General features: G+C 41.1%; 63 protein-coding genes (2 of these 63 running past the window's edge). 30 read left to right on the top strand and 33 right to left on the bottom strand.

The features are described 5' to 3' along the window. The 4 genes in view from K1X76_01035 to K1X76_01020 are tightly spaced (at most 12 nt apart) and all read left to right on the top strand, a layout consistent with a single transcriptional unit that may run on beyond the window. Window positions 1-1084, top strand: the 3' portion of a protein-coding gene (locus K1X76_01035) for a S8 family serine peptidase (GenBank protein ID MBX7147643.1). 779 nt of this gene lie to the left of the window's left edge; 1084 of the gene's 1863 nt are visible here — the last part of the coding sequence; its start codon lies beyond the left edge, outside the window; its stop codon occupies window positions 1082-1084. After that, window positions 1081-1935, top strand: coding sequence for a GTP-binding protein (locus K1X76_01030; GenBank protein ID MBX7147642.1), 855 nt, complete (start codon window positions 1081-1083; stop codon window positions 1933-1935). Before K1X76_01035 ends, K1X76_01030 begins: the two co-directional genes overlap by 4 nt. Beyond that, window positions 1932-2342 carry a 6-carboxytetrahydropterin synthase gene (locus K1X76_01025; protein ID MBX7147641.1) on the top strand — a complete coding sequence of 137 codons (411 nt, stop codon included), beginning with the start codon at window positions 1932-1934 and terminating at the stop codon, window positions 2340-2342. The genes K1X76_01030 and K1X76_01025 overlap by 4 nt, the downstream gene beginning before the upstream one ends. 12 nt (window positions 2343-2354) lie before the next feature. Continuing rightward, entirely contained in the window at window positions 2355-2705 is a 351-nt protein-coding gene (locus tag K1X76_01020; protein MBX7147640.1) for a cupin, read from the top strand. On the opposite strand, the gene K1X76_01015 is transcribed toward K1X76_01020, so the two are convergent. The 16 genes from K1X76_01015 to K1X76_00940 form a co-directional block, all read right to left on the bottom strand. Then, window positions 2702-3094: an acyl-CoA thioesterase gene (locus tag K1X76_01015; GenBank protein ID MBX7147639.1), complete on the bottom strand. Its 393-nt coding sequence runs from the start codon at window positions 3092-3094 to the stop codon at window positions 2702-2704. The genes K1X76_01020 and K1X76_01015 overlap by 4 nt on opposite strands. Before the next feature lie 3 nt (window positions 3095-3097). Next, entirely contained in the window at window positions 3098-3997 is a 900-nt protein-coding gene (locus K1X76_01010; protein ID MBX7147638.1) for an SDR family NAD(P)-dependent oxidoreductase, read from the bottom strand. 33 nt (window positions 3998-4030) lie between these two features. Beyond that, entirely contained in the window at window positions 4031-6082 is a 2052-nt protein-coding gene (locus tag K1X76_01005) for an AAA family ATPase (GenBank protein ID MBX7147637.1), read from the bottom strand. A 166-nt stretch (window positions 6083-6248) separates the two neighbouring features. Continuing rightward, window positions 6249-7106, bottom strand: a complete 858-nt coding sequence (locus tag K1X76_01000) for a hypothetical protein (GenBank protein MBX7147636.1) — start codon at window positions 7104-7106, stop codon at window positions 6249-6251. Next, window positions 7103-8011 carry a L,D-transpeptidase gene (locus tag K1X76_00995; GenBank protein MBX7147635.1) on the bottom strand — a complete coding sequence of 303 codons (909 nt, stop codon included), beginning with the start codon at window positions 8009-8011 and terminating at the stop codon, window positions 7103-7105. The genes K1X76_01000 and K1X76_00995 overlap by 4 nt, the downstream gene beginning before the upstream one ends. Next, window positions 8008-9930: a (E)-4-hydroxy-3-methylbut-2-enyl-diphosphate synthase gene (gene ispG, locus K1X76_00990; GenBank protein ID MBX7147634.1), complete on the bottom strand. Its 1923-nt coding sequence runs from the start codon at window positions 9928-9930 to the stop codon at window positions 8008-8010. Before ispG ends, K1X76_00995 begins: the two co-directional genes overlap by 4 nt. 29 nt (window positions 9931-9959) lie before the next feature. Then, window positions 9960-10982 carry a hypothetical protein gene (locus tag K1X76_00985; protein MBX7147633.1) on the bottom strand — a complete coding sequence of 341 codons (1023 nt, stop codon included), beginning with the start codon at window positions 10980-10982 and terminating at the stop codon, window positions 9960-9962. Next, window positions 10969-11856, bottom strand: coding sequence for an alpha/beta hydrolase (locus tag K1X76_00980; protein ID MBX7147632.1), 888 nt, complete (start codon window positions 11854-11856; stop codon window positions 10969-10971). Before K1X76_00980 ends, K1X76_00985 begins: the two co-directional genes overlap by 14 nt. Before the next feature lie 48 nt (window positions 11857-11904). Continuing rightward, window positions 11905-12909 carry a SpoIID/LytB domain-containing protein gene (locus K1X76_00975; GenBank protein ID MBX7147631.1) on the bottom strand — a complete coding sequence of 335 codons (1005 nt, stop codon included), beginning with the start codon at window positions 12907-12909 and terminating at the stop codon, window positions 11905-11907. Window positions 12910-12955: 46 nt separating this feature from the next. Beyond that, entirely contained in the window at window positions 12956-13984 is a 1029-nt protein-coding gene (gene queA / locus K1X76_00970) for a tRNA preQ1(34) S-adenosylmethionine ribosyltransferase-isomerase QueA (GenBank protein MBX7147630.1), read from the bottom strand. Next, entirely contained in the window at window positions 13984-14631 is a 648-nt protein-coding gene (locus tag K1X76_00965) for a hypothetical protein (GenBank protein ID MBX7147629.1), read from the bottom strand. The genes queA and K1X76_00965 overlap by 1 nt, the downstream gene beginning before the upstream one ends. 205 nt (window positions 14632-14836) lie before the next feature. Then, entirely contained in the window at window positions 14837-15610 is a 774-nt protein-coding gene (locus tag K1X76_00960; GenBank protein MBX7147628.1) for an inositol monophosphatase, read from the bottom strand. A 10-nt stretch (window positions 15611-15620) separates the two neighbouring features. After that, the gene (locus K1X76_00955; protein ID MBX7147627.1) at window positions 15621-15992 is read right to left on the bottom strand and encodes a type II toxin-antitoxin system VapC family toxin; all 372 of its coding nucleotides are present in this window, start codon (window positions 15990-15992) and stop codon (window positions 15621-15623) included. Then, window positions 15989-16204, bottom strand: coding sequence for an AbrB/MazE/SpoVT family DNA-binding domain-containing protein (locus tag K1X76_00950; GenBank protein MBX7147626.1), 216 nt, complete (start codon window positions 16202-16204; stop codon window positions 15989-15991). Before K1X76_00950 ends, K1X76_00955 begins: the two co-directional genes overlap by 4 nt. Window positions 16205-16262: 58 nt before the next feature. Continuing rightward, the gene (locus K1X76_00945) at window positions 16263-16931 is read right to left on the bottom strand and encodes an HAD hydrolase-like protein (GenBank protein MBX7147625.1); all 669 of its coding nucleotides are present in this window, start codon (window positions 16929-16931) and stop codon (window positions 16263-16265) included. A 148-nt stretch (window positions 16932-17079) separates the two neighbouring features. Next, window positions 17080-17607 (bottom strand): DUF4416 family protein, encoded by a 528-nt coding sequence (locus tag K1X76_00940; GenBank protein MBX7147624.1) that lies wholly within the window; start codon window positions 17605-17607, stop codon window positions 17080-17082. A 133-nt stretch (window positions 17608-17740) separates the two neighbouring features. Here K1X76_00940 and K1X76_00935 point away from each other — a divergent pair, with 133 nt between their 5' ends. Then, on the top strand, window positions 17741-17926 hold the full coding sequence (locus K1X76_00935) for a hypothetical protein (GenBank protein ID MBX7147623.1): 186 nt from the start codon (window positions 17741-17743) through the stop codon (window positions 17924-17926). 26 nt (window positions 17927-17952) lie between these two features. On the opposite strand, the gene K1X76_00930 is transcribed toward K1X76_00935, so the two are convergent. Genes K1X76_00930 through ilvD form a run of 4 tightly spaced genes read right to left on the bottom strand, consistent with a single transcriptional unit; the run spans window position 17953 to window position 21358 of the window. Next, the gene (locus K1X76_00930; protein MBX7147622.1) at window positions 17953-18447 is read right to left on the bottom strand and encodes a hypothetical protein; all 495 of its coding nucleotides are present in this window, start codon (window positions 18445-18447) and stop codon (window positions 17953-17955) included. A gap of 8 nt (window positions 18448-18455) precedes the next feature. Continuing rightward, a complete protein-coding gene (lgt, locus tag K1X76_00925) occupies window positions 18456-19253 on the bottom strand; it encodes a prolipoprotein diacylglyceryl transferase (GenBank protein MBX7147621.1) in 798 nt (265 codons plus the stop codon). 2 nt (window positions 19254-19255) lie between these two features. After that, window positions 19256-19627 carry a hypothetical protein gene (locus K1X76_00920; GenBank protein MBX7147620.1) on the bottom strand — a complete coding sequence of 124 codons (372 nt, stop codon included), beginning with the start codon at window positions 19625-19627 and terminating at the stop codon, window positions 19256-19258. A gap of 57 nt (window positions 19628-19684) precedes the next feature. Continuing rightward, complete coding sequence (gene ilvD / locus K1X76_00915) at window positions 19685-21358, bottom strand: dihydroxy-acid dehydratase (GenBank protein MBX7147619.1); 1674 nt, start codon at window positions 21356-21358, stop codon at window positions 19685-19687. A gap of 97 nt (window positions 21359-21455) precedes the next feature. On the opposite strand from ilvD, the gene K1X76_00910 reads away from it, so the two are divergent. Then, window positions 21456-21680 (top strand): hypothetical protein, encoded by a 225-nt coding sequence (locus tag K1X76_00910; protein ID MBX7147618.1) that lies wholly within the window; start codon window positions 21456-21458, stop codon window positions 21678-21680. A gap of 72 nt (window positions 21681-21752) precedes the next feature. Here the strand turns inward: K1X76_00910 and K1X76_00905 are convergent, their stop codons facing one another. The 3 genes from K1X76_00905 to K1X76_00895 all read right to left on the bottom strand — a co-directional run bounded on the left by K1X76_00905 (window position 21753) and on the right by K1X76_00895 (window position 23818). Continuing rightward, the gene (locus tag K1X76_00905; GenBank protein ID MBX7147617.1) at window positions 21753-22817 is read right to left on the bottom strand and encodes a thioredoxin domain-containing protein; all 1065 of its coding nucleotides are present in this window, start codon (window positions 22815-22817) and stop codon (window positions 21753-21755) included. 96 nt (window positions 22818-22913) lie between these two features. Further along, the gene (locus K1X76_00900) at window positions 22914-23396 is read right to left on the bottom strand and encodes a hypothetical protein (protein MBX7147616.1); all 483 of its coding nucleotides are present in this window, start codon (window positions 23394-23396) and stop codon (window positions 22914-22916) included. A gap of 104 nt (window positions 23397-23500) precedes the next feature. Then, the gene (locus K1X76_00895) at window positions 23501-23818 is read right to left on the bottom strand and encodes a BolA family transcriptional regulator (GenBank protein ID MBX7147615.1); all 318 of its coding nucleotides are present in this window, start codon (window positions 23816-23818) and stop codon (window positions 23501-23503) included. A 17-nt stretch (window positions 23819-23835) separates the two neighbouring features. On the opposite strand from K1X76_00895, the gene K1X76_00890 reads away from it, so the two are divergent. Beyond that, a complete protein-coding gene (locus K1X76_00890) occupies window positions 23836-24027 on the top strand; it encodes a hypothetical protein (protein MBX7147614.1) in 192 nt (63 codons plus the stop codon). Here the strand turns inward: K1X76_00890 and K1X76_00885 are convergent. Together K1X76_00885 and K1X76_00880 are read right to left on the bottom strand one after the other, a co-directional pair. After that, window positions 23984-24346 carry a tetratricopeptide repeat protein gene (locus K1X76_00885; protein MBX7147613.1) on the bottom strand — a complete coding sequence of 121 codons (363 nt, stop codon included), beginning with the start codon at window positions 24344-24346 and terminating at the stop codon, window positions 23984-23986. The genes K1X76_00890 and K1X76_00885 overlap by 44 nt on opposite strands. A 37-nt stretch (window positions 24347-24383) precedes the next feature. Then, window positions 24384-26630: a PBP1A family penicillin-binding protein gene (locus K1X76_00880; GenBank protein ID MBX7147612.1), complete on the bottom strand. Its 2247-nt coding sequence runs from the start codon at window positions 26628-26630 to the stop codon at window positions 24384-24386. Between the two features lie 65 nt (window positions 26631-26695). On the opposite strand from K1X76_00880, the gene K1X76_00875 reads away from it, so the two are divergent. After that, entirely contained in the window at window positions 26696-27688 is a 993-nt protein-coding gene (locus K1X76_00875) for an SDR family NAD(P)-dependent oxidoreductase (GenBank protein ID MBX7147611.1), read from the top strand. Here K1X76_00875 and K1X76_00870 read toward each other — a convergent pair. Continuing rightward, complete coding sequence (locus tag K1X76_00870; GenBank protein ID MBX7147610.1) at window positions 27685-28371, bottom strand: NAD(P)H-binding protein; 687 nt, start codon at window positions 28369-28371, stop codon at window positions 27685-27687. The two genes, K1X76_00875 and K1X76_00870, sit on opposite strands and share 4 nt — an antisense overlap. A gap of 37 nt (window positions 28372-28408) precedes the next feature. Between K1X76_00870 and K1X76_00865 the strand changes: the two genes are divergently transcribed. The 3 genes from K1X76_00865 (at window position 28409) to K1X76_00855 (ending at window position 31042) form a co-directional block, all read left to right on the top strand. Further along, window positions 28409-29227, top strand: a complete 819-nt coding sequence (locus tag K1X76_00865; GenBank protein MBX7147609.1) for a thymidylate synthase — start codon at window positions 28409-28411, stop codon at window positions 29225-29227. Continuing rightward, entirely contained in the window at window positions 29224-29718 is a 495-nt protein-coding gene (locus tag K1X76_00860; GenBank protein ID MBX7147608.1) for a dihydrofolate reductase, read from the top strand. Before K1X76_00865 ends, K1X76_00860 begins: the two co-directional genes overlap by 4 nt. Before the next feature lie 136 nt (window positions 29719-29854). Then, window positions 29855-31042 carry a D-alanyl-D-alanine carboxypeptidase gene (locus K1X76_00855; GenBank protein MBX7147607.1) on the top strand — a complete coding sequence of 396 codons (1188 nt, stop codon included), beginning with the start codon at window positions 29855-29857 and terminating at the stop codon, window positions 31040-31042. A gap of 7 nt (window positions 31043-31049) precedes the next feature. Here the strand turns inward: K1X76_00855 and K1X76_00850 are convergent, their stop codons facing one another. Then, on the bottom strand, window positions 31050-32249 hold the full coding sequence (locus K1X76_00850) for a hypothetical protein (protein ID MBX7147606.1): 1200 nt from the start codon (window positions 32247-32249) through the stop codon (window positions 31050-31052). Between the two features lie 248 nt (window positions 32250-32497). Further along, window positions 32498-34786 carry an ATP-dependent Clp protease ATP-binding subunit ClpA gene (gene clpA / locus K1X76_00845; protein ID MBX7147605.1) on the bottom strand — a complete coding sequence of 763 codons (2289 nt, stop codon included), beginning with the start codon at window positions 34784-34786 and terminating at the stop codon, window positions 32498-32500. A gap of 321 nt (window positions 34787-35107) precedes the next feature. Between clpA and K1X76_00840 the strand changes: the two genes are divergently transcribed. Then, window positions 35108-35992: a nitronate monooxygenase gene (locus K1X76_00840; GenBank protein ID MBX7147604.1), complete on the top strand. Its 885-nt coding sequence runs from the start codon at window positions 35108-35110 to the stop codon at window positions 35990-35992. Here K1X76_00840 and clpS read toward each other — a convergent pair. Next, window positions 35989-36309: an ATP-dependent Clp protease adapter ClpS gene (gene clpS, locus K1X76_00835; GenBank protein ID MBX7147603.1), complete on the bottom strand. Its 321-nt coding sequence runs from the start codon at window positions 36307-36309 to the stop codon at window positions 35989-35991. The two genes, K1X76_00840 and clpS, sit on opposite strands and share 4 nt — an antisense overlap. An 87-nt stretch (window positions 36310-36396) precedes the next feature. On the opposite strand from clpS, the gene K1X76_00830 reads away from it, so the two are divergent. Then, window positions 36397-37386 carry a tagatose 1,6-diphosphate aldolase gene (locus K1X76_00830; GenBank protein MBX7147602.1) on the top strand — a complete coding sequence of 330 codons (990 nt, stop codon included), beginning with the start codon at window positions 36397-36399 and terminating at the stop codon, window positions 37384-37386. Between the two features lie 22 nt (window positions 37387-37408). Further along, a complete protein-coding gene (locus K1X76_00825; GenBank protein ID MBX7147601.1) occupies window positions 37409-38545 on the top strand; it encodes a Xaa-Pro peptidase family protein in 1137 nt (378 codons plus the stop codon). A 48-nt stretch (window positions 38546-38593) separates the two neighbouring features. On the opposite strand, the gene K1X76_00820 is transcribed toward K1X76_00825, so the two are convergent. Beyond that, entirely contained in the window at window positions 38594-39445 is an 852-nt protein-coding gene (locus tag K1X76_00820) for a hypothetical protein (protein ID MBX7147600.1), read from the bottom strand. 111 nt (window positions 39446-39556) lie between these two features. Between K1X76_00820 and K1X76_00815 the strand changes: the two genes are divergently transcribed. Genes K1X76_00815 through K1X76_00800 form a run of 4 tightly spaced genes read left to right on the top strand, consistent with a single transcriptional unit; the run spans window position 39557 to window position 42122 of the window. Further along, window positions 39557-39892 (top strand): hypothetical protein, encoded by a 336-nt coding sequence (locus K1X76_00815; protein MBX7147599.1) that lies wholly within the window; start codon window positions 39557-39559, stop codon window positions 39890-39892. Window positions 39893-39895: 3 nt separating this feature from the next. Beyond that, the gene (rsmD, locus tag K1X76_00810; GenBank protein ID MBX7147598.1) at window positions 39896-40441 is read left to right on the top strand and encodes a 16S rRNA (guanine(966)-N(2))-methyltransferase RsmD; all 546 of its coding nucleotides are present in this window, start codon (window positions 39896-39898) and stop codon (window positions 40439-40441) included. Between the two features lie 9 nt (window positions 40442-40450). Beyond that, on the top strand, window positions 40451-40960 hold the full coding sequence (gene coaD / locus K1X76_00805; GenBank protein MBX7147597.1) for a pantetheine-phosphate adenylyltransferase: 510 nt from the start codon (window positions 40451-40453) through the stop codon (window positions 40958-40960). Beyond that, entirely contained in the window at window positions 40929-42122 is a 1194-nt protein-coding gene (locus K1X76_00800; protein MBX7147596.1) for a pyridoxal phosphate-dependent aminotransferase, read from the top strand. Before coaD ends, K1X76_00800 begins: the two co-directional genes overlap by 32 nt. A gap of 9 nt (window positions 42123-42131) precedes the next feature. Here K1X76_00800 and K1X76_00795 read toward each other — a convergent pair whose 3' ends face one another. After that, window positions 42132-42761, bottom strand: a complete 630-nt coding sequence (locus K1X76_00795) for a hypothetical protein (protein MBX7147595.1) — start codon at window positions 42759-42761, stop codon at window positions 42132-42134. 178 nt (window positions 42762-42939) lie between these two features. Here K1X76_00795 and K1X76_00790 point away from each other — a divergent pair, with 178 nt between their 5' ends. From K1X76_00790 to K1X76_00745, 10 genes are all read left to right on the top strand, one after another. Beyond that, the gene (locus K1X76_00790) at window positions 42940-43599 is read left to right on the top strand and encodes an endonuclease III (GenBank protein ID MBX7147594.1); all 660 of its coding nucleotides are present in this window, start codon (window positions 42940-42942) and stop codon (window positions 43597-43599) included. Between the two features lie 89 nt (window positions 43600-43688). Continuing rightward, window positions 43689-43952, top strand: a complete 264-nt coding sequence (locus tag K1X76_00785; protein MBX7147593.1) for a type II toxin-antitoxin system Phd/YefM family antitoxin — start codon at window positions 43689-43691, stop codon at window positions 43950-43952. Window positions 43953-43954: 2 nt separating this feature from the next. After that, the gene (locus K1X76_00780) at window positions 43955-44230 is read left to right on the top strand and encodes a type II toxin-antitoxin system RelE/ParE family toxin (GenBank protein ID MBX7147592.1); all 276 of its coding nucleotides are present in this window, start codon (window positions 43955-43957) and stop codon (window positions 44228-44230) included. A gap of 38 nt (window positions 44231-44268) precedes the next feature. Continuing rightward, entirely contained in the window at window positions 44269-45609 is a 1341-nt protein-coding gene (mnmE, locus tag K1X76_00775; protein MBX7147591.1) for a tRNA uridine-5-carboxymethylaminomethyl(34) synthesis GTPase MnmE, read from the top strand. A 17-nt stretch (window positions 45610-45626) separates the two neighbouring features. Next, window positions 45627-47363 (top strand): hypothetical protein, encoded by a 1737-nt coding sequence (locus K1X76_00770; GenBank protein MBX7147590.1) that lies wholly within the window; start codon window positions 45627-45629, stop codon window positions 47361-47363. A gap of 208 nt (window positions 47364-47571) precedes the next feature. Further along, a complete protein-coding gene (locus K1X76_00765) occupies window positions 47572-48480 on the top strand; it encodes a type II toxin-antitoxin system Phd/YefM family antitoxin (GenBank protein ID MBX7147589.1) in 909 nt (302 codons plus the stop codon). Beyond that, the gene (locus tag K1X76_00760) at window positions 48480-49181 is read left to right on the top strand and encodes a methyltransferase domain-containing protein (GenBank protein ID MBX7147588.1); all 702 of its coding nucleotides are present in this window, start codon (window positions 48480-48482) and stop codon (window positions 49179-49181) included. Before K1X76_00765 ends, K1X76_00760 begins: the two co-directional genes overlap by 1 nt. A 4-nt stretch (window positions 49182-49185) precedes the next feature. Then, window positions 49186-49644 carry a RidA family protein gene (locus tag K1X76_00755; GenBank protein MBX7147587.1) on the top strand — a complete coding sequence of 153 codons (459 nt, stop codon included), beginning with the start codon at window positions 49186-49188 and terminating at the stop codon, window positions 49642-49644. 58 nt (window positions 49645-49702) lie between these two features. Then, window positions 49703-50299, top strand: coding sequence for a sigma-70 family RNA polymerase sigma factor (locus tag K1X76_00750; GenBank protein ID MBX7147586.1), 597 nt, complete (start codon window positions 49703-49705; stop codon window positions 50297-50299). A 2-nt stretch (window positions 50300-50301) separates the two neighbouring features. Then, window positions 50302-50946 carry a hypothetical protein gene (locus K1X76_00745; protein ID MBX7147585.1) on the top strand — a complete coding sequence of 215 codons (645 nt, stop codon included), beginning with the start codon at window positions 50302-50304 and terminating at the stop codon, window positions 50944-50946. 410 nt (window positions 50947-51356) lie between these two features. Here the strand turns inward: K1X76_00745 and K1X76_00740 are convergent, their stop codons facing one another. Continuing rightward, window positions 51357-52166: a hypothetical protein gene (locus K1X76_00740; protein ID MBX7147584.1), complete on the bottom strand. Its 810-nt coding sequence runs from the start codon at window positions 52164-52166 to the stop codon at window positions 51357-51359. A gap of 24 nt (window positions 52167-52190) precedes the next feature. Next, the gene (locus K1X76_00735) at window positions 52191-53162 is read right to left on the bottom strand and encodes a hypothetical protein (protein ID MBX7147583.1); all 972 of its coding nucleotides are present in this window, start codon (window positions 53160-53162) and stop codon (window positions 52191-52193) included. 389 nt (window positions 53163-53551) lie between these two features. Between K1X76_00735 and K1X76_00730 the strand changes: the two genes are divergently transcribed. Both K1X76_00730 and K1X76_00725 read left to right on the top strand, forming a co-directional pair. Then, window positions 53552-55336: a hypothetical protein gene (locus K1X76_00730; protein ID MBX7147582.1), complete on the top strand. Its 1785-nt coding sequence runs from the start codon at window positions 53552-53554 to the stop codon at window positions 55334-55336. Between the two features lie 110 nt (window positions 55337-55446). After that, window positions 55447-56467 carry the start of a hypothetical protein gene (locus tag K1X76_00725; GenBank protein ID MBX7147581.1) on the top strand. The gene runs 1556 nt beyond the window's last position, so only the first 1021 of its 2577 coding nucleotides appear in the window; the start codon lies at window positions 55447-55449; the stop codon falls past the right edge of the window.

Raw genomic sequence — 56467 nt, 5'->3', positions numbered from 1 at the left:
ACCTTTTTTTGAAGATGGTCCCTTGGCTCAAGCCGTACAAGATTCTATTGATGCCGGTGTTATTTATGTAACGGCTGCCGGCAATGATGCCCGGCGCCATATTCAGGAAACTTTTCATGATACCGATGCCGATAATATCCATAATTTTGATGACACTGGCAAAAACTACATTATTGCCGATGGCGGTTCCCAAGCTATTTTGCAATGGAATGACGATTTTAATGAACCCACTAATGATTTGGATTTAATCATTGATGCTTATACCAACGCTGATAACGACTGCTTTGACAATGATGCCGAATTTAACGGCGGTACTTATATAGGTACCAGCACCACAGGGGAAGACTCCAACACAGCTGCAGGCGGACAAGCACTTGAAATTGTTAACTTAGGCAATAGCAGCTATTGCTATCTCATGCATGTAGAGCGCACCGTTAGCGACTCATCCAGCCTTACCTTTGAACTGGTCGTGTACGGTCTTAATGGAGAAAACGATTTAGAATATACGGAAACAGAAGACAGTATTTATGGTCATCCCGCATTAGATGAAGTGATTAGTGTAGGAGCCATTAGTTCAGATGACTTGTTGCATGATGAAAAAGCCTATTATAGCTCTGAAGGACCCGTCACTATCAATGGAGAAACAGCCCGCGACAAACCCGATTTGATGGGTATTGATTATGTACAGGTTACCGGAAATGGCGGAGGTTTACAGGTTCCTTTTGGCGGCACATCCGCCGCAGCCCCGCATGTGGCAGCTTGCGCAGCCCTTATGCTGGAAGCCAACTCCCAGCTTTCTCACACCCAGGTAAAAACTATTTTGCAAGACACTACTTTTAGCGATTTGGGGGATCCTGATTACGACAATGTTTATGGTTATGGTTTAGCCGATTGTTTGGATGCCACCACCACAGCCCAGGCTACCGTGGGCGAAGGACGTGTGCGCGAAGCGGTAGATAGCGGCAGCAGTGGAGCCAGTTGCTCTTTAGAAGTAAAAAATTCTTATAAAACCAATTGGGCTTCTCTTTTGCTTGGCTTAACCTTCTTGCTTTTGGTGGGTAAAAAACGCTATCAAAAGGGGTGATTCCTGTCATTATCATCAGCGGCTTTTTAGGGAGTGGCAAAACCACGCTGTTAAGCCGCATTTTAAAAGCTCCGCAAAAAACTCGCTATGCCCTTATTATTAACGAGTTTGGTGAAGTAGGACTCGATCAAAACTTAATTCCCGCCGGAAGTGATTTTGTAGAATTGGACAACGGCTGTTTGTGCTGCGCTTTAAACGAAGACCTGGTAAAAATTATCGAAAAACTGGCCGCACGCTCTGATTACGATGCCATTATTGTAGAAACCACAGGCATTGCCGACCCACTGGCTACTGCCTGGACCTTTACCCGTCCACAATTTAAGAATAAATTTAGAATTAGTGAGCTGATATGCGTGGTGGACGCCCTCCATGTTGATATCACAAAAAAAATTTCGCGCGAAACCGAAACACAAATTGCTTCCGCCGATTTTTTGTATGTAGCTAAAACCGATGTTGGAGATTTACAAAAAATACTAGGGACGCTTAAAACGATAAATCCTCATGCAGTGATAGTGGATAGCCAAAATCCAAAAGCTTTGGATGTTTTACTGGACCACAATTTAGTTGCTCATAAAATGCATATTTCTTCTCCTCATACACATACCGACTACAAATCTAAAAGTTTTGATCTTTCATCTCAAAATTTAACCTTAGCCCAAATGGAAGACATTATCACCGGCCTTCCTGCCGGAGTCATAAGAGCCAAAGCCGCTTTTAAAGAGGCTCATACGGGCAAAATTTACATTTTACACCGGGTTGCATCGCGTCTTGATTTTTATGAAAAGCCAGACTATGTGGGGCCATATGCATTAGTGACTATTGGAAAAGATATTGAGGATATTTCTTTATGAGCAACACCATTCTTTTAATCTGCAGTTATGAAATTTGTGCCGGCCATCGCCTTTATCGCGATGACTGGAGCTTGCAAAAAAATCAGCAGGTTTATGGCAAATGTGCCAACACCCACGGCCATCAGTATAAAATGGAACTCACGTTAGAAGGACCCATTTCTACAGAAACCGGAATGTTGCTTAACGCCCACGATGTAGAAGCGTTGGTACGGCCTTTTATTGACCAGTATTTTGATCACAAATATTTAAACGACGATGTGCCGTTTTTTAAAACCCATCAACCCACGGCCGAATGGATTTGCGTGTGGGTATTTGACGAATTAAAAAATAAGTTTCCAAAGCCAGCCACCCTTAAAAAAGTGCGTATTTACGAAACCCACGATATTGCCGCCCAGTATCCTGCATAAAAAGGAGATTTTATGCTCATTGCCAAACCATCCGTTATTGAAGCTGCCGGCAACAAACCCAAAATTATTCGTGAACATGTGGGGCGCGTTAATTCTAAAACGGAAAATATCAGCATTGCCCATATGACAAGCCCGGCAGGCTGGGAAGAGCCCGGTCAAACTCCCGAATTTGACGAGTATACTTTGGTATTAAAAGGCTGCGTGAGAGTGACCACTAAAAAAGAAGTGTTGGATGTAAAAGAAGGACAAACTTTTTTAGCTAAAAAAGGGGAATGGGTAAAATATTCAACACCTGAAGGCGCCGACTACATTGCTACCTGTATTCCAGCGTTTTCGCCAGATACAGTGCATCGCGATAGTTAACTCAGTTTATTTTTGAGCTCGTCGGTTAATACAACGGCTTTTCCGGTTTTAGAATCCATGAGTACAAAAGTAATTTTAGCATCTACCACCACAACCGAGGGATCACGCGCTAACACAATTTTTTGATCAACCACGGCACTTTTATTACCAAAACTAAAACTGCTCGTTTCTACAATAATTTCATCTCCGGCGGTAGCCGCATAGCGGTAATTAATATTGAGATTAACAATTGTAAAATTAAGCCCCTGCTGATGCACTTCTTCAACGGCCTTGTGCTGATCAAGTAGCGCCCAGCGGCCTTCTTCTAAAAATTCTAAATAACGCGCATTATTCACATGCCCGTAAATATCGAGATGATACCCTCTTACTTTTATTCTGGTTTGAAGCATAACTTATTTCCCCGTAAGAAGATGGGCCATCTCTTCCATTACATTGGTAAATGTTTTCCCATTTTCTAACTGAGTAATTTTTCCCATTTTTTCTGCAATAGAATCGATTGTCATGTCATTTGAATCATTAAAATTAATTCCTTCGCTCTCCACAAAAGCCACACGCGCCACATGCCCAGCCCCCACACTCCATACCTGACCGGTTACCTGACAGGCCGGGCTGCAAAAATAGCCCACAACGGGAGAAACAAAAGCTGGATCAAATTTTGAAAGCATGTCGGGCGGAAAAATATTTTGGGTCATGCGACTTGCGGCCACGGGAGCTATGGTATTCACCATAATATTATTTTTAGAACCTTCTTCTTTAAGCGCATGCATCAAACCAACAAGGCCTAATTTAGCCGCGGCATAATTGGTTTGCCCAAAATTTCCAAAAAGGGCCGAACCGCTAGTAGTAAACACCACACGACCATATTTTTGATTTAAAAAAATCTCCCAGGCCGCTTTGGTAACATGGCGTGAACCCGTTAAATGCACATCCACAATTTTTTGCCATTGATCGGTATCTTGTTTTTTAAAAGACCCATCACGCAAAATGCCGGCATTATTCACTACGGCATCAAGCCTTCCAAAGCTCTCCAACGCTTGCCCCACCATTTTTTGAGCGCCTTCAAAAGAATCCACAAAATCGTAATTGGCAACAGCCTGGCCACCTGCTTGTTGAATAAGAGAAACCGTTTCATCGGCAGGGCGTAACCCTTGACCAGAACCATCAACCGATACACCCGGATCATTCACAATAATTTTAGCGCCAAGCTTAGCCATGAGGAGCGCATGGGAACGTCCCAAACCTCCGCCAGCACCGGTAATAAGAATAACTTGATTCTCTAATTTTTTTTCCATTCTTCACTCTCCTACACCCAAAGACCCCAAAACCTAGTCCTCGTCTTCTTCACGATCTGCCCCATAATCCTCCATCATCGACTTCTCAAATTCCTCATCCGGATTAATTGGGCGTTCAGGGCCTTCTTCTGGATCTTTTACTTCTTCTACAAATTCGAAATCGGGAAGAAGCTTACTCACCTCACCCGAGCAAACAAAATCAAGCATCACTTCGGCACGCGTTACCGCCACATATAACAAATTACGTTCTTCTTCGTTGCTGGAATGATAATGGGACGATGTAGGTTCCACCACCAGCACATTACGAAATTCCAAACCTTTTACCTGATTCACATTGGTAACCACAACACCCGGGGTAAAAGTAAACTGATCACGGTAACCTAAACGAACCGAGGTATGTCCCATTTTACGCAATTGATCGGTGAGCATTTTTGCATCTTTAGGGTTACGACAAATAACACACGATAAACTATGCGCACTCTCGCGCACCCGTTCATCCACCCATTGGCCAACCACAGCCGGTGTAATTTCGGGCGATTCTGTTTTAATCATACGTGGGGCTGGGCCATGGCGCACAGCTGAAAGTTGCGGACGCGCTTCATCGTCCATGCGCAAAGCATGCGCTATTTCCATAATTTCATCGGTGGTACGGTATGAAACATTAAGAGATACGGGTTTTATATCTTTAAAACCGATGTCGGCCAAAAAACTTTCCCAGCTTTTAAAATTACGTCCCATCACAATTTTTTGAGCACGATCACCGACAAGCGTAATTGTCCGGCCCTCATTGAGGGCGTTAAGTAGTGCCCCAATTTCAGCTGCACCAAAATCCTGACATTCGTCGATCACGATATGGTCGAGGGCCGCATGTAAATTTCTATCGGTAACGGGATAATAACCTTTGCGCTTAAAGATAAGATGCAAAAGAAGCGTATCGTCCAGATAATCCGTTCTTTTTTTGGACAAGAGCATGTTGATGTGATCGCACACAACCCCTTTGGCAAAACCGGGAAACGGAAGTGGCAGAATAAATTTGTAGAACTGGAACAAATCGGATAAATAATCGGTGCTATCGTCGTTATGTGGCGTACTCGCTACATATTTCTCCATCAATTCCAAAACAACTTGCGACGATTTAAATTGCTCAACGGTACGATGAATTTGTCCATCATCAAAAGGACGACGACCAACCATATTGTTGAGCAAACCATGTACCCATTGGTAATAGGTTTTAATGCTCACCCCTTCGATGCCTAATTCCGGTAAGGTGGTTTCTACATAATTGCGGAGCGAACGGTTAAGCATCACCACCAGTGTATTTTTGGGTTTAATATCCGAATTGTCCGGGTGTAAAAGCCAGGCCAGGCGATGCAAAGCTACCGTTGTTTTGCCAGAGCCTGCCACACCCTGAATAATCATAGGGAGATCCGCATCCGATGTAATCAATCGAAACTGTTCGGGAGTAATGAGCGATAAAATGGGTGGTAAATGACCATCCTGACCGGCCTTACGCGACATTAAAAGAGACGAATCATCAAAGTTCCATTTGCCATCGTTCCAGTAAACAGTACCTGTAGACGTTTCAACAACATTTAAAACACGTTCTACGCCCTGATAGGCCCTTTTGAGAGTAATAATTCCTTCACGCTCACGGCCCTGGATAGTTTCGCAAAATTCTTCCCCTTCTTTATAATCGTAATACAGTTTGCTGATGGGAGCTTTTCGCCAATCGATAATACGTTCATCCGGAAAGCTGGCTGTTCCTAATCTAAACTCAATCTTACGCCCATTTTCCTCGGTCACAACACGCGCAAAATATGGTTGCTCTAAAAGTTGTGATAATTCACCCGATTTATTTTTACGCAGTTTTGAAAGCCCATGAGCTACCGCTTCGTCGCTAGCAAGTGCCGCTTTTTCTTCATCACGGGTGGAGGCTACAATCTGGCTGGTGAGTTCGCGGGCTAAGGCTTGGTCTACGGCAAAATCGGCCATCGATTGTTTAATCTCGGCAACAATGGCATCGTACGTTTTTTCCCACCGGGCCTTTTCGTCATCACCTATTGCTGTAATCTGTTTCTCATCCATTCGATCACCTCAAAAATAGCAATTTGCTATAAAGACATATCTAAAAAAGAATGAAAAGAATTATTTGTAAAAAATTAGGTGATTTAAAAAAGGTAAATATCTTGTTAGATTTAAAACGCAAAAAGCCCGCTCTTTATACAAAAGCGGGCTTTTTGAAAAATGGTTTTTAATCGATAGTATAGCCGGCCAATACACCGTCGTTCATCATGGGGATAGCCAACAATTTTTTATTTTTTACATAGGTTAAATCGGCCGAACCCGCATTAAGTTTGCTTAAAATTTGAGCTTCACCATCTTTAGACACATGCAATAAATTGCCATTCATCCAATCGGTTACAAAAAAACTGCCATGACTATCGGCTTCCACACCATCTAAATTGCCAATAGATTCACCATTACCCAAGGGTTTAATTTCTTTGGTATTAAGATTAATGGCCAGCATTTTACCGGGCACTTTGGTGGCAAAACCGTTGGTCATCACACCCCAGGTACCTACATACAAAATATTACCCTTTATAAACAAACCATTAGGATTTTCTAAAGCAGCATTTTGCAACCATACAGTCAATTTACCGTTTTCAAGTTTATGGATAGTATTGGTGAGCATGTCACTCACATAAACAGCACCGTTATCGGCCACCACATCATTTAAAAATTTGGCACCAGGCGCAACAAACTTGCCTGTAATTTTAGCAGACGCCACATCAATTTCTACCAAAGCATCAATATCGGCCACATACAGCTTGCCTTGAAACAAGGCCAAACCCTTGGGGGCACTTAAACCTTTAACCCAAGTGAGCGAAACAATCTTTTGATTGTCGTCAATTTTGGAAATAAAACCATTGTTGTCTTTTGCCATGGGACTGCCATTGATATTAGACACATAAAAAACGTGAGCAGCTTTATCGTATATCACCGATTCGGGTTGTTTTAAGCCATTAACCTCCCAAGTTTTTTTAACAACAGGCTCACGAGCCTGAACTGTTAACGAAATTCCCATTAAAAGTATTATAAAAAATCTCATTCATCCCCCTCTTTTTTGGTCTTTTTTGTTTTTTTCTTTTCTATTTTTTTATCGTCATTTTCGTCTTCTTCTTTTTTCTCAACCTGTTTTCCCAAAAATTCTTTTAAGGGTAAATTAATTGTTTGGTCTTTAAAGTTTTTGAGAATAGCCCCCGTACGCTTTAAGCTAACCACCTGACCATCTTCCAGATAGGGCTCTAGCTTACTAGCCACAGTCTGAACGCGATTTCCTTCTCTATTATAAAAATCGGGGTAAATTGTCACATTGGTGCCTTTTACTTTTACCGTATTGTAGGTTAATAAAACGGGTATATCAGAAGTAAGTGGGGTTGAAAATTGTTGCGATTTATCGGCATTAGCTTTTTCCATAGCATCTACCGCCGATATTTTTGAATTTTCACTCATCATCAGCTGCACTAATGAAAAAATATCTTCAAACAGCATACGTATGCAACCATGAGAAGCCCACTTGCCAATAGAATCTACGGCTTTAGTGCCATGAATTAAGTAAAGATTTCCCAAAGGCATTTTAATTTCGCCTAATGGATTATCGTCGCTGCGAGGTTTAATTGGCGTAGCATCTTCCACCCAATCACTTTGAGGGGGAGGACTCCACCATGGATTCCAAATAACATGATCAATAGAACGCCAGCCTTGGGGCGAAGGGTATTCGGGTTGACCAACAGCAACGGGAAAAATACGGATAATATGATCGCCCTTCGCTAAAATCAGTCGACGTTGTGGCACTTGTACTTCAATCCAATATCCTCTGGTGCCCTTCATTTTGGCAGCAGCATCTTCATCAAGCATGATGATAGGTTTTAAATATTTTTTGGGTGCGGCATAAACATTAGAGATGTGGCCAACTATTAAAAAGATAAATAACGCGACTAATATTTTTCTCATAACTGAGCTTCCTCCACCCATCGTCCATGTTTTTTAATAAGATTTACCAAGGAACCTACTGCTTCCTCCTCGGGAATATTTCGTTCTACACAATCTTTGCCTACATACAAACTTACTTTTTTTGGCCCCGTACCCACATAACCAAAATCGGCATCGGCCATTTCTCCAGGACCGTTTACAATACAACCCATCACAGCAATTTTTACGCCCTTTAAGTGATTAGTAACTTGCCTAATTTTATCGGTGGTAGTTTGTAAATCAAACAAGGTGCGTCCACAAGAAGGGCACGAAATATATTCGGTTTTGGTAATGCGAAGACGAGCTCCTTGTAAAATATTGTAAGAAAGACGTACGGTAGAAGAGATATCACCAAAACCCGAAAGACAAATGGAGTCACCAATACCATCATTTAGCAAACACCCGCCAGAAATAGAAAGTGATAAAAGAGACGAAGAAGAAAGAGTAATGTTGATGAGTGTTTGGCCCAATAAAGAAGCTAACTTACGATAAGCATAAACAGAATTTTTAGTATCTAATGAAATACTGGAGACACCCAGGGAGGCCGCGTTACTTATTTGAGACTCTTGAAGCCGCACTTCCAAAAACAAATTCTGTTTTTTGCAAAGCTCTTTAACTTCTGTAAGGTGGTCTAAACCTAACCACACAATTTTTGAAAAACCCTTGGCCTGTTTTATTAATTCTACACACGATGTAACCAAAGCCAGCTCCGGCTTTGTTCTAAACCCGCCCGTTGTATGAAACCGATTGATGAGAGATACCAGATCTTGAGGATTGGTTTTATCATCCGCCTGCCATTCAATGATTTCAAGCGGCATTTCAAGTCCACTTCTGTCGTACAAATAATCTTGATATTCTTTTTCAAATTTTTCTTTATTGCTCGCATCAAAAGCTATTGCCACACGGATGGGATGATGGCTACCTAAGCCAAGAGCACCAACGACGCTTTCGGATGAAGAACGACGCGCATAATGAAAATCATCCCCTTTAAAAACTCCATCGTTTTTATCGTGAAATAAATTATTATATTTCTGCACCAACCCATAGGCCACGGGCACTTCGTAAATCGAATCTTCTGTAAGAGAAACGCGAATGGTATCACCCAAGCCATCTTCCAAAAGGCTGCCAATACCAATGGCCGATTTAATGCGACCATCTTCGCCCTCGCCGGCTTCGGTAACGCCCAGGTGGAGAGGATAATGCCAGCCTAATTGGTCGAGACGAGAAGCCAGTAAGCGATACGCCTCGGTCATCACCTGCACATTAGAGGCTTTCATAGAAAGAATAATTTGGCGGTAATTCAGTTCTTCGGCAATTCGCAAAAACTCAAGGGCCGACTCCACCATTCCAAGAGGCGTATCACCATAACGGTTCATGATACGATCCGACAATGAACCGTGATTAGTACCAATACGCATGGCAACATTGTGTTCTTGGCATTTTAAAACAAGTGGAACAAATTTTTCGCGAATGCGGGTGAGTTCTGCGGCATATTCATCATCGGTATATTCTTTAGATTTAAATAATTTCTTATCTACAAAATTACCGGGGTTAATACGCACTTTATCTACATACTCAACTACTTGCATGGCAATGGATGGTGTAAAGTGAATATCGGCCACCAGCGGCACCTTAATACCTCGCGCTTTCATGGCAGCACGAATATTGGGCAAATTATCACAATCGGCTTGCGTGGGCACAGTCACACGAATAATTTCGCATCCGGCTTGTACCAAACCTTCCATTTCACGAATAACCGCTTCGGTGTTTTTAGTGTCCGACGTGCACATGGATTGTACACGAATGGGAAAAGAGCCCCCAACGGCAATGCCTCCCACCCAAACGGGATGGGTTTTGCGTCTGTTATAACTAATGGGTTTTACCATACAAGGCATAGCCATTAACGCTTTCCCCCTTATAAATCAAGGGGCTAAAAAAGACTTTCCAGCACTCCCGAATCAATAAATTCGTGTCCTTTATCGGGGGCAATCTCCACTACCGTACGGCAGTTTTTAACAGAAGGTGCATTCTCACAAAGTGGAGCAAGAGGCTCTAAGTGAATCTTCAAACGCTCAACAAGTTGACGGGAAGAGTCGTCGTAAAAACTATCATTTGCCCCCATCGCAAGGTGCATTTTTCGGGGATATACAAGAAGAGCTACATCATCCATGTTGAGAACCCCTCCCAAAGGGTTAATAAACTCACAAAAATGATGGCGTGATGAAAATAGTTCTTCAAACCCTACAAAAAGCCCATGGTTAGAAACTACCTCAAACCGCGCATCCATGGCACCGGCTACTAGAGACACTAAAGCTCCAAAATTAACCCCTACAATGCCGTTAAGCGAAGGATTTACCTTGATACCTCCAACTTTACTACTATCTAAACCTTCCAACACGCTTTGAGCCTTCATCATATCCAACACTTGTATACCCACAAAATTACGTTTTAATTTTTTTACATATCTATTGTGTTGAAACGAAAAATTATAAAAGCCCCTTAACTGCGGCACCATCACCATAAAACCACGTTTGGCCAAGCGGTATCCCATGCCATGCATGTAACTTTTATTATTAAAAGCGGCATCTTCGTTATCGGCATCATGTCCATGCAACACAATGAGCGTGGGCATTTTTTGAGAAACTGGTTTTAAGGGAGCTAAGAGATAGGCCTGTAATTCTTTACCGTCAAATCCGTTGTACGATATACTCCAGCTTTGTACATTGTCATCTTTCAATAAAAATTTAATACGGGCATCGGCATTTAGCGCTTTATTTTTTTCATCGTCACTTATTCCTAATGCTTTTTGCAGTGTAACAAGGGTTTCTTGCTGCCATACCTGGAGAGAACCACTCTGATAACTCATACTACCTACACGAGGAGGAAGTGGCGGAAGCTGGGATTCACACGATAATAAAAATAGAAACAAAAAAAATAAATTAACGTTTTTCATCCCAAAACTGTTTCACTCTTAAATTGATGATATCGGGAAATTCCAAAATGGAATAATGCGTTCCGTTGGGAATAATCAGTAACTCGGATGTAGAAATTTTATGAGCCATTTTTTCGGCCGTTACCACAGGTGTTAAGCGGTCTTCTCCGCCACCAATAACCAAAACCGGAACCTTAACCTTGGGCAATACGTTACTAGCATCGTGCTCTGATAAATGTGTTAAAATTTCGTGATACATAAGCAAATCACAGGTTACCATATCTTTGGCAACATCCTTAAAAACAGCACGGTCCAAATTGGCATGCACTAAGCCCAGTTTAATTACCAATTCCATAAAGGCTTCACTATCCATCACCTTGTGTGCAATAGGCATAATGGTGGGCTGTATTTTAGGTGCAATTTTTTTAGCTAAATCGTTTACCGTGGGCAAAATATATTTAAGTATTGGGCTATTAAGTGCCGTATCAAACGGGAAACCGTATGTACCGTTCATCAAAACCATCGACTCATAAAAGCTGGCGTGGTCACGATAATACTCCAGTGCCACCTGCACACCCATCGACCAACCTACCACACGCGCTTTTTTAATTTTTTCTTTCTCAATTAAAATTTCGGCATCACGCACATGGTCTTCAATGCGCAATTTTTTAATATCTTTGGGTGGTTTTGATTTAAAAAGCCCGCGGTAATCCCAGGTTACAAATTTATAATTTTCTCCAAATGCATTAATGAGCGGCATCCATGCCGTGATATTGCCACCAAGACCATTAAATAAAAAAATCACCTCGCTACCATTTCCCACTACTTGGTAACCAATTTCGGTATCGTCAAAACTTTTAAATGTTTTTTGAATTACTTTATATTTTGAGGGCATAATAAATGCGTTTTCCAAAAAAAGGAAAAACGGGAATAGACAAAAGAGTTAGTACAACTTCTTTAATTCCACATTAGGATAATATTTTGCCAAAATAGCATCGTAGGTTTTATTTTCAGAAGCCATTTCCTTGGCGCCAAACTGACACATCCCTACGCCATGGCCAAAACCATAACCACTAAAATAAAAACTGTCCCCCGTTTTTTTAACAGTATATCGATGGCTTTTAATATTCATATAACCTAAGGCACCGCGAATAAGCGACGAATTAACTTCAAAGGAACCGTTTTCACCTTTATAAACCAGCTTTTGTACATAGCCCGATTTAGAATCTTTTTTGGTAACCTTGAGTGTTTTAATTGTGCCTACTGCGGTATCCGTTTTTTTCGCCAATTTTTCACCTAGATCAAAAGCACTAATCGTATAACTCCAATGGCGATGGGGAGAATAACGACAGTACGAATCGGTGGATACATTTTGGCAATAATCTTTATAGGATAAAGAAGCCATACGGGCCGAACGTGTTTTACCACCACAGGTAGATGAATAAAAAGCCTCTACAACTTCATCATTTTTGTAAAGAACTATACCTCGTGTTTCATCAACCACACTTTTTAAATAGGCATTTTTAATATCTTTCATTCTAAAAACCTGATCGGCCTGAGTGGTGACAATATCATAATTGCGCCCATCTTTTTTAGCCTGATCCATCTGATGGAGAGCATAAGATCTAGCGGCTACCGTTTGCGCTTTTAAGGCTTCCCTTGGCCAATTGCGATTCATTTCATTGCCAATCACACCAGCCAAATAAGTTTCAATAGGGATAGTTTTAATTCCATGGCGACGCCCACCCAGTTTCACACGTATTTTGGGTTCATTAGGATCAACCTTGGATTTTGCTTTTTTAGTTTCAAGCGGCGACAAGGCCACAGCCGTATTAGGAGGAGGTGTTGTTTCAAGTGAAGCCACTTCGAGCGCTTTTGCCTTTTTACGTGCTTGGGCTGGAAATGACACAAGTGAGGCTAAAATACATAAAATGATAATTTTTTTCATGAAATAAGATTCTTGCACGACCAAAACAGGAAGATCAAATAAAAAATCATATAATTAACATGCAATCACCATAACTGAACAAACGGTACTCTTTTGTCACAGCGTGCTGATAAGCACTTAAAATAAAGTCACGCCCTGCAAAAGCAGATACCAAAACCAGCAGTGTAGATTCGGGCTGATGAAAATTGGTAAAAAGAGCATCGGCCACTTTAAACTCATAGGGCGGATAAATAAATTTTTCGGTATAACCAGGTCCCGCTTTTATTTGAACTTTATCGGAAGCTGCCGATTCCAATGCCCGCATGGCTGTAGTACCTACCACCACCACTTTTTTATTATCTTTTTTAGTGTTTCTAATTTGAGCTACTGTTTCTTCGCTAATTTCGTAACTTTCACCGTGCATGGCATGGTCACGAATATCATCACTTTTTATAGGCAAAAAAGTGCCCAAACCCACATGTAATGTAATAAAAGCAGTTTCAATTTTTTTTGTCTTGAGCGTTTCCATCATCGCTTCGTTAAAATGAAAACCGGCTGTGGGAGCTGCTAGCGAACCCGTTTTTTGAGCATAAATAGTTTGATAACGTTCGGTATCTGTTTTTTTATCATCAGCTCTTTTAATATAAGGCGGCAGCGGGATATGACCAATATGGGATAGCCATTCCATCACAGGCTTTTGAGTATCAAACAATATAGTTCTTACACGTCCATTATCCTCTAGCAATGTTCCGGTAAAATTATGATCAAAAATAATTTTAGTTCCTTCGGCTAGTCGCTTGGATGCATGCACCAGGCACGTCCAGGTAAGAGATTTTATTTCGTTAATTAAAAAAATCTCAACATTGCCTCCGGTTTCTTTTTTACCAATCAAGCGGCAGGGAAATACTTTAGAGTTGTTAAAAACAAGAAGATCACCTTCATTTAAAAAATTGGGCAAATCTTTAAAAAATGAATCGGTAAAATTTTTTTGCTGCTTATTCACAACAAGCATACGCGAGGCATCACGACTTTCTAAGGGATGTTGCGCCACCAAATGAGGCGGATAAAAATAGGAATAGTCTTTAAGGGAGTACATTAGGAATTGGTTTTATTAAACAGCTCCAGCATTTTAAGAAGAAGTTTTTCGTACGGTTTATTTTTATGAGCCTTGGAAAAAGAAATTCCTTTATTTAAAAAATCACGGCACAAATCGGGCTCTATTTTACGTTTGCTTAACATTTCGAGTAATTTAAAGTTAAAATTTACAGGGCTTACAAGCCCGTTAAAATTATCACCCATCGATTTTTTAAAACATTCAATAGCCAAAACCTTATCCCCTTTTTTAAGGGCTGTCCTGCCCATAAGCGTATAAGCCTGATGAACTAAAGTAAAATCGGGGCCCACCATGGTAAGAACTTCATTCATTTTACGAATCACGATGTCGTACTGGCCAAAAAAATCGCATAACAAGTTAGCAGAAATAATTTTAAGTGTAGGGTCTTCGGGAATAAATTTTTCAGCTTTCTCATAATACTTCCAGGCTTTTCTAAAATCTTTTTTAATTTTATAAAAAATACCATATGCCGAACAAAACATTCCCTGCATCAGCTCATCATGCAGCACTTCTGCTTCCTTAAGCCCCTCGGCTAAAAGCGCTTCGGCCTCGGCAAGCTTTTTTTTGTTCATAAAATCGAAGGCTTTATGAAGTTTTTCAGATTGCATTTTTTGGTTTAAGGAAGTCATTTTTTATTCTTCTTATAAAAAAACATGAAATAAATAATAAAGAGTAAAGTCCTGTCCTAATTTTTATTTTTTATCGACGTAAGTCCCACCTTATAGCTTTCACCCTACAAGAAAAAGGCCTGTCTTCACAGAACTTGTGAAAGCGTCATCTAATAAAAGGACTCTATGACGATAAAAAATAAAAATTAGGCCAGGACTTTGTGGGCTATACTCCCACTAACAACCCCACAAGTTCATCATGAATCAAGCCATTACTGGCGGCAATCTGCCGATCATACACTGTAGCAGGTGTTCCATCAAAGCGCGTCACTTTTCCGCCCGCTTCATGGATCATAAGGCCACCTGCCGCCACATCCCACGCAAAAAGATCGAGCTCCCAAAATCCATCGTACCGACCCGCTGCCACATAACATAAATCGATGGCCGCCACTCCGTCACGCCGTACTGCTTGGGCCTGTAAGATCATTTTTCTAAAATGATCGAGGTTATTGTCTACTTTTTCGCGTATATTGTAGGCAAATCCGGTGGAAAGCATACTTTTGCCTACATTTGGAGCCTTTGATACCTGCATTTTTTTACCGTTTACAAAACTGCCGCTACCAAGTTCGGCGGTAAACAATTCTTTTCTATTAGGATCATACACCACTCCGGCTACAATTTCACCGCCGTATTCAAGACCTATGGATACACAAAAAAGGGGATAACCATGGGCATAATTGGTGGTGCCATCAAGGGGATCAATAATCCATTTATAATCGGATTTTTGTTTAGTTTCGCCCCCTTCTTCGGCCAAAATGGAATGATGAGGAAATTCTTTAAGCAAGCGCTCAATAATCATTTTTTCGCAGGCCTTATCCACCTCGGTAACCAAGTTAATGGCACCTTTATATTCTACGTTCACTTCAGTACCAAGGCGCGTTATTTGATAATCACCTGCCATTGTAGCCGCATCAATAGCGGCATCTAAATAGGTTGTCATAAACAAAACCTCATTTCAAAATATCAACATTGGGCAACCCATGAAAATCATAATCGGCTGTCACTAAACGGGCTTCGCTTACTTGAGCTGTTCCGTAAACAATGGCGTCAGCCATAGCCAAATCATATTTAAGCGCCAAATCAGCCGCTTCAATGGCTAAACCTTCGTTCAAATCTACTACAGAGCCTTTTTTCATAAGGCTGACCGCGTAAAAAGCTTTTTCTTCATCCAATGTTTTTTTTATTTTTTTATATACCTCATACAACACAAGAGAAGGCACATAGAGATTTTTGGGAGTTTTAAGATAGTGCTTTGCTTTCTCACCCGTCTTTGATCCCAGAAGAATTTCTATCCATACCGATGAATCCAGCACAACATTCATACGCGATCTTTCTTATCACGTAAATTGGCGGACGTGAGACGGGAATTTTTAAAAAGACCAAAAGTTTTAGAAAGGGCAACGTCAGGGGCCATATAAATAACCCCGTTTTTTTCTAAAATCATAAGTTTTTGCTTTGGCTTTAAAGAAAGTTTATTCCTAATTTCCTTCGGGATCACAATTTGAAATTTTTGAGAAACTTGGGTATATGTCATAAAATTAACCGTCCTACTTTTTATAATTTTATCCTACTTTTAGCATAAAAGTAAACCTTTAATACGGGAAGTTTTCGAGAGTATCTAACACCACATGCGGATTTTCGGCTTCAAGTTGAGCGCGCGGGGTAGATCCGGTACACACGGCCACTACAGTAGCGCCAATAGCCTTACCACAACGCACATCGTGAACAGTATCGCCAATTAAATATGTTTCTGAATCTTCACCTACATGCTGCAGCGCTCTTTTATGGGCTAGCCGTGTTAAATCAATACGTTCATACGCATCACAGCCATAACCACCAAACAAGAAAGCATGGGTATTAAAACCACCCTGCTTTAATTTATTAAACGCTGTTTCTTTATAATTGCCGGTGGCCAGTCCCAAGTACGTATTTTTTTGTGAAAATAGTGAGGCAATAATTTCGGATGCCATAGGCATAATACGAAAACGTGGTGAGCGGGGCAATTCTTCGGCCATTATTTTGTTATACAAGTTTTTTATATTTTCCTGCTCTTCTGCCGAGGCTTTTTTCCCAAAATTCTTTTCAAAAATCTCATCCACAATAGACGGATCGGTACGTCCGTCGGGATTAATATTATCCCAAATATTTTTCTTACCAAACAAGCTCTCAAAAACCCGCTCAAAGGCCACCACTCCTGCGCCACCGGTTAAGAGAAGCGTTCCATCAATATCCCACAAAAATATTTTTTTCTTCTCTGCCATATAAATCTCAAGGCGTTTTCTTCATTTTAATTTTTTTAAATTCTATGCCGACCACCTTAAGAGCCCTCACCTCACTACCCAAAGGCCTATCTGCCCAGAAATTGTGAGGGTGTCATCTAATCAATGGAGCTCAGAGAATTTAAAAAAATTAAAATGAAGAAAACGCCTCACCCTTCACCTTCCCCCGATACAACTCCCTTAAGCGCTTAAAATACCCATCATACATCCCGCTTTTAAAGTCTGGAAAGGTCCAGTCAAAACCCCTAAATTCACCCTTGTAATATTCCATCACCATATCGGCATACATAGTATTGGAAAGGGCAATTTTATGACCCCCATATTTGGTTGAAGCGAGCACTATTTTGGTTAAATCGAGATAACCGGGATCGATATTTACTAATCTTTTACCCTTCTCAGTAAAGAATTCTCGCTCTAAAACAATAGAACTTTCCTTAAATTCTGCTATTTTATAAGGAATTTTTGTATTTTTTAATGAAAAAAACGCTTTTTTAAGATTTTCACCCATTTCTGGCGCGTAATAACTGGTTTTATCAAACAAAAACTCCTCAAAATAATCGTCTAAAACCCCAAATGCATCCGAAATGATGTTTTTTATGTTCTCAACAGGAACTGTTGGGGCGTAAATGATTCCAAAAAAGTATTGAACCGGCTGCATAGTGCTTTCTCTAGCCTATTCACCCTCTACTGTAAAGCCCAGCGCTTAACGCAGTGCGCATTTTTAAGGTATTTCCTTAGCCCTACTTCTTCTGTACAATTTTGACTGGGGATTAAGAGGGGGTTTTATGGACATGGAAAAATCGATTTCGCTTTTAAGCGATTTTATCGGTCAAAACATGTGTGTAGTAGCCTACGGCGATACCTATACCGGAACTTTGGTGAAGGTCGATTACGACAAAGAATTTATCATGCTGCTTAAAGGCAAAGATAAAATTGAAATTGATTTGGAACGTGTTGAGTCATTCACCATTGTTTAATAACACTCTTAAACAAGTGAGGCCAATTAACGGTTTTTTACACCGACATTGGTCATTTCGATATTTGGGCTACGCAGGGCATCTTCCAAATATTCTTTTAAACGTCTTTCCACATTCCCAGTACTTTCCAAGCGACCTATAAGACTTTTAACCGTTGTTGAAATCACCACTTTGGTAGAATCACCCTGTTCAATCAAATCCACATTCATCTTGTAGTATGCTCCATCAGCACCACCGTAGTCTCTACGCTCAAACAGATTAAAATAATGTGAATCTACCTCTACTGGTTTCCATCCCGACTTAACACTACCAGCTTCAGCATCTACAACGGTCACTTGATATTTTAATGCTTCCAGTCCTTTTTGAACGGCTTCCAAAATCTCTGTGCGACCATTTCTAAAAACCGCACTGGTGGATACCGAGTTAAAATCTTTACCATACACCATCACTTTGGTGCACAATTGCCCCGAAAAAAGGGTGAACCACACACACACCAGCATCAATTTTAATGCGTTTTTCATGTTGTCTCCTACCCCTTTTTCCTTTTTAAAATACTAAACCACAAAATAAGAGCCATCACAAACCAAATGATACTGATAAATTGTGATGTTGATAAAACTCCTTCTACTACAAACCCTCTAATGGTATCGCCCCGGTAAATTTCTAAAACCGAGCGCAAAATAGGATAAATAATAAGATACATTAAAAACACCTCGCCATCGAATGTTTTTTTGCGTCTAAACCACATTAAAAAAAGAAAGATACAAAGTTCACCAAACGATTCAAACAGCTGGGTGGGATACACAGGGTGATCGTGCGGGGCTATTGCAAAATCGGTTAAAGGAAAAATAACCGCATACCAGGCATCCGGTGAAGCTGGCTTGCCAAAACAGCAGCCGGCTGCAAAACAACCTAGGCGGCCAATAGCATGGCCAATGGCAATACCAGGAGCAAAAACATCGGCCACTTTAAAAAACGGGAGATCATGCTTGCGCGTGTAGTAAACACTGGTAGCAACCGCACCAATTAAGCCCCCATAAAACACTAGCCCGCCTTCCCAAAAGCGCACAAAGACCATGGGGTCTTTCCACCACTGGGGAACAGACGCAACTACATAAAGAAGACGAGAACCAATAATGGCCGAAAGAACAATATAAAAAAACAAATCGAGCACACGTTCGGGCGAAAGCCCCACCCGCTTAGCTTCAGTTTTGGACCACCACAACCCCACAAGAAAAGCCGTAGCCACAAGCGCTCCATAGGTGTGAATAGGCCGTCCACCAATAAAAGGAAGAAAATCAGGTATGTAAAAGAGGACCGGATGCATAATTATTCACTATCTTGCCAATCGGCTAAGGTAACACCAAGCACAATACCAAGAGCTGTTATAACAAGACCGCCCACCAAAAAACTTGTTTTTAAAGCATTCACTTTAGGCTGATCAATCTGTGTAATTTGGGTCATGGGAATTGTTTCTTGAGAATACCGGTTTTGGATAATCAACTGGTCTGCTTCCATTTTAAAGCCATTCATTCCCGTATACACTCGCTTTCCATTATCCGTAGTAATGCGGTATTCCTTTTGAGTATCAAGCGAGGGTAATGCCGAATTTTGGCTGCTTCTCACATACAGTGGCTTATAACTGACACAGGCGTTAAACGATAAAAAGAAAAACAAGGTAATCCATGACAAAAATTTCATAGATATTCTTTCTATTCATCCTTAAGCAAACTCTCTCCCCCGCCTGCTTTTGGTTTATTAATGCGTCACCGCGCCTTTAGCGGCTGACGATACGAGTTTGGCATATTTAGCCAGCACTCCGCGCTTGTAAGGAATTTCACGCGGCTTTAATTTTTTGAAACGCGCATCAATTTCAGTTTGCGGCACATGCAGTTCAATAACTTCTTTTATGGCATCAATGGTAATTAAGTCTCCGTCCTGAACAACAGCAATAAGACCACCATCCTGGGCTTCGGGAGCAATATGCCCCACCACCAAGCCGTGTGTTCCACCACTAAAACGGCCATCGGTAATAAGACCAACCGAATCGCCCAACCCTTTACCTACAATAGCGGCTGTAACCGCCAGCATTTCACGCATGCCGGGGCCACCTTTGGGGCCTTCGTAGCGAATCACCACCACATCACCCTCTTTAATTTTATCGGCCATAATGGCATCAAAGCAGGCTTCTTCGCCGTCAAATACTTTGGCAGGGCCTTTAATGGTAATTTTGGAAAGTCCTGCAATTTTACACACCGCACCCTCGGGCGATAAATTGCCTTTTAAAATAACCAAAGGACCCGATTTAAAAATGGGATGATTAAGCGGCTTTACAATATGCTGGCCATCCACAAGGCCGGATATGTTCTTTAAATTTTCGGCAACTGTTTTGCCAGTAACTGTCAGGCAATCGCCATGGAGCAAACCGGCATCTAAGAGCATTTTCATCACACCATGAACACCACCCACGCGATCAAGATCGGTCATTACATATTTGCCACCGGGCTTAAGATCGGCCAGATGAGGCGTGGTTTTGCTGATACGGTTAAAATCGTCGATATTCAGATCGATATTGAGTTCATGCGCAATCGCTAAAAGATGCAACACCGCATTGGTAGAACCACCCAACACCAGCACCACACGGATGGCATTTTCAAACGATTTTTTAGTTAAAATTTTAGACGGCGTTAAATCGCGGCGCACCAGTTCAACAACTTGTTTGCCCACTTCATAACAATCTTCGGCCTTGCGGCTAGAAACAGCGGGGAGCGAAGCAGAACCGGGCAAACTCATACCCAAGGCCTCGATGGCCGATGCCATGGTATTGGCTGTATACATACCACCGCACGAACCGGCTCCGGGAATAGCCTTTTTTTCAATTTCTACCAATTTATCGTGAGAAATTTTTCCACTGTTAAAAGCACCCACAGCTTCAAAAATACTGACGATATCAATATCGTGTCCATCACAGTTACCGGGCATAATAGTACCACCGTAAACAAAAATACTGGGCACATCCACACGGCACATGGCCATGAGACATCCCGGCATATTTTTATCGCAGCCACCAATGGCGACTAAAGCATCATGACGCATGCCTTGATTAACTGTTTCAATGCTATCGGCAATAACCTCGCGCGACACGAGTGAAAATTTCATCCCTTCGTGTCCCATACCAATTCCGTCACTCATGGTAATGGAATGATACACTTGCGGCATGCCACCGCCGGCACGGATGCCTTCTTTTACTTTTTCGGCAAGCCCGTTAATATGCATGTTACAGGGTGTTACTTCGCTGCCAAGGCTAGCCACGCCAACCACGGGCTTGTTAAAATCTTCATCGGTAAAACCAACAGCGCGCAGCATGGCCCGGTTGGGAGCCCGTGAATCGCCTTCGGTCATAAGAGAACTGCGTTTTTTAAGTGGGTTCATAGTCTGTACTGTCTAGCCTCATCGGGGGCTTTTTTCAAGTGGGGATATTGGAGTTTTTTCTTGCAGGATATACCCAAAAAACATTAAATAGGGCCCTATGACTACCCCCAACCGCATGCAAGAACACTGGTCCGATTTAAAAATTTACATCAAACAGGAATGGCCTCGTTTCTCGGATGCCACCATCGAAAACGTCAATGGGGACTTCGACCGTTTTTTAAAGCATTTAAAAGATCTTTATAACAATTTCCCGCTCGAAGAAGCTAAAGCTCGCTCTAAAATTCAGGCTTATTTAAATCATTTGGAAGGCCTTGCGGGTTAATAACTAAATTAAAGCAAAAAAAAAGGGGCATCGTTCTGATGCCCCTTTTTACACAATCACTATACGATACGTTTATTTTTTACCTAAACGATCCAATTCTTCATCAATAATTTCTTTAAAACGGTCAAAGGGTTGAGCACCCGATACAAAAATACCATTGATGAAATAAGCCGGGGTTCCAGAAACGCCAGACTCCGAGCCTTCTTTAATATCTTTATCAATTTCAGCTTTAAATTTACCAGAATCTAAACATTCGTTAAATTTTTTGGTATCCAGTTTTAAATCGGCTGCATATTGCTTGAGATTTTCAATTTCTAGGCCTTTCTGATTTTCCCAAAGATTATGATTGTATTCCCAGTATTTCTTTTGATCGCCAGCACAATTGGCCGCTTCCGAAGCTTTGGGAGCATTTTTGTGAAACGAAAGAGGAAAATCACGGAACACATAGTGCACTTTTCCTTTATATGTTTCTAAAATCTGTTCTACTGTAGGACGAGCTTTTTTGCAGAAAGGGCATTGAAATTCAGAAAATTCGATAATCTGAATAGGAGCATCTACATCGCCTTTAGACGGATCATCATCAGCCGATACTTCAATGCGAGGACGTTGCATTAAAATTTCAACTTTAGAACCTTCCTTTAATTTTTTAATAAAATCATTATATACGGTACGTTCTTTGGTGGCACTTACCTGGGCCATCAATTGAGGTTTTACCTGCTCAAAAGGAGCATTGTTAAACCGGGCTTTGGCAAACTCGTAAAAGTTTTTTAAATCGGTTTCAGTAGGCTCGGTTATTTTATCTTTTACTTCGGTTTTCAACAATTCTTCCAAAGTAACGCCACGTTTTTTAGCTTCGGCTTCAAGGAGCTTATCTTCAATCATGTCTTGCAAGCCGTTTCTTTTAATATCAAAAATTTGAGATTGAACTTTGGAAAGCTGCTTGGATAGTGCGGCCGATACTTCGGCATCGGTAATATCCACGCCGTTTACACGGGCCAAAACATCCCCACCGCTGGGGGCAGGAGCCGGGGAAGAAGCCGCGGATTTATTATCGGCTGCCGGACTTGCGGTATGGGCTTCGGGTTTACAAGCAACAAAAGCAGAGAAGGTGAGTAACAACGCAACAATTTTTTTCATAAAAGAGCTCCTTTATTAATGATAAGGGCTAAAAGTGTAACAAAAGCTTAAAACCTTGTCATTAAGCGTTTATTAATTTTTTTTAAGCAATAAGACCTAGAAAAAGTAGTAGCGGATGCCCAAGCCGCCCGTTATATCAAACTCGTCATCCGGCGAAAACTCAATGCCTGGCGCCGCTTCGGCGTAAATATCGATATCTCCATCATCAATAGTCCAACTGGCACCTACAGGAAAGCGGAGCGCAAAAATACCATCGCCATCATTAGCCCCACCTAAATCAACACCAAATTTGGCTCCCGCTCCTATATACGGGGTTACAGTACCGTTATTAGTTTTAAAATCGAGAATATCTCTAAAATGAAACACAGCTGAGGGCTCAACAATAAAACTTTCTTCAGCAAAACCATAACCGGCAATAGTATCGAGTGATAAAAATTTGAAAAAGTTGATGCGAACCGAAGCACCCATAGGCTCACCTATATTTAACCCCACGCCTAATTTTTTATAATCGTCACAAAAACCTAACGTTGATGTACCTACCAGCACCACAAACAATAAAGCTGAAATAATTTTTTTCATTTTAATCTCCTTTGTCAATGCCGTAGCAAATGCGGCCTTTTTTTAGATCTAACGCTTTTGCAGCTTTTTGAAAAGAAAAATGAGAAAAATTTTTAAACTATATTTTAATTTTCGTTTTTAGATCCACCCATACACGGCGGCGATGCCGGTACAACACCACCTTTTGCTTTCCATTCAGCGGGCGAATACGCGATAATAGACAAAGCATGCATGCCCTCATCAAAAACTCTTTTTAATGCGCCGTTAATCAGACGATGGCGATTAATAAGACTTTCTTTTTCAAAAGCAGATGACACTACTACAACTTTATAATGGGTTTCACTTTTAGGGCCGCTATGTTTATGGCTTTCGTTTAATACTTCTAAAAAAACGGGGTTAAAATTTTGGATGAGCAGAGTTGTGATTGTTTCTTGTCGCGACATATGCTTAAAAAAGGGCTGTGACCCAACTTAATAAAGACATCGATTATTATTATAACAGCGAGGGGCTCATGGTTCTAACCCCCAGCTACTTGAAGCGCCGGGGTTATTGCTGCCAAAACGGCTGCCTTCATTGCCCCTACGGATTTAAGAAAAATATTGCCGATACTAATTCCCCTGAGATGCCTCCAAAAGCTCCCGAAGAGAATTAATTTTAAGTCTCATCTCTTCATCGGCTGCCAAGGCATCTGCTTTATCTAACAAGTTGGCCGCCCGTGCATTGTCTCCCGCTTTGTACTTAAGATAGGCTAACCAGTAAAAAATTTCGGCGTTATGCGGATCAATTTTAATTGCTTCTTCCAACATCCACTCGGCATCATCAAGACGTTCATCATCAATAAGCGGAATAGCCTGATTCATTAAAGTGGCTGCCGCTTCATTAGGGGGCTTGGTGTAAATTTCAGGATTGGTTTCGGTTATAGGAGAGCGCTCATTGGTACGTGGCGCATCTTTTGTTTTGCCACAACCCATGATGAAACAAAAACACACTATCACCAGTATAACAAAATTATTTACAATCTTCTGTAGGCTCTGTTCCTTTAATAAAATATTCATCTAAAGCTTCTCCACATTTTTTACGATGGATCAAACCTGTTTTAGGATCGATCGGAACCAGGATAATATGGGGTGTGGGTCTAAAGGGCAAGCTTCCATTATCGGCCACCACTTCCTTCATAAAATTAGACCATAATGGCAAAGCCCCCGAGCCTCCTGTTAAACCCGTAGCACGCCCATCATCATAACCCACCCATGTAAGAGCTATCACATCGGGAGTATAACCCACAAACCAGGCATCGCGATAACCGCTTGTGGTTCCTGTTTTTCCAGCTGCTAGTGCCGTAAAACCCAAATTGCGCGCGCCCTTTGCAGTACCACGATCAAAAACTCCGGTTAAAAGCTGATTCACTAAAAACGCCGTATCGGGCGAAATTACTTTTTCCATATTTAGGTCTTTGCGTTCCAAAACCTCACCATCCGGTGTCACCACCTGACGAATAGCTTGCGGTTCCGATAAAACACCCTGGTTTGGAAAAACCGTGTATGCACGAATCATTTCCATAGGAGATACTTCAAATGACCCTAACACTAAAGATGGATAAGGTTTAAATTCGGATACAAAGTGAAATTTTTCGAGCTCTTTTACAATTTTATCAAGCCCTACTTCTAACGAAAGCCTTACTGCTGCCACGTTAAAACTTTTTTCAAGCGCTTCTCTTAAAGGAATCATCCCATGAAATGTTTTATCATAATTTTGTGGTTTCCATGGCTCACCATCGTTATCAACCTCTAGCGGTGAGTCGTCTATGAGAGTGGCCAGTGTTTTAGGCGGGTTTGTTTGTTCGGGATCAAGCGCCATCATGTATACAAATGGCTTCATAAGAGAGCCTGGCTGACGCTTAGAAAGCAAAAGATGATCAAACTGATTTTTTATATAATCTCGCCCTCCCACATAAGCCCTAATATAACCGGTGGCATTTTGAAGCATAATAAGAGCACCTTGCAACATCACTCCGGCATCCTTATTTTTTTTAAGAACGGTTGAATTTTTTTCGAGAGAAGCCAGTGACTTTTCCACCAAGCGATAAGCCTTTCTTTGTTCATTCATATCGAGTGTTGTGAAAATATAAAGACCTTCAGCTTCTAACTGCACACGTGGAAAATTTTCTTTGAGTTGATACAAAACTAAATCTACAAAATGCGGGGCAAAATTAACGCGCTTGTTCCGTTTAGTAAGAGGTAAGCTTTCCTTTACAGCAGCATCGTGCTCATCTTTACTAATAAAACTATTTTCAAGCATTTTTCCCAAAATAAGATTACGTCGCCTTAACGCTCTATCGGGATGATCAAACGGAGAATAATAACCTGGCGAACGGATAATACCGGCCAATAATGCCGATTCGGCTATATTCAGCTGCGATACATTTTTGGAAAAATACAAATTAGCAGCTTCTTCTACTCCCGCCACACTGGCTGGCCCACGCTGACCCAAATAAATTTCGTTTAAATACGCTTCAAAAATTTCGTCTTTGGAGTATCGGGCTTCTAGTAAAAAAGCCATGATCATCTCGTTAAACTTGCGGCTTAAAGTACGCTTGGGCGTTAAAAAGAAATTTTTAACTAACTGCTGAGTAAGAGTAGAGCCGCCTTCCTTTAGTTTAAAATGAATAATATTTTTAAACATGGCCCGCGTAATGCCTCTAAAATCAATACCGTAATGCTTGTAAAAACGTTCATCTTCAACCGATACAATGGCATCTTTTAAAGCCTGCGGAATGTTGGCAAAAGGTACAAAGGTTCTATCTTCCAAATTTTCATCAAAAATTGACGCAATTACTTCTGGCTCTAAACGTGCCAGCGTTAACTCTTCTTCCGTATCTATTCTTTTAAGACCCGACAAGTTACCGTCTGTAATTGCAAATGAAATGGGATATCCTTCAAATTTTTGGTGAGGATAATTAAAATTATGAAGGTAAACTTCGTAGTTATTACCTTGTTTATAAAATTCACCCGGGGATTTGGGCGTTTGGGACACCTCGTTGTACTCTAAAAAGTCCAATTTTTCATCAATATCGGTGCTTTTCACATAGCGGCCGTTGTAAAGCGAATACGAATCCGAAAAAACACGGCTGGGCAAGTTCCAGCGATGATGTTCAAATTTTTTGGTAATTGTATGATAAAGCGTAAGCGTATGTACCAAAAGTATGGCTAATAACCCTATGCTTAAAATCATCACTATACGCTTCAATCGTTTCATACTTCCTTACTGGCTAACCAAAACCCTCTTGTCAAATTTTCTTTCCTATGTTTTACGGCTCATCCGTGAGCACACTTCTTAAAACAGGCTTGGGACGTTTAGTTTCTACTGTAGTGGACCCCACCATTTTTCTTTCATTCGACCGTGCCGGCTTTCATATTCACAGCCTAACGTTTGATAAAACCGATATAAACGTGGATATGACGGGAAAAGTTTGTTTAATTACGGGTGCCAATTCGGGCTTGGGTTACGAAACCGCTTTAGCACTGGCCAAAAAAGGAGCTACTGTTTACATGCTGTGTCGCTCGCGTGACAAGGGAGAGCGGGCCTTAAAGGGCATTAGGCAAATGTCCTCTTCCAAAAAGGTTTTTTTGGAAATGGTTGATATGTCGTCCATCTCCTCTATTAAAAATTTTGTGGCCAAATTTTCGGAAAATCACGTGGATGTTCTTATTAATAATGCCGGTACTTTTGCCAACACTCTTACTTACACGTCCGACAATATAGAGCTTACCTTTGCCACAAACGTGTTAGGTCCTTTTTTGCTGACGGAACTTTTACTGCCCAAATTGATGGCTACTACAGCCTCGCGCGTAATTAATGTATCATCGGGTGGACTGTATGCTCAAAAGCTTGTCATGGATGCTTTGCATTTAAAAAATAAAAAATTTGACGGATTAAAAGCGTATGCCTTAAGCAAAAGAGCTCTTTTAATTTTAACCGAGCTTTTGGCCGAACGTATGGCTGGCACGGGTGTAACAGCTAATTGCATGCACCCCGGCTGGGCCGATACACCACTTGTTCGCACAGGCCTGCCTTTATTTTGGAAAATCCTCCGCTATGATTTAAGAACAGCCCAGGAAGGCGCCGACACCGCTATTTGGCTAGCCACCTGCCCACACATAATGGAAGAAACCGGCAAATTTTGGTTTGACCGTAAAATCCGCAAAACTCATTATTTGCCATCTACCAAGGAAAACGAACACGATCGAAAAAAATTATGGGATATGTGTGTTAAGTTAACAGGAGTAGATGATACCTTCTTAAAAAGGCGTTAAAGATCTTCCGCCATAAAAAGTCCCGTTTTACTTCCCAACCCCAAGTGCATAAGAGATGCTGCAAGTTTTGTATTATTGGTAGACCGGTAGCGCTTAGCTGTTTTTTCAAAACCTAATTTTTGCACTGCCATTAAAATACCATCCATCACTTTACCTGCTATTTGCTCGGCAAGGCGCTTCTCGTCACGATTGGGGCCTGTAATAAGACCCGGACGGGCAATGATAAAAGGCAGACCCGACTGGCTAACCGCTTGTTCAGCCAAGCCCCGTGCTTTTAAATAAGGATTTAAACTTTTAAGACTGGCCCCTAATGACGACAGATAAATGAATTTGGCTTTTACTCCCGCCGCGTTTAATGCATTCACCAGCATTTGAGTATAACCATAATCTACCTTAAAATAATCACCATCCCCTTGGCGAGCGCGTTCGCGCGTGGTACCAACGGTACAAAACACATGAGTGGGTTTTTCCTTTTCAAAGGTTTTTGTTAGTTCTTGAACATTCCAGGAGGTTCTATCTACTATAACTGAAGCCCATTTTTGTTTCCATTTATCGGTTTGCCGGCTATCGGGTCTTAAATGCGCCAAGGTTTTAATCTGTTGAGTTTGACCCAAATCAACTAAGGCCTGACCTACATAGCCCGTAGCTCCAAAAACAAATATTTTTTGGTTGTTTTTATCCATCAATCTTTTGTAACGTAGGTTGCTACACGGATCAACCATGAAACAATATCTCGATTTAGTTAAAAAAGTTTTAGAAGAAGGCGAAAAACGCGAAGATCGTACCGGTACCGGTACCATAGGCCTTTTTGGAGCCCAATGCCGCTACAATTTAGCTCAGGGCTTCCCGCTTGTTACTACCAAAAAGGTCCATCTTAAATCCATTATTCACGAACTTTTGTGGTTTATTCAAGGTGACACCAACACAAAATATTTAAAAGAGAACAATGTCACCATTTGGGATGAATGGGCAGATCCAGACGGCGATTTGGGTCCAGTATATGGCTACCAATGGCGTCACTGGGGCCATCCCTGGAGAAAAGGTGAAAATCAGGATGGCAAAGGAATTGATCAAATTGCCAATTTAATTAACGGGATTAAAAAAGATCCTTTTGGACGACGTCATATAGTTAGCGCCTGGAACGTGGCCGATATCCCCAATATGGCGCTTCCACCCTGCCACACCATCTTTCATTTTTACGTGCATGCCGATCAACGCTTATCGTGTCAGCTTTATCAACGCAGTGCCGATTTATTTTTAGGCGTACCCTTTAATATTGCCAGCTACGCCCTCTTTACCATGATGGTGGCACAAGCCTGCGGTTTAAAACCGGGGCATTTTGTGCATACGTTTGGCGATGTTCATCTGTATCTTAATCATCTCGATCAGGCGCGCTTGCAGTTAACGCGCGACCCCAAACCTCTTCCTCAAATGAAAATTAACCCCAATATTAAAAATATTTTTGAATTTTCATACGGTGATTTTGAACTTATGGGTTACGACCCACACCCTGGCATTAAGGCGGACATTTCTGTATGACACTATCATTAATAGTAGCCATGAGCGCCAATAATGTCATTGGTAAAAATAACCAAATTCCTTGGCATTTGTCGGAAGATTTAAAACACTTTAAAGCGCTCACCATGGGGCATCCCATTATTATGGGCCGTAAAAATCATGAATCTATTGGACGTGTTTTGCCTGGTAGAACCAATATTATTATCACGCGTGAGCCAGGCTATCAGGTGCCTGGCGCCATTGTGGTAGATAGCCCCGAAAAAGCACTTAAACAAACCGATTTAAACGACGAAATTTTTATTATTGGCGGCGCTCAAATTTATGCCGAATATATTGAAGATGTTGAAAAAATCTATTTAACCCTTATTGAAAAAGATATTGATGGCGATGTTTTTTTCCCTGAAATAAACTGGGAAGAATTTTCACTTGTTTCTAAAAGCGAAAAAGTATTTTCCCCCGAAAACAATTTTTGGTATTCATATCTTCTTTACGAACGCAAACGTGCGGGTTGAGTCATACAAGAGTAACCCACCCCTTTCCCCTCCCTTAATTTACCCCACAGGGGCCACTTCGAGGAGGGAGGAGGACTTTCTTAGCCCCTCCCACTTAAATTAAGGGGGAGGACGGGAGGGGGTTACTCTTTTTTTTATGAAAAAAATTCTCATTTTAATTTTATTTTTACTTCCTCTTACCTCTTACGCTGGCTGGAAAGATGAACTAACAACAGCCTTAAAAAACGGTGGAGCCTATGTACTCGATGAAAATGGCAAGGTCTTGTACGAACACCGAAGCGGGGAAAAATTTATTGTAGCGTCTACCATGAAACTGGCCACAGCAGCTTTAGCACTTAAAGTTTTGGGTCCCGATCATCATTTTAGTACCCCGTTCTATCTAAATAGCAATCACGATCTCATTGTAAAAGGGGCTGGCGACCCATCTCTTACTTCCGAAGATTTGGCGCAAATTGCGTCAGATCTCAAAGAACGTGTTGGGAAAGTTCACGATATTATTTTAGACACCAGTTTTTTTGAGCCCAATATTGTTATCCACGGATCTTCTTCTACCACTAATCCCTACGACGCCATCAACGGGGCCCTGCTGGTAAATTTTAATACCGTAAACATAAAAAAATCTAAAACGGGCGTTATCGAATCGGCGGAACCACAAACACCAATCACCCCTATTGCTATTGCCGCTGGTAAAAATTTAAAAGCCGGAAAATCAGATCGCATTAATTTGGGTAAAGATCCTATTCGTAGCGCTAAATACGCCGGTGAATTGCTCACTGCTTTTCTAACCAAGGAAGGTGTGGCTCCTACAGGGACAATCAAGCTTGGACAAGCGCCTGATAATACGAATCCTGTTTACTCTTACCGTTCGCCTAAATCACTTGAAGATATTTTAAAAAGCCTGCTTGAATATTCTACCAATTTTATGGCTAACCAAATTTTTTTGGTATGTGGATCACAGGTGGAGGGCGGCGTAGCCACTATGGAAAAAGCCAAGCGTGTGCTTAATAATTTTTTGAAAACCGAAGTAGGATTATCCGATTTTGTAGCTGAAGAAGGTTCGGGTTTATCGCGCTTTAATCAATTTACGCCGCGTGAAATGGTAAAACTGGTAAGCTATTTAAAACCCTATCACGATCTTTTCCCTCTTAAAGATCACGTTTTTCATGCCAAAACAGGCACCTTAAGCGGTGTGAGTACTTTTGCCGGTTTTGTAGATTTAGGAAATAGAGAAGCCCGTTTTGCGCTTTTTGTAAACGATGACGTAGGTGGCCACTACAAATATCAAGTGGCTAAACTCATGTATCAGGGCTTAATGGGACAGTAGAATCAGGTTAATTTTTTACTACTAAATTCCAATCAATAGCCTCGGAAAGCCAGTTGTCATTTGAATTTGCGCTTTTTGCCCGTAAAGCTTTTAAAAACTGATAAGCTGATGCACAAGGTTCTTTTCCTGCCACAATTTCAGCTACGTTATAACAACCCACCGCTTGACGAACCAGGTCATCAAAATCGGCATGATACCCTTTATTAATACTTACCGTTAAAAGCTGATAAGCGTGGGCTCTATCTTCAGCAGACAAATTTGTATTTAAAGCAATTTGTTTTAGAGCCGTTGCAACAGGCAAAGATATCACTATATAGTCATCCGGATTAGTCACATGATTATTAACAATGGTAAATGCCAAACTTTTGGTTTTCGCATCTGCAGCCTGTAACTTGTCTAATACTGTCACAGCCCAATCTATTAATATATGACCCGGGGTTTTTCTGGCGTTAATAATACTTTCAGCTCGATCCGATAAATTGGTGCTTAAACCATAATACGTTCTGCCGGCACTAGACCAGTTGCGAATATCAACACAGTCTAAAAGAAGCTGCTCGTACACCTCGTTACTTTGTGAGTTTTGATGACTGGCAGGCATGTTTCCATAAATATCCAATAAAGTCCTTAAATCCATTTCATAGTAAGTGCTTACATCAACATAACCATTGCTATTATGATCTACTAAAACCTGAGAGGTAAAACTGGAAAAAGTAGTTTCATCGCCACCTTTAATGAGGGCAATAGCTCGTTGTTTTTTAGCCTCATAGTTAGAGGCTGTTAAATTTGAATTCCATAATCCTCCCAACTGCGTTATGGTTCCAACCCATTCACCATCTTTACGAAATGACGCTCCACGTGTTATTTCATTGAGTAAAAATGAAACGCGACGATTTTGCGCAAAACCACCATGAGTTCGGGCCATTTCGGAAGCCAGATTTCCAAGCCCAACCCTGTTCAACAAAGCAATTTCATCATCACCTACATAACCCAAATCGGATCCGTTGAGCACTGTCTGGATAACTTTGCCTTGCGCATTTACTCCACCCGTATCATCAGTATAACCACAGGCCTTTACTTCGTCATCCGTCAAGCCATCAAAATCGGCAAATTTATACACCAAATCCCGTGTTTCCTGTGAAATATCAAATGGAGGTTCCTCATAATAATGAAGATCCGTATCAATTTTAATACCTGTATCGCCGCTCATAATAATTCCTTTCGCGAACCTGAAATTCTATTTTTTTTAAATTATGTTTTGATGAAAGAAGAGCGAAACCCTTCCTTCATGCCCAGTTCCAGAAGTTATCGGATAACTGACATAAAAGTTGCGGGGTGTTTAGCAAAAAAAGCTATAAAAATTATGGTGTTATTAAGTTATTGAAATGATTATACAATTATACGACACAATGCGTTATAAAATTGGCTAAAAACCTATCCAATAGTAAAAACCCTTCATTACACTGTTTGTAATTCTTTTTTCTTCTTTTTTTCAACGGGGGAATTTGACTCAAAATGAAAGCTTAATTTACCATTTTTTTCTTTAATGGTCACAAGCCCTCCATGCTCTAATTTGCCAAAAAGAATCTCATCCGAAAGCACTTTGGCCACTTCGTTTTCAATCAATCGCTTAATAGGACGCGCTCCAAATTTTTTATCAAAACCTTTTTCGGCCAAATACTGGCGCGCGCCGGCATCAAGCTGCACGGTCACATTTTTAGATTTAAGACGATTCTCCAGTTCAGCCATCATTTTTTCTACAATCTGTTCAATCACCCGAGGATCCAGTGAATGAAATTTGACAACACCGGTTAAGCGATTACGGAATTCGGGACTAAAAGCTTTTTCTATCGCCTTATCACTTTTATCTTCAAACATGTCCTTTTCAAAACCAATGGTGGCAATCATCGAGTCACGGGCGCCTACGTTAGAACTCATAATCAAAATTACCTGCCTAAAATTAGCTTTACGACCATTATTGTCTGTTAAGGTTGCGTGATCCATCACCTGAAGCAAGATATTAAAAAGATCGGGATGGGCTTTTTCAATTTCATCAAGCAACAAAACACAATGAGGATTGCGCGTAATGGCTTCGGTGAGTTGCCCACCTTCTTCGTAACCTACATAACCCGGAGGCGATCCAATAAGCCGCGACACGGTATGTTTTTCCATGTACTCACTCATGTCAAAGCGTACAAACTCAACACCCAAACTTTTGGCTAATTGCTTGGCCGTTTCGGTTTTACCAACACCAGTAGGACCCGCAAATAAAAAGCATCCAATAGGTTTATCGGGTTCCGCAAGACCAGAGCGCGATAATTGAATGGATGACACTACTTTATCAACGGCCTCGTCTTGACCATAAATGAGCAATTTAAGATCGCGTGAAAGATCTTTTAATTTCTTTTTATCGTCCACCTTTACCGTTTTAGCCGGCACACGGGCCATACGCGATACCACACGCTCGGCATCGGCCACATGCACACGTGGATTTTTTTCCTTTTTGCTACGTAATTTTACCTCAGCTCCGGCTTCATCCATCACATCTATAGCCTTATCGGGCAGATGATGATCATGAATATACTGTGTTGATAATTCTACAATGCTGCGAATAACAGATGGAGAATACTGCACGCCGTGAAAATCTTCGTATTTTTTCTTAAGTCCAAATAAAATTTTTATTGTATCTTCGTGGGAGGGTTCTTTTACCTCTACCTTTTGAAAACGGCGAGAAAGAGCATGATCCTTCTCAAAAATTTGGCGATACTCTTTGTATGTAGTAGTACCAATACATTTAATATCACCGCTGGCCAAAGCTGGCTTTAATAAATTTGATGCATCCATCGACCCACCACTCACAGCACCAGCACCAATAATGGTATGAATTTCGTCTATAAAAAGTATTTTTTTAGGATCATCCTGAATTTGTTCCACCACTTCTTTAAGACGTTCTTCAAACTCGCCTCTAAATTTAGTACCGGCTAAAAGCCGCGCCATGTCTAATTTATAAATGGTTGATTCCTTTAAAATGGGAGGCACATCACCTTTTACAATTTTAAGCGCTAATCCTTCGGTAATAGCTGTTTTGCCTACACCAGCATCTCCTACAAAAATGGGATTGTTCTTTTTTCGACGCGCTAAAATATGTACCGTGCGCTCCAACTCGTCGTCGCGGCCAATTAAAGGATCAATTTTTCCTTTTTTGGCGTGTTCATTTAAATTAACACAGTATTTGGTAAGGGGATCTTTCCCTTTATGCATACTCTCTTCATCCCCATGCAATTCGGTTAAGGCTTTGGGTGGAAATGTTTCTTTTTTAGAAATTTGATGCGCAATATAACGAACTACATCAAAACGATGAATATGGCGTTTTTCCAAAAAGTAAACAGCATGCGATTCTTTTTCGCGAAAAAGAGCCACCAACACATCGCCACCATCCATAGTACCTTTACCCGACGACTGAATCTGAGCCGCTGCTGTTTGCAACACAAACTGAACACCAATTGTATATTGTGGATCTACCACACGGTTAGGATCGGTAATTTTGGGCATTTGCTCTTTTAAAAAAATATCAACATCGGCCTGGAGTTCTGAAAGACTAGCCCCACAGTGATATAAAATTTGAGCGGCGGTCTTATCGTAGGTGAGTGATAATAAAAGGTGTTCAAGAGTAATATATTCGTGACTTCGAAGTTTAGCATCCTGATAAGCCCGGTTTAAGGTCTTTTCCAGTTCTTCAGTAATCATGTTTTCCCCTTAAAATTTCATCTAATAATTTCTTTTCAAAATAAGTATAGCACGCTACAGAATGGTAAAGAAAAGAATTTTGTCAACACCCCTAAATTTTATAAAAAATTAACACATAAAATTGGAGGGTGGTATTTTTTTGATATCATTTTTGTTTAAAACCCTCACCCGTAACACGGTGTAAAACAAAGTTTTTCACAAGCAATAGCTCCAGGGGCCCCACAAAGTGGGGAGGAGCGACTATGACGCAAATCTCAAAACAACGAAGGGTTTTATGAAAATGATATCAAAAAAATACCACCCTCCAGTCACAATCCTATGATCAAAACCCCCTTCACCGAAAAATTAGGCATGAAGTACCCTATTGTATGCGCTCCCATGTTTCTCATCTCTAACCCAAAAATGCTCATTGCTGTGGGTGAAGCCGGCGGCCTTGCCGCTATGCCCTCTCTTAATGCTCGCACGGCCGAAGAGTTTGAAGCTGGCCTTAGAGAAATACGCGATACAACCAAAGCACCCTTTGCCATTAATCTTATTATTATGGGTAATATGCGCTTAGAAGAAGATTTGGCTTTGTGTGAAAAATATAAAGTACCACTCGTTATTACCAGTTTAGGAAATCCTGCTGATGTTATTAAAAAAGTACATGGTTATGGTGGTTTGGTGTTTTGCGATGTTATTAATTTAAAACACGCTCTTAAATGCAAAGAACTGGGTGCCGATGGCTTGGTCACTGTTTCGTTTGGCGCTGGCGGACATGCCGGAAAAATTGCGGCCAATGTTTTAGTACCATGGTTAAAAAAAGAAACAGGACTACCGGTACTAGCCAGTGGTGGTATTTCGGATGGCTCGCAAGTACATGCAGCCTTAGCCCTTGGTGCCGACGCCGCCTACATGGGCACACGCTTTATTGCTACTCAAGAAGCGCCAGCTACCGATTCTTACAAAAAAATGATTTTATCCGCCGGACCAGAAGACATTATTTTAACTCCCAAAGTTACGGGGCATGATTGTAATTTTTTAAAAGAAAGCTTGGATCATTTTGATGCTAACCAGGGCGAAGGCTTAAAGCGTTGGAAAGATGTATGGAGTGCTGGCCAGGGTGTAGGTTTAATTAACGATATCCCTACAATTGATGGGTTAATGAAACGTTTAGTGGCCGAATTAACAGAAAGTATTAAAAAATTAAATAACGCCATTGTCTAGGGTGCAGGTTCCATAATGCACTGTAGTGGGTGTTCGCTTTTTTTAGCCAAATGATTCACGTGCATCATTTTAGTACGTGCCATATCGTGCGTATACACCCCGCAAATACCTTTTCCTTTTTGATGTACTTCCAGCATAACACGAATAGCCTCATCCTTAGTTTTGTGAAAAACCGACTCTAAAATCCACACTACAAAATCCATAGGCGTAAAATCGTCATTGAGCAAAATCACCTGGTACATTTTGGGGACTTTAACACGCTCTTTTGTAGCAACCTGGGCTTCCCCTTCGGTTTGGCTTTCATGTTTATTCGGCATGATTTAGCGTTTCTTTCTCATTGCAATTATACACAAAATTCATTAATCAATCGGCTTAAATTTTTAGCCCCTAAAAGGAGTATGACTATGGCCGTTTCCGAAAACAAATTATCTCATCTCAAAAAATTATCCAGCAAAAAGGGTATTATTGCTGCAGCCGCTATGGATCAGCGCGGTTCTCTTAAAAAATCAATTGCCGCTGCTAAGGGCGTTGATCCTAGTGCTATTACCCCGGAAATGATGTCGGAGTTTAAAGTGGCCGTTACCAAAATTTTAACCCCCCATGCCTCAGCTATTTTACTCGATCCCGAATTTGGCTTAGAAGCCGCCCGAGCCCGCTCCTCCAATGCTGGTCTTTTATTAGCGTATGAGTCTACAGGATATGATCAAAGCACTCCCGGCCGCGTTCCCGTGCTAGTTCCCACCTGGACAGTATCTAAAAGTATAGCTCAGGGTGCTAACGCAATTAAAATTTTACTCTATTATTCTCCTTTTGAAGACGCCAAGATAAACGAAATTAAACACGCCTGGGTAGAACGCATTGGCGCCGAATGTGCCCACCACGATATCCCCTACTTTTTAGAATTTGTAGGTTACCCTACCGGTAGCGAATCGGAAAAAAGTTTGGAATTTGCCAAAAAGAAACCCGAAATTGTACGCAAAAGTATGGAAGAGTTTTCCAAACCCCGTTACAACGTGGATGTTTTAAAGGTAGAAATTCCCATCAACATGCAATTTGTAAAGGGGGCCAAAGCTTGCAAAGGCGAAGTTGCCTACGACATGGCAGAAGCCAAAGATATTTTTCAAAAAACAGCTGTAGCTACCAATAAACCGTTTATTTACCTCTCGGCTGGTGTATCGGACGATGAATTTCGCGAAAGCCTTATTTTAGCGGCTGATTCGGGTGTAGCCTATAACGGCGTATTGTGCGGCCGTGCCACTTGGAAGGACGGCATGCCCATTTATGCTAAATCAGGTATTAAAGCACTGGAAGACTGGTTATCCGACCGCGGCGTACAAAACATCAAGGCTTTAAATGAAGTTTTGGAAGCCGGTGCAAAACCTTGGAAGTTATAAACGTTTTTGATAGAATAACAGCATGACTAAACCTGCTATTCTGATGATTGCTGCCTCCGAGGCCGATTCTAATCTTTATTATTCAACACATTTTTTAGTTCCCGACCCTATCATTTATTTTGAAATAGCCGGAAAAAAATATTTGGTTCTTTCCGATTTAGAAATTGATCGGGCCAAACTGGAAGCTACCGTCCATCATATTTTATCACTCACCGACATTGGTAAACAATTAGGCAAAACATCTTCTCCTTATCCCGTTTATGCCCGAGTTGTTGATTTTATTTTTAAAAAGAAAAAAGTTAAAAAGATCGTCGTTCCTTCCAATTTTCCCTCCATCTATTTTGAGGCTCTCAAAAAAATGGGATACAGTTTGAGTATAAAACCCGATCCTTTTTACGAAAATCGTTTAATAAAAAGTACAGTAGAAAAAAATTATATTCGACAAGCAGCCATACAGGTAGAAAATACCCTGTGGGAAGCTGTAGAACTTTTACAAAAAGCAAATATCAAAAAAAATCGCATCTATTTGGGAAAGGAACTTATTACCTCTGAATTCATGCAAAGTTTTATCAATACCAAACTCATGAGCCGTAATTGTGTAGCTCATCACACCATTGTAGCTTCTGGTGCTCAAGGAAGCTTACCACATCATCACGGCCATGGTCCGCTATTGCCCCACACTCCTATTATTTTTGATATTTTTCCGCGTCATGCCAAAACTCAGTATTGGGCTGATATGACGCGTACCATGGTAAAAGGCAGGCCTACAGATACGGTAAAAAAAATGTATTCGGCCGTGCTTGAAGCCAATAAACGTGCAGCAGAAAAGCTACGTGATGGTGTAAACGCTATAGTAGTTCATCAAGCCGCTAAAGATACGCTTGAAAAGCATGGATTTAAAACCGGCAAAAATAAAAATGGCCGGATGGAAGGCTTTATTCATGGCACAGGCCATGGGCTGGGGCTTGATATTCATGAGCCTCCCTCTGTTTCTATCCGCGACATTATTCTTAAAAAAGGTTTTGTGGTAACAATTGAACCTGGGCTTTATTACGAAAGACATGGCGGCATTCGTTTGGAAGATGACCACTATGTTACAGCCAGTGGCTCGGAAGTGCTAACCAAATTCCCAAAATTTTTTGAAATTGATAAGCAATAAAAAAGGCACCGATGGGTGCCTTTTTTAAAAATATTCTAAACAAAATATTTATAGTTCCGATAAAATTTTCTTTCTTAAATCTTGATATTCTTTATCGGTAATTAATTTTTGTGCTTTTAAAGTATCCAGCTTTTTAAGACGGGCAGCCGGATCACCAGAGTTGGAATACGACGGCGTAGACGATACACCTGGCTTTAGTTTTTGTTCTTCCGACACTTCTTTTTTAGCCGCCTTTTTACCACGAAGCGACTGCTCTTCATCTTCACGAGCTTTAGCTAAACGATTATAAGCCTGACTCACAAAATCGTAAGCAGGGTCCAAAACAATTTCGCTGGTACCATTATAAGAAAGCATCTGTCCCGCACCGGCATCTAAAGCAAGACGCATGGTGTGGGCCTTACGGAGCGCCTTGTCCATATCGTGCGCGGCTTGGTAATCACCCTCAATTTTAGCATAGAGCTTGGTAAACTGAAAATGAACACCATCTGTAGCCACAAATACATTGGCAATACTGATATAATCTTTTTGCAAAATAAAAATGGGGCGCTTATGAACCATGGAAAAATTCACTACCTGGTCGGGACCTGCTTTAGATAAACCCTCTGCAAGAAGCGGAGCATATTGGCGGGCTTCCCAGGCATCAAATACATCTACCGAATTGACTTCTTTTTTAAACATCGCCTGCTTATTAATTTTAATAGATAAAAGCATCCCTTCCATTTGCTCAACCGAAATGCTGTTGTTGGGATGTTTTAAAGTACCCAAGGGGATATCTTTGGAACTAGCATCGTTAATTTTGACCCAGTTCACATTACGACGATAAAGGTATTCCTCCTTGGCAAAAACCGAAAAAGAAACAAAAAGACCCATTAATGCTGTGAAAAGTTGTATTTTTTTCATAGAAGCTCCTTTTATGTCAGGGTTAGCAAGCTGTCAACGGAAGAACTTGTTTACCGCAATAGGTTATTTTGTTAAGTTGTATTTTCTTTATTTTCATCAGAAAGGATTTTTATGGATGATATTTCTTCAACACCGCCGATAAACCCTACGGCCTTACCACCGGGAACTCCACCAACTGCTACTACCAGCACTATGACGGTTATTTCTCTTATTTTAGCCATTTTATCGCTTACTTGCTGTGGTTTTATTGCAGGCATTCCTGCCTTTATTATTGGCCGCTCCGAAATGAAAGCCGCTCAGGAAAAGCGCATCCACGAATCCAATTTTACCATGGCTAAAATAGCTATGATTTTGGGTATTGTAGGAACAGCTCTTTCTTGTTTAGGAACGCTTGTTTATATAGCAATTATTGCCCTTGGCGTACTCTCGGGAATGGCCCAACATTAAGTTATGAGAATTATTGCGGGCCTTGCGAGAGGCCATGCCCTTTTAGCGCCAAAATCAAACAAAATACGACCCGCAGCCGACAAGGTAAAAGGCGCTATTTTTAATATTTTGGGTGATATTGAGGGATGCATTGTGGCCGATTTTTTTGCCGGTACCGGTAGCGTGGGGCTAGAAGCCCTAAGCCGTGGTGCCGCCAAAGCCTATTTCATTGATGATTTACCGGAAGCCCTCAAATTAATTGAGAGCAATATCAAAAAATGCCGTTTTGAAGGCAAAGCCCACATCATTAAAGGCACCATCCCCCGTATTTTGGAAAAAATAAAGGCCAGAGAAGCAAGGTTTGATGTGGTTTTTGTAGATCCACCTTACGATAAAAATCTTTTAAACCCGGCACTGGATGGTTTAGTGGAGAATAAACTCGTTGACGCTCAAACACTCATCGTTATAGAACACTCCCCGCGCGAACACATTATTTGCCCTGATATAGAAGTAACCGACGAACGAAAATACGGGCAAACACGCATTAGTTTTGCAAAACTAAAAGAATAGAAGGCTATAATGGCTATAAAACACGCTCTCTGCCCCGGCTCTTTCGATCCTCCTACATTTGGGCATTTAAATATTATTGAGCGTGGTTTGGAGATTTTTGACAAAATCACGGTTCTGGTAGCCATTAATAAAAAGAAAAAAGCATTTTTTGAACCGGGTGAACGGGTAGACATGCTGAAAGAGATTTTTAGAGGTAAAAAGAGGGTGGTAGTCGATGCGTATGAAGGTCTGTTGGTAGATTATTGCCATAAAAAGAAAATTCATACCATCTTAAGAGGTATACGAACGGTTGCTGATTATGAATACGAACTTCAGATGTCGCTTGCAAACCGCATGCTGCATCCCGATATCGAAACCATGTTCATGATGACCGAAGGACGCTTTGCCCATGTAAGCTCCTCCATTATTAAAGAAGTATTGGCTTTTGGAGGCTCTGGCAAACAGATGATTCACCCCCACGTTGAAAAACGTATGAAGGAAAAATTAAATGAAGCTCGCAAATCGCGTACAAAAAATTAAAGAATCCCCTACTCTTGCTATCACCAACAAAGCCGCCGTTTTAAAAGCACAAGGAGTAGACGTTGTGGGCTTTGGCGCCGGAGAACCCGATTTTGATACCCCGCAAAATATTAAAAATGCGGCTATTGATGCTATCAGTAAAGGGTTTACCAAATACACTGCTGTAGGCGGCATTGTAGAATTAAAAGATGCCATCATCGCCAAATTAAAACGCGATAACAACGTGACATACACGCGCGAAGAAATTTTAGTAAGCAATGGCGGAAAACACTCGCTTTATAACATTGCGCAAGCGCTGTTTGAAGCGGGTGACGAAGTAATTATCCCCGCTCCGTTCTGGGTAAGCTATCCCGATCAGGTAATTTTGAACGATGCGAATCCTGTGATTGTACAAGCAAAGGAAGAAAATGGTTTTAAGTTAACAGCCGCCGAGCTGGAAAAAGCGATTACACCCAAAACCAAAGCCTTTGTTTTAAATTCACCATCTAACCCTACCGGAGCTGCTTATTCTAAAAAGGAGTTGGAAGCTCTGGCTGCTGTTTTAAAAAAGCACAATGTGCTTTGTATCTCGGATGAAATTTACGAAAAAGTTGTTTACGATAATTTTGAACAAGTCTCCATTGCCTCGCTTGATGGCATGAGAGATTTGACACTGATTGTGAATGGTGTTTCCAAAGTTTACTCAATGACCGGCTGGCGCATGGGCTTTACTGCTGGCCCTAAAGCTTTAATTAGCGCCATGGCTAAAATTCAGGGACAGGTTACTTCCAACATCTGCTCCATCACACAGAAGGCTTGTGTTGAAGCATATAACGGCTCGCAAGATGAAATTAAAAAGATGGTGGTGGAATTTGAAAAGCGCCGCAATTTTATTGTGGATACTTTTAATGCTATTCCCGGTATTAAATGCTTAAAACCCGAAGGCGCCTTTTATGTGTTCCCCAATATCAAAGGCGTGCTAGGCAAGAAAACACCTGCAGGCAAAGTAATTGCCACAGCCGATGATTTTGCTGAATATATTTTGGAAGATTTTAAAGTAGCCGTAGTTCCTGGTGAAGGCTTTGGTGCTCCGGGTTATGTACGCTTGTCGTATGCCACATCAATGGCCAATATCGAAAAGGGACTTTCACGCATTAAAGAGGCTGTTGGTTCTTTACAATAACAAATCTGATTAATCTACATCTGCGGTGGTTATAATTTTTTGATAAATCTCTTCTAATTTTTCGCCGGTAATAGGATCACCTGAGGTTGCATCCACAAATCCGCTTTCGGTAATTTTAAAACCAAAATCATTTGCAAATTTATTATAACTACCGTTTAAGGGCACCACATAACCGTTTACGGTAAAAATTTCATCGGCACCGTTAAATTCGTATTTTACAGGCTGGCAACTTCCTTCTGTAGGAGCCGAAAGGCCAAGAGACAATAAGTCAACTGCGGGAGCTACAAAATCACACGGAATCATAACACAGTAAGAACCACAGGATATTTCTTCATCATTCACCTCTTCGTTTTCGGTTTGTCCATCATCGCTAAATGTGACGTACACTTTTTTACCGCTAGCAGCCGTATTATACACGCTACCGTCAGGGAAAAATCCAAACGAAAGGCGCAGATATTTTTTATCGGTAGAAACACCCACATAGGGAGAAAATGTATTTTCAAAATCTAAGTCTTCGATAGACTGAGTAAGAGCAGAGCTTTTCTCGTCACTGGCACCATCACCACTTTGACCCGAACCGCAGGCTGTTAATAATAAAGCCAAGCCAAAAATAGAAAGAGATATATGTTTCATCATCATAAGGAACCTCACCTTTAAGAATTAGCAAGTAGTATGCCAAGGGCCGCTGCCCTTTAGCCATTTAACTAATTGTTTTTACTTATATTTTATTAGGGGCCCCAGGCTTTTTGGTTATCAAATTGATAAAATACTCGTTTTAAGAAGTGACAACTCTTTTTTAATTGGGCATGAACGCTTTATGGATAATGGGGAAATTGCCGAAATTCTAAAAAACTTAAAGCACAGCATAAAAAAATTTAAGGTGCCCGCCGTAGGAGTAATTGCCGATAACGCCATAGATAAACCGTTTGAGGTTTTGGTCAGTACTGTTATTTCACTGCGTACCAAAGATGCAGTTACAGAAAAGGCCTCGCTCAATCTTTTAACAAAGGCCCCTACTCCTCATAAAATGATACGCTTATCGGAGAAAGAAATTCAAAAGCTTATTTATCCGGCTGGTTTTTACAAAACAAAGGCTAAAAGCCTTTTGGCTATTTGTAAAATTTTACTCCAAAATTACGAGGGAAAAGTACCCCGTAGTATTGACGACATGGTAAAGCTGCCTGGGGTTGGACGTAAAACGGCAAACTTGGTTGCGACACTAGGCTTTGATGATTATGGTATTTGTGTGGATGTGCATGTGCATCGCATTAGTAACCGCTGGGGCTATATTAAAACTAAAACCGCCGATGAATCGGAAATGGTATTGCGTGGAAAACTCCCAAAAAAATTCTGGAAAACCTATAACGATATTTTAGTCACCTTTGGGCAAAACATCTGCCAGCCGGTGTCGCCCAAATGCAGCCTGTGTCCGGTGGAAAAATATTGCCCTAAGCTTGGGGTAAAACACCAACGATAGTAATTATTTACAAACTTTACCTTGTTTTTACATTTGCCGGTTGCTATATTTGACCATAATATTAGTCAACTAGAATAATAGGCTATCTTATGAAAACTCTCTCTTTGTCCGAAGCTAAAATGAAACTTTCTGAGCTGATACGTGCCGTATCTAATCTTGATGAAGAAATTGTAATCACCAAAAACGGCTCGCCACAGGCTGTTATCATTAACCCTGCCGAGTTAGATAGCCTACGTGAAACCATCGCTGTCAGATCAGATAAGGAATTGGTGGCTGATATTAAAAAAGGACTTAAATCCCTAAAAAATAAAAAATCAAAACTTTATACTCTAGACGAGCTTTTTGACGATTAATCATGAAACTCCGTGTTCCCGATCCTGTTCGCCAGCAAATTAAAAAACTTCACCCTGCCCTCAAACAAAAAATGAGAAACGGATTGGACGTGCTTTTAAAAGAACCTCATTTGGGCAAACCGCTCAAAGACGAATTTTCAGGTCTTTTGAGCTTTAGAATGGGCAAATATAGGATCATTTATAAACTGGCCGATGCTAACAAAACTCTCGAAATTATTGCCTTAGGGCCCCGCCGCACTATTTATGAAGAAACTTATCGTCTTTTAAAAAAGAACTGATTCTTGATTTCGAATGTCTTATCGATTAAGTCCATCTCATGCTTTTAGAAGGAACCATTGTAGCGCAAGCCACAGCCGTAGGAGCCGGTGCTATTGGTATTATTCGTTTATCCGGTGCCGCTTCGGCCGTTATTCTTAAAAAAATTTTTAATCACAAAGCCTCCTTTGAAACCCACAAGCTTTATCACGGAAAAATTATCAATCCTGAAACAAGTGACACAGTGGACGATGTAATGGCCGTTTATATGAAAGCGCCCCATAGTTTTACCGGGGAAGACGTTGTAGAAATTCACGCTCATGGCAGCCCTGCTGTTTTAAAAAAAATTGTAGAAGTCTGTATTCTGCAGGGAGCACAACAAGCAGAACCTGGTGAATTTTCCAAAAGAGCCTTTTTAAATGGCAAAATAGATCTTTCGCAGGCCGAGGCCATTTGCGATTTGATTAGTGCCCAATCGGACGAAGCGCGTAAAAATGCTCTTAGCCAATTGGATGGTTTTTTAAGCCGTACTATTACTGTACTGCGCGAAAAACTAATTCAGCTATTAGCCGCGCTGGAAGCTGGTTTTGATTTCTCCGAGGAAGATGTTACTTTTTTTAAAAAAGAGGAAGCTCTTCCTGTTTTTAATGAGGTTGATGGAAAAATAAAAACACTGCTCGATTCATTTAAGACCGGTCTTCTTTACAAAGAGGGTGTAAAAGTAGCCTTGGTAGGAAAACCAAACGTGGGCAAATCCAGTTTGCTCAATGCACTCATCAATCAGGACCGCGCGATTATTCACGATAAACCTGGCACCACGCGCGATGTGGTGGAAGGCGAGCGGATGATTAATGGTTATCGTTTTTTATTTTCTGATACGGCCGGTATTCGCAGTACAACGGATGATATTGAGCAGGAAGGGATTAGACGTTCGGAAGAAGCACTGGGTAAAGCAAACGGTCTGCTCATTGTACTGGATACCTCACGAGAGTTGGACGCCAGTGACAACGATCTTTTGGAGCGCACAAAAAATTCTAACCGAATTGTGATTCTCAACAAATCAGATCAGCCCTCAGCGTGGAATGATAAATTGGGCGATCTCAAAGTTTCAGCAAAAAACAGAACCGGTATTGACGACCTGATAAATTTAATGAAAAAACGTTTTATACCCCAAGGCCAAACATCCGAGGGTTTTGCCTTAACCAATTTACGCCACTTTCAAAATTTAACCGTAGCCCACACACATCTATCTTCTCTTATTTTAAACCTCCCCTCTTTATCCGAAGAAATGATCTCGGCCGAGCTCATGGCAATAACTCAACATTTAGGGGCCATTACGGGTGTTATTGATAGCGAACTTGTATTGGATGAGGTGTTTTCACGCTTTTGCATTGGAAAATAAAGAGTTAGAATGGGTTCATGAATGAGGGGGCCCTTTTTCAAGGGATTAAAAAAGGACAAAATTCTGATTTTATTGAGTTTGTTCGTCAGCACCAAACTACGCTTTATCATTATTTAACTCTTACCCAACTGGAAAACCGTGCCGTAGAAATTCAGTTTATTTCTCTATTCAGCTCTCTTTTAAATCGCATTTTAAAGAGTCGTAAATATTTTCCTCTCAAAGAATCACTTTTTAAAGATGCCCATAGCCGGGCCCGCACGGCTATGCCTCAGGCATTAAGCCGTGAAGCCGATGCCGGTGCCCGCCTTCAAAATTTATCGCAGTCCGAAATGGAGCTTTTGTTTTTTAAGGTGGTGTTGGGATTTTCCTTTGCCGAGTGTGAGGCTGTTTTTTTAAAAAAGACCGATGAGCTCAAGGCTTTGTTGTATCAATCTTTTTTTCGTTTATTTCCCGATTTTAATTTAACCGAGTCGCTCTCTGCAGGTTGTAAAAAGTTTGATCAGAGTTTGGTGGATTATGTGTGTCGTACTTCATCTGCCGGAGAGCGCGAAACTGTTACTAAGCATGTTCAGTATTGCCAAAATTGTAATAGTAAACTTAATCGCCTAGCGCCTTTTTTAAGACAATTAGAGGCTAATCCCCCTCCCAATCTTCCTGCGCCGCTCAGCTTGGCCCTCAATGAAAAAACACGAGATATTTTTGATATTTATAAGAGTAAGTCAGTAATTTCACGACGATTTTTGCCATTAATTTTGGTTTTTTCTCTTATTATATCATTAGTTCTTACTTATTTTTATATATATAGGCCTTTTTTTGACAATAAAAGGTCAAATATCAGTAAATATCAACTTATTGAGCAGCCAAAGGAAAACATTGGAAGTCCTTCTCTCATCCCTGCTATTCAGCAGCCCCCTACTCCTTTACCAGCTAAGGATGATGATTATACGACATTTATTCCACTGCCATCACAAACTAAACAAAAGCCACCCCCTCTGGCACATCCACCAGAGATTGAGTTTATCAAGCCCGCCTCTCTTGAGCCTATGGAAAAGTCGGAGCTAGATAGGCAGCATCCGTCTAGTAATAAAATTGTACCATCATCTACAGCACCTTCTGTTGCCGATAAAAATTTGAACGATAATAGTGAAACAGACGGCATTACTAAGCCAGATAAGACGGAAATCGAAGAGAAACCACTCGTTTTTCCAGCAAAAGCTGCCGATAAGAAACCGGCGTCTGCAATCACCCAGGATGGGCCGGTGGTTGAGTGTGACATCAACCAGGATTCTGACCTGGTGGAATTTTTAAATGAAAGCATCAAACAGTTCAATCAAGCTCAAAGATCACGATCCGGAGAAGCCGTTGATACGACATTTATAACGGAGGCAAATATGTCGTATAACATTAACATTAGTGATGCTGCCATGACTGGGCAGTGGTTTCGAATTTATATTGATCTAAAGCAAGATTATATGGAATGGCAAGAGGCATTGGGGCTATCAGATCAGGAAATTAGTGAATATACCCATATTTTGGATGTTTTTGATGAAATGACGTATAACAACACTGAAAATAACTCGCTTTTTATCTATCAATATCTTAATTCACAAGAATTTGATACCACTGGTAAACCACTTTATCAACTTACTTTGTATGATCCGGAGCAAAATATTACTTTTCATATAGACATTATAAATGCCAATTCGAGTCAGGAAGAATATTTGGACTTTAAACCTGATCCATGCTGTCATTAATGTTATACGTCAAATAAGATACTTGGCTTTTAATCAATCACTCTATACTCTTCTCGTTTCATTTTTCTTCGTATAAAAATTTTTATCTACAATATCTGAATTATTTCAATATTTTATATATGTACAGTTTTCTGTACATGCTTTTTAGTTTGACAAGAAAGGGACCCTGACATAATTATGTACATAATTTTTACCCCATCATTTATGTATGTTTGAATTTGAAGACTCTAAGCTAGGTCGAGTTAAAATTCTCAATGTTACCGAGGCGCGCTCGTCTATTGCCGCCATCATGAATGATGCTGAATTTAACTATATTATTACCAAAAACAACAAGCCCATCCGCGTTATTATTAATTACGATTCGTATAAAAAAACCAAAAATCAGCTCCAGCCCACGGCAGCCCCCAAAGCTGTACCCGCTAAAGCTCCCGAGCCTAAAAGCCAGCTGGCTGGGCTTATTGGAACACGTGAAAAAGAATTAAAATCTACCCTCACATCACCATTATCTCCCACTATAGAAACCGCTGTAGGAGGGGAAGAAGAGCTTACATTTTTAGAAATGTCGGATGAAGAGTTAACCGAGATCGCCCCCGAAGAATCAACCGCTATAGAAGCTCTTGTAGATACAACGGACAAATCGGACGATGTGTACTGGACAGAAGATACTGTAGTAGAAGTAGAAGAGACCCCTAGTATTCGTGATCTTTTAAAGGATGAGCCGGAAGAAGAGCGCACCGTATTAGAAGAACCCGAAGCACCGCCTCCAGCTCCTAAATCCCGAATATATCAGCCTGTTGTTCAAGAAGAGCCTCTTCCACCCGCACAAGCATCAGCCGAGCCCGATTATTTTTCACGCTATCAAAAACTGTACGAACCCTCGTCACTGAAGCCCGTGGAAGAACCTAAAGCAGAACCTGTATTACCTCCAATAACTGCACCTATATTTGATGTAGAACCCGAAGGGCCCACTATGCTGGAGGAGCCTGAACCTGTATCACCAGCCCCGGTAGCTGCTCCCAAGCCCGAACCCGAAAAACCACGCCACCGCGAAGTACCTTCTATTCAAGATTTGCTTCGCGACTTGGAAAACGAAAAATTATCGGGAGATGACGAATAATGGCCGCACGCCTTAAAAAAATACTGGGCTTTTCACCCGAAAATACTCCGTCTTACGCTCCAAATTTTTGGCATACGCTCAGCGGATCCGATTTGGCCGATTTGATGCGCGTTGCCGAATCGGGACGTTTTTTGGAATTACTTCCTCCCTTAGAAAATAAAACAAATTTTTATATTACCGAAAGTGAATCACCTTATTTGTTTCAAAAAATTAGTGAAACGCAGAAGCAAACTTTGCTTGAATTGCGCCACGCCGGTAAAAGCAAAACCGGTGCCTTCAACTTGGTTCAAAGCAAAACATTGCCTCACTCTTATGCTGCTGTTGAGGCCGATCCCATGGCGCTTCCTTTTAAAAGTGAAACCGCCGATGTCTTACTAGCACCTCTTGCCAATACCATTTATAGACTTGAAACCTTGCTCAGTGAATGGGCACGAGTTTTAAAAAATGAGGGCAGGGGAGTGGTTTCGCTTATGCACCCAGCACTTCATTTTTCGCTTAAAAATCCAAACATACCGTATACCTTTGAATCGCTGTGGGCGCTTTTACGCCAGCACAATTTTTACGTGGAACAAATGATTGAAACCGTGGTGGATAAGAACACACGCCCATTTTTTGTTTCGAGCAATGCCGATAATTTGTATGACGAATATCGTGGACATCCTCTAGTACTCACGCTCAAGCTTGTAAAATACAGGAGATAACTTAATGGAAATTGAAGAAAAGTTTAAAAAATTAAAACTGCCAATCCCCAGCCTTACTAAGCCAGTGGGCTCTTATATTCCCGCTACAAAAGCCGGTAATCTTGTTTTTACCTCGGGGCAATTGCCCATCACCGATGGACGCATCATTCATCAGGGTAGAGTAGGAAAAGAAATTAAACTGGAGCAAGCCCAATTTGCGGCCAAAATTTGTTTACTCAATGCCTTGGGCGCTATTAAGGGAGTTATTGGAGATTTGGATAAAATTAAAAAGATCGTACGCGTAAACGGCTTTGTGCGCTCGGCCTTAGATTTTACCGATCAGCCCAAAGTATTAAACGGAGCGTCGGATTTAATTTTGGAAGTTTTTGGTGAAACAAAAGGCCAACACACCAGGGTAGCCATTGGCTGTATTGAACTGCCAATGAATGCATGCGTAGAAGTGGATATTATTGTAGAAATATAAACCTTATTTTTTTTTAAGATTCTGTAAAACCAAATCAAAAGCACAAACGATACCCTTAATGGATACTATTGCGAATAAACAGATGACCGATGAAGTGATCTTTGAACAATATAAACAAGGGGATACACGAGCCATTGAAGTTATTATCGATCGCTATAAAAAGCCTATTTATTCATTTTTACTCTGTAAATGTAGAAACAGAGCCGAAGCAGACGATGTATTTCAGGATGTTTTTTATAAAATAATTGATAATCCGCATGGTTTTAGATCTGCCATCTCCTTTAAAGCCTGGTTGTTTACGTTGGCACGCAACACCTATGTAGACCATTTGCGTAAAAAAATACGCAAATCAAATCACGTGCCTATTGATGAGCCTAAAAATGAAGGGCCCGCGTTAAACGAAACCTTACCCGATGATGGGCCAACATTAGAGGAATGGGTAGGCGGGCAAAAAATAAGTGAGGTAGTTGATAGCTTGATGGGCACTTTGCCCGAGGAACAAAAAGAATCGTTTTATTTAAGGATTAGAATGGAAATGCAATACGAGGAAATTGCACAAATGATGGATTGCTCGGTAAATACAGTAAAAAGCCGTGTGCGCTATGCGTTAGAAACCATCAAAGACCTTCTGGTAAAGAGGGGAGTACGTTTATGAGCATGACAGAAAAAGAATTAGAACGTCTGGAAAAGGCGTTTAAAATTCCCGAAGACGACAGCCCTCCCGAACTTATAGTAGCCCGCCTTAAAAAGCATGCGCGATCCAAAAATAGATTGTCATCAGGTTCTATGGCTTCCTTTATTAAGCAACACTCCGTTTTATTTGCCGTAGGTGTTGCGGCATGTTTATTGGTGATGGTGTATGCTATACCGCAATATAAGGAAATTTTCGATCATTCGATGAAAAAAGCCGTCATTATAAGCCCCGCTGATATACCTTTAACAGCAGCGAAAAATGACCGTGCGACAAACACCAGCAACAATATTGGTTCCGTTATTGCTGAAATAACTGCACCTTCTCAAAACACTCTTTGCCTTTCAAGTTTACAATCTTTACCACTTCATAATGTATCTGTATTTGTTGGAAAAAATAATATTTGGTCGGGTACGCTTGAGCAACAAAGTATTAAAACAATAAAGTTTGATGTGCATCAAGATAGTTCAATCCGTATCAACTGGGTTTATAATAATCAAACCTTTGAGCAAGATGCAGGCTACCTAACCCCCAATACTTACCAGGGACATAAAATAATAATTTTGGACAACAATAAAATCTCCTATGATCGGGATGATAATTGTCGGTAAATTTTACTTATGAAATTATTATTAAGCTTGGTCGCTTTTTTATTTGTGTTCATAACAACAACCTTGGCCTCCGAAAATCCCAAAAAAGATATTTGTACCACCCTTGACAGAGCCGAATGCATGGATTCTACGCAATGCACACTAATTTTAACTAAACAACCTAACGTGTATAGCTGCATTCTCTCTAACGATTCTTGTGAAACAGGAAAAAAGCAGTCAATGCTCACTAAGAAAAGTTGTGAAAATGTTAAAAATTGCCAATACAATAACGCTAATTGCTATTGTCCTTGTGCCGGTTATGGACAAACATTAGTAAACGATAAAAAAGCACCGGATTGCTCATGCGACTGCAGTGGAGGAGAACCACCAAACTGCACCTCAATACAATAGAAAGAAAGGAGGGGCGTTGTTTAAGAAGGATTCCAATAATAGACTACCCCTTGCTCTAATGAGCCAAATTGATCTAGCAATTGATCAACTAACAAGCTTAATGCAACACGCATAAAAAAAATGTCGCCATCATCATCATATTTTTTATATAGTGAACCTGGTGATGATTGACCTGGCGCCCAATCTTTGTCAATAACGTCTAATGCTAATCTTAAATCATCTCTTCCATCATGGTTTGGATTACCTACTCCTATAACGATTGTATCACTCACAGTGCTTTTTTGAGCACATTCACCATTATTAGTTGGCAACAAAGGTTCGGTACTTCTTGTATTAACAACCAAACTACTTTGTTCTAAAACCATATTATCAGAACCGTATAAAAAATTATTTTGAGCTACGTTAATATTTAAGCTTTCTCCACCCTTAGGATTTAAAATAGTTCCATCATCTAATATTTCTAATTGTTGATCTCCAAAAAATAGATTTACCGTTAAGGACTTGCTATCACCCTTATTTATTTCAGGATTAGAAAAAATAAGGAGTTTAAACGGAACTTTTCCATTTACCCAATCATTATAACTAACACCTTGAGGTAACAGGCTAGTAACCAGTTCTGTATAGGTGTCTTGAAGTCGTTCTAAAACAGCCACACAGTCGCTATCCAAATTACCACAAACATTATTGAATACATTTAGATTTATGAGTGCATCTATTTTCTCTGGCTTAATTTCAAGAGGCTTGCTTTCAGGTATTTTTGTAGGGCAACTTTCGTTGGCTGTAATACCATCCTCTTCAGTTAAGCAGGCTTCTAAAAGCCGTACTCCCATGGGTATAATTGAGTTGCTCATAATTTAATTGGCTAAATAAAACTGTACTTCCAAACGGTGTTTTTGAGTAAACAAAATACTGTCGGCTGTTAAATCGGCTTTAGAAAGCGGACCCGTTCTATCAAAGACTTTGTACGTAAGAGTCTCCAAATTTCCGCAACCTCCCGTATCGCGATCCACAAATAAAATTTGATAATCGGTATCATCGTCCAATATATCCATATTAAAAGCATCAAAACTATCATCCGTGACCCCAAGAGCTAATTCGTCCATACGATAACCACCAAGCTCAAAAGCGGGAAATTCTACGCAGCCAATAACATCTGTTTTTTTATACGGAACAATTAAAAGAGTGGAATCGGCATTACTAAATTCGTCTGTATCATAACTAAAAATTGCTAGTTCGGCCCAAGCTAATTTTAAAAATGACCCGTCTTCCTCATGCGGTACCACAGGTTCGTAGTCAGCTGCCTCTTCGGTTCTAAAGCGTAAGGTAAAATGGCCAACATTTATAGGATCACCACTATACATTTCATTTAAGGTTAGTGTTACCGCAGTATTGTTTTCATTGGTCGCTTCAGCGCCAACATTAGGACAACGGTCGGGGTCAAGATTGTTAGAAAATATAACTTCTCTTATTTCAATTTCATCGGTTCCAGTAAGCGAAACCGTTTCTCCATCCGATACAAAGACGCCGTTCACGTGCGTTAGCATGGTATCTAAAGGAATATTATCTAAAGCGGGAAAACTGCGTGTCCCCATACAGCCAATAAACTCGCTGGTATCGGCCTTAAACAAGTAAAAATCTACATTTGAACTATACATTTCTTCATTTTGGGTAATGGTATCGAGTACGATATTATGTGTGGTAAGGCCGGCAATGTTTACACGCGAGGCATCGGTATCTGTGAGGCTAAAATCACCGCCACCGCAATTACAATTATTTAAAGCTCCACTCATAAACATGAGAACAATCAATATTTTAATTTTTTTCATAATAGTTCCTTATAGTCTTCTTTTAGTTATCGGGAATGAGAGTGGTAAAGTGACGGAAATGGGTAAGATTTTTTTAGCTAAAACCCAAAAACCTGCTACCAGTCTGTTATCACTATTTTCATTTTAGCCAAAAAATAACGACACATATTTTGGATTCTGTCGATCATAGACTGTAGTAGCTAGGAATAGTGTCTTTTCCCCCTTCTTTATCAGAAGGGGCTAGGGGGATGTGAAAAATATTTTGGCAACGAAAACGAAACCGCCGAGTTTACAATTTTCCGCAGTAATGCCGTAACCGCCAACGCCACCCTCTATTACAAGGGAAGCTGCACGGGCCAAAGTTTGGTAATTGCCAATGATAGGGTGGATTTGTAATAGGAGAAAAATTTATGGCAAGTGTAACTGATGTTTCTAATGATTATTCTGCACTCTACGACCCACTTGGATTAGGAGTTTCTTATGATAACGGTGATGCCGGGATTGTAAGTAGCCCTGGCCCCACAACTCCTACCTCCACCTACGTAACCACAACTCCCCAACCAGCCCCTGTTTCCCAGCCACCAGTAACGGCCGCACCCGCCGCTGTTTATGCGCCTGTTAACACAGAGGTTTGCTTAATAGACGATTTTAAAGAGTCTCCTGAACCTATAAACGACACACTTGCCCAACACACAGGCAGATCAATGCTTCCGTTAGGCCTTCTCTTATGGACTGCTTGTACTGAGCCGAATGATAAAGATCCAGAAACATCAGATACGGATACCGGTAATGAGAATGTAGAAGAGACGGATGCACCTGTTGAAGCCAATCCAGAAGCCGAAGCAGCGTATGATGTTCTTAGTTATATGTGCCCCACACCCATTTCTGGCGACACAGTCACCGTTATAGCCCAAAAACCGGCTGGGAACTGGGACTTAACTACGCCCTATGCCCATGGTCAAAATGTGGTGGCTTGTTATGTTGATAATAATGGCGCCATGTATCAGGTTGGAAAAGGTGCAATCAGCTATGGCATTACAGATGATGAACCAAGTTTTAACGCAACAGCAGGACATTGGGTTAATATCCCTGCTGGCTCGGGAATGGAACTTTCGTTGCCCCCTAACACTAATATTAATCCATCTAATCTTGTTTTTTACACAAGCCCCCAAATACCGGGCACAGGTATAGTAGCGTTTACAAATGGAGATACTTCCCCCTTTACTCCTTTCACCACCGGTGATGTGGGCGGTTCTACTCAGCAGGTTGACGTGACAATTTATGAATCACCTTTAGAAGGCAGCGGCCCTGTTTTTGACAGAGCACAGTTTGATTATCCTCCACAATGGGGAACTCATCCAAGGGAAGTTTTTAATCCTTACGTGCGTGAGGTAGGTGGCCAACTGGTATATTCTTTAACAGGCTTGGATGGCACTGTGCGAGGCAATACGGTTTTTGGAAGGAATAAAGGAACCGTTGTTGGAAGTGCTTTTAATGCACAACCTTTCACAGGCTCTCGTATGGTAGCCTCTTCAATTTATGTGGGGAATGGATACGAAGCTAATAATACAAGTTTAGCACTTTATAACGATAGGCATAATTTAGGTGCAACGGATGTTCTTGGAGGTAACTCGGCCAACTGGCATATATTAGTCGTTGCACGCGATATGCTTCCATCTCATTTTTGTACGGAAACGCCACTCTCCGATATGGTACCTACTATTGAAAGTTTTGTGGGAGATAAGGATATGCCGGGACCTATTGGTGGCGTTAACGGCCAGGCTCCTGGTTATTTCTCATCAGCAGAAGACAGTACCACTTTGGAAATGGCCACCAGTTCTTATAACGGCGGTATTATCATGGGTCAAATTAATTATGCCGATGATACGGCTAATATTTTAGATTTGGTCGCCAATGGCAACCAAGACTATGCTCTTGTTGTAGTTGAATCGGATGAGGTTAGCGGCCGGGAAGATATTGCTCTTTGTTCTGAAAGTTTGGCAGAAGCTTTTGGACAACCTGCAGGAACGGCTTTATCTAATATATCTGTGGGATCTAAAGCGCATATTCTCGACACCAATATCAGAGGACGTCATTTAGACCTAGATCCTGCTAACCCAACTATTGCCATGGTCGTTCCTCTCACCAATCCTTCTCTTGGATATAACACGCGTTTGGAGCTTGGGATTAAATAGTTTTAATAGGAGCAGGGGACGTTGTTGATTTTCCGGAATAAGTTCAACTCAAAAATAAAATAGCTATTCCCGAAATTCAACAACGTCCCCATGACCGGAAGGGTAAAATTATGAAACGCTTTTTTTTCTTTTTTTCATTCATGCTTTTTAACGCTATTGCCGGTTTGGCTATGGCTGATATAACAGTGAGCGGCTGCCTGACGGCGGATGATATGGAAAATACCACCGGGCCTTTAAAACGTGTCCGGGTGAAAATTGATTACGAATCTTCTCCAAGTGTTTGGATCGCTTTATCGCAAAGCTTTTTTACCGACGACGGTGGTTGCTTCACGGGCGTGATTCAACCCGCGACTCAAAAAGTTCCTTTCCGGGTGCGTGCCGTCTTAAAAACCGACGAATTCAAAATCCTCAAACGGAGCGCAGCCTGGGATATTGTTTTTCCGGGGACACAATTGGTAAATGGAAACAGCCTGGACTTTGGCGAACTGCATTTTGAAGGCGACCTCCAGGACGAAGAGGATGATGAAAGCAAAGCTTTAGGCCTTTGGTTTGGCCTTCTCAAAATGAAGGAACTCTATATTCAAAACATCGAACCCTGGCCCTACAACCAACCGATCAAGCTGCGCTACCATAGGGGTTTGGAAGGACGCGGACCGCTATTCTACAATGCTCCCATGCCGGCCTGGTTCAATGATTCCCAAAACGTGATTTACATCACCGATCCCGTGTTTGCTCTTCAAGGCCTTTTCTACGTCTCTAACCATATACCGCTCTACCACGAATTCGGCCACTGGGTACAAAACCAGGACCATATTTCTTACAATGTTTATAATGCCTCATTTTCCCCACTCCATCAGGCAATGGCGGACGTACCCTATCATCATCCGGAAACCGACCCTATCACCGGTACACCAATTCATGGTTGGCAACTTAACACTTACGAAAGTCTCGATACGGCCTACACCGAAGGTTTTGCCGAATTCCTGGCAATCCTCATTGAGCAAGGGACTGCTGGCTGCCAGAGGACCAATGAAGCCTACCAAACCTCTCCTTCTATTCCACCGTTTGAAACCGATATTTTTAACTTCGACAGCTTGCCCCTCCATTTTGAAAGCGACCATCGCGCCACCT

Source organism: bacterium (assembly GCA_019695305.1).
Classification (GTDB): domain Bacteria; phylum UBA10199; class UBA10199; order UBA10199; family JAIBAG01; genus JAIBAG01.
Note: the sequence above shows the minus strand (reverse complement) of the source record. Positions and strands in the feature narration are given on the sequence as shown.

Excerpts from the sequence above, each read along its gene's own strand:
- K1X76_00870 (MBX7147610.1), bottom strand. The coding sequence starts at position 28,371 with ATGGATAAAAACAACCAAAAAATATTTGTTTTTGGAGCTACGGGCTAT.
- lgt (MBX7147621.1), bottom strand. The coding sequence starts at position 19,253 with ATGCATCCGGTCCTCTTTTACATACCTGATTTTCTTCCTTTTATTGGT.
- K1X76_00865 (MBX7147609.1), top strand. The coding sequence starts at position 28,409 with ATGAAACAATATCTCGATTTAGTTAAAAAAGTTTTAGAAGAAGGCGAA.
- K1X76_00945 (MBX7147625.1), bottom strand. The coding sequence starts at position 16,931 with ATGGCAGAGAAGAAAAAAATATTTTTGTGGGATATTGATGGAACGCTT.
- K1X76_00825 (MBX7147601.1), top strand. The coding sequence starts at position 37,409 with ATGACTAAACCTGCTATTCTGATGATTGCTGCCTCCGAGGCCGATTCT.
- K1X76_00740 (MBX7147584.1), bottom strand. The coding sequence starts at position 52,166 with ATGGGAGTACGGCTTTTAGAAGCCTGCTTAACTGAAGAGGATGGTATT.
- K1X76_00850 (MBX7147606.1), bottom strand. The coding sequence starts at position 32,249 with ATGAGCGGCGATACAGGTATTAAAATTGATACGGATCTTCATTATTAT.
- K1X76_01020 (MBX7147640.1), top strand. The coding sequence starts at position 2,355 with ATGCTCATTGCCAAACCATCCGTTATTGAAGCTGCCGGCAACAAACCC.
- K1X76_00995 (MBX7147635.1), bottom strand. The coding sequence starts at position 8,011 with ATGAGAAAAATATTAGTCGCGTTATTTATCTTTTTAATAGTTGGCCAC.
- K1X76_00975 (MBX7147631.1), bottom strand. The coding sequence starts at position 12,909 with ATGAAAAAAATTATCATTTTATGTATTTTAGCCTCACTTGTGTCATTT.
- K1X76_00755 (MBX7147587.1), top strand. The coding sequence starts at position 49,186 with ATGGAAATTGAAGAAAAGTTTAAAAAATTAAAACTGCCAATCCCCAGC.
- rsmD (MBX7147598.1), top strand. The coding sequence starts at position 39,896 with ATGAGAATTATTGCGGGCCTTGCGAGAGGCCATGCCCTTTTAGCGCCA.
- K1X76_00820 (MBX7147600.1), bottom strand. The coding sequence starts at position 39,445 with ATGAAAAAAATACAACTTTTCACAGCATTAATGGGTCTTTTTGTTTCT.
- K1X76_00940 (MBX7147624.1), bottom strand. The coding sequence starts at position 17,607 with ATGCAGCCGGTTCAATACTTTTTTGGAATCATTTACGCCCCAACAGTT.
- K1X76_00985 (MBX7147633.1), bottom strand. The coding sequence starts at position 10,982 with ATGAAAAACGTTAATTTATTTTTTTTGTTTCTATTTTTATTATCGTGT.
- K1X76_00750 (MBX7147586.1), top strand. The coding sequence starts at position 49,703 with ATGGATACTATTGCGAATAAACAGATGACCGATGAAGTGATCTTTGAA.
- K1X76_00950 (MBX7147626.1), bottom strand. The coding sequence starts at position 16,204 with ATGACATATACCCAAGTTTCTCAAAAATTTCAAATTGTGATCCCGAAG.
- K1X76_00965 (MBX7147629.1), bottom strand. The coding sequence starts at position 14,631 with ATGACTTCCTTAAACCAAAAAATGCAATCTGAAAAACTTCATAAAGCC.
- clpA (MBX7147605.1), bottom strand. The coding sequence starts at position 34,786 with ATGATTACTGAAGAACTGGAAAAGACCTTAAACCGGGCTTATCAGGAT.
- K1X76_01010 (MBX7147638.1), bottom strand. The coding sequence starts at position 3,997 with ATGGAAAAAAAATTAGAGAATCAAGTTATTCTTATTACCGGTGCTGGC.
- K1X76_00885 (MBX7147613.1), bottom strand. The coding sequence starts at position 24,346 with ATGGGTTGTGGCAAAACAAAAGATGCGCCACGTACCAATGAGCGCTCT.
- ispG (MBX7147634.1), bottom strand. The coding sequence starts at position 9,930 with ATGGCTATGCCTTGTATGGTAAAACCCATTAGTTATAACAGACGCAAA.
- K1X76_01005 (MBX7147637.1), bottom strand. The coding sequence starts at position 6,082 with ATGGATGAGAAACAGATTACAGCAATAGGTGATGACGAAAAGGCCCGG.
- K1X76_00785 (MBX7147593.1), top strand. The coding sequence starts at position 43,689 with ATGAAAACTCTCTCTTTGTCCGAAGCTAAAATGAAACTTTCTGAGCTG.
- K1X76_00815 (MBX7147599.1), top strand. The coding sequence starts at position 39,557 with ATGGATGATATTTCTTCAACACCGCCGATAAACCCTACGGCCTTACCA.
- K1X76_00765 (MBX7147589.1), top strand. The coding sequence starts at position 47,572 with ATGTTTGAATTTGAAGACTCTAAGCTAGGTCGAGTTAAAATTCTCAAT.
- K1X76_00955 (MBX7147627.1), bottom strand. The coding sequence starts at position 15,992 with ATGAATGTTGTGCTGGATTCATCGGTATGGATAGAAATTCTTCTGGGA.
- K1X76_00960 (MBX7147628.1), bottom strand. The coding sequence starts at position 15,610 with ATGACAACCTATTTAGATGCCGCTATTGATGCGGCTACAATGGCAGGT.
- mnmE (MBX7147591.1), top strand. The coding sequence starts at position 44,269 with ATGCTTTTAGAAGGAACCATTGTAGCGCAAGCCACAGCCGTAGGAGCC.
- coaD (MBX7147597.1), top strand. The coding sequence starts at position 40,451 with ATGGCTATAAAACACGCTCTCTGCCCCGGCTCTTTCGATCCTCCTACA.
- K1X76_00800 (MBX7147596.1), top strand. The coding sequence starts at position 40,929 with ATGAAGCTCGCAAATCGCGTACAAAAAATTAAAGAATCCCCTACTCTT.
- ilvD (MBX7147619.1), bottom strand. The coding sequence starts at position 21,358 with ATGAACCCACTTAAAAAACGCAGTTCTCTTATGACCGAAGGCGATTCA.
- K1X76_00855 (MBX7147607.1), top strand. The coding sequence starts at position 29,855 with ATGAAAAAAATTCTCATTTTAATTTTATTTTTACTTCCTCTTACCTCT.
- K1X76_00905 (MBX7147617.1), bottom strand. The coding sequence starts at position 22,817 with ATGAAAAAAATTGTTGCGTTGTTACTCACCTTCTCTGCTTTTGTTGCT.
- K1X76_00745 (MBX7147585.1), top strand. The coding sequence starts at position 50,302 with ATGACAGAAAAAGAATTAGAACGTCTGGAAAAGGCGTTTAAAATTCCC.
- K1X76_00880 (MBX7147612.1), bottom strand. The coding sequence starts at position 26,630 with ATGAAACGATTGAAGCGTATAGTGATGATTTTAAGCATAGGGTTATTA.
- K1X76_00895 (MBX7147615.1), bottom strand. The coding sequence starts at position 23,818 with ATGTCGCGACAAGAAACAATCACAACTCTGCTCATCCAAAATTTTAAC.
- K1X76_00735 (MBX7147583.1), bottom strand. The coding sequence starts at position 53,162 with ATGAAAAAAATTAAAATATTGATTGTTCTCATGTTTATGAGTGGAGCT.
- K1X76_00935 (MBX7147623.1), top strand. The coding sequence starts at position 17,741 with ATGGAAAAATCGATTTCGCTTTTAAGCGATTTTATCGGTCAAAACATG.
- clpS (MBX7147603.1), bottom strand. The coding sequence starts at position 36,309 with ATGCCGAATAAACATGAAAGCCAAACCGAAGGGGAAGCCCAGGTTGCT.
- K1X76_00730 (MBX7147582.1), top strand. The coding sequence starts at position 53,552 with ATGGCAAGTGTAACTGATGTTTCTAATGATTATTCTGCACTCTACGAC.
- K1X76_00770 (MBX7147590.1), top strand. The coding sequence starts at position 45,627 with ATGAATGAGGGGGCCCTTTTTCAAGGGATTAAAAAAGGACAAAATTCT.
- K1X76_00930 (MBX7147622.1), bottom strand. The coding sequence starts at position 18,447 with ATGAAAAACGCATTAAAATTGATGCTGGTGTGTGTGTGGTTCACCCTT.
- K1X76_00980 (MBX7147632.1), bottom strand. The coding sequence starts at position 11,856 with ATGCCCTCAAAATATAAAGTAATTCAAAAAACATTTAAAAGTTTTGAC.
- queA (MBX7147630.1), bottom strand. The coding sequence starts at position 13,984 with ATGTACTCCCTTAAAGACTATTCCTATTTTTATCCGCCTCATTTGGTG.
- K1X76_00795 (MBX7147595.1), bottom strand. The coding sequence starts at position 42,761 with ATGATGATGAAACATATATCTCTTTCTATTTTTGGCTTGGCTTTATTA.
- K1X76_00900 (MBX7147616.1), bottom strand. The coding sequence starts at position 23,396 with ATGAAAAAAATTATTTCAGCTTTATTGTTTGTGGTGCTGGTAGGTACA.
- K1X76_01015 (MBX7147639.1), bottom strand. The coding sequence starts at position 3,094 with ATGCTTCAAACCAGAATAAAAGTAAGAGGGTATCATCTCGATATTTAC.
- K1X76_00830 (MBX7147602.1), top strand. The coding sequence starts at position 36,397 with ATGGCCGTTTCCGAAAACAAATTATCTCATCTCAAAAAATTATCCAGC.
- K1X76_00780 (MBX7147592.1), top strand. The coding sequence starts at position 43,955 with ATGAAACTCCGTGTTCCCGATCCTGTTCGCCAGCAAATTAAAAAACTT.
- K1X76_00910 (MBX7147618.1), top strand. The coding sequence starts at position 21,456 with ATGACTACCCCCAACCGCATGCAAGAACACTGGTCCGATTTAAAAATT.
- K1X76_01000 (MBX7147636.1), bottom strand. The coding sequence starts at position 7,106 with ATGAGATTTTTTATAATACTTTTAATGGGAATTTCGTTAACAGTTCAG.
- K1X76_00920 (MBX7147620.1), bottom strand. The coding sequence starts at position 19,627 with ATGAAATTTTTGTCATGGATTACCTTGTTTTTCTTTTTATCGTTTAAC.
- K1X76_01025 (MBX7147641.1), top strand. The coding sequence starts at position 1,932 with ATGAGCAACACCATTCTTTTAATCTGCAGTTATGAAATTTGTGCCGGC.
- K1X76_00790 (MBX7147594.1), top strand. The coding sequence starts at position 42,940 with ATGGATAATGGGGAAATTGCCGAAATTCTAAAAAACTTAAAGCACAGC.
- K1X76_00860 (MBX7147608.1), top strand. The coding sequence starts at position 29,224 with ATGACACTATCATTAATAGTAGCCATGAGCGCCAATAATGTCATTGGT.
- K1X76_00760 (MBX7147588.1), top strand. The coding sequence starts at position 48,480 with ATGGCCGCACGCCTTAAAAAAATACTGGGCTTTTCACCCGAAAATACT.